The 56,233-nt window shown below is 73.9% G+C and carries 55 protein-coding genes and 1 riboswitch (2 of these 56 cut by a window edge); of the genes, 36 read left to right on the plus strand and 19 right to left on the minus strand.

All coding sequences use genetic code 11. The annotated features are described in order from the left end of the window. A protein-coding gene (locus tag BMW99_RS00250; RefSeq protein ID WP_069462432.1) for an ABC transporter ATP-binding protein crosses the window boundary here: on the minus strand, positions 1–775 show its 5' portion. The gene continues 626 nt to the left of window position 1, outside the view; the window shows 775 of its 1,401 coding nt (coding positions 1–775); it begins with the start codon at positions 773–775; its stop codon lies beyond the left edge, outside the window. 152 nt (positions 776–927) lie between these two features. Here BMW99_RS00250 and BMW99_RS00255 point away from each other — a divergent pair, with 152 nt between their 5' ends. Then, positions 928–1,677, plus strand: coding sequence for a DedA family protein (locus BMW99_RS00255; RefSeq protein WP_069462433.1), 750 nt, complete (start codon positions 928–930; stop codon positions 1,675–1,677). 7 nt (positions 1,678–1,684) lie between these two features. After that, the gene (locus BMW99_RS00260; RefSeq protein WP_245791111.1) at positions 1,685–3,274 is read left to right on the plus strand and encodes a threonine/serine exporter family protein; all 1,590 of its coding nucleotides are present in this window, start codon (positions 1,685–1,687) and stop codon (positions 3,272–3,274) included. Between the two features lie 42 nt (positions 3,275–3,316). On the opposite strand, the gene BMW99_RS00265 is transcribed toward BMW99_RS00260, so the two are convergent. After that, complete coding sequence (locus BMW99_RS00265; RefSeq protein ID WP_069462434.1) at positions 3,317–4,207, minus strand: SDR family NAD(P)-dependent oxidoreductase; 891 nt, start codon at positions 4,205–4,207, stop codon at positions 3,317–3,319. Positions 4,208–4,220: 13 nt separating this feature from the next. Continuing rightward, positions 4,221–5,288: an alcohol dehydrogenase catalytic domain-containing protein gene (locus BMW99_RS00270; RefSeq protein ID WP_245791112.1), complete on the minus strand. Its 1,068-nt coding sequence runs from the start codon at positions 5,286–5,288 to the stop codon at positions 4,221–4,223. A 106-nt stretch (positions 5,289–5,394) separates the two neighbouring features. Between BMW99_RS00270 and BMW99_RS00275 the strand changes: the two genes are divergently transcribed. Then, a complete protein-coding gene (locus BMW99_RS00275; protein WP_069462436.1) occupies positions 5,395–6,279 on the plus strand; it encodes a LysR family transcriptional regulator in 885 nt (294 codons plus the stop codon). A 63-nt stretch (positions 6,280–6,342) separates the two neighbouring features. Here BMW99_RS00275 and BMW99_RS00280 read toward each other — a convergent pair whose 3' ends face one another. After that, positions 6,343–6,837, minus strand: a complete 495-nt coding sequence (locus BMW99_RS00280; RefSeq protein ID WP_069462437.1) for an inorganic diphosphatase — start codon at positions 6,835–6,837, stop codon at positions 6,343–6,345. Positions 6,838–6,924: 87 nt separating this feature from the next. On the opposite strand from BMW99_RS00280, the gene dacB reads away from it, so the two are divergent. The 6 genes from dacB (at position 6,925) to folE (ending at position 15,123) form a co-directional block, all read left to right on the plus strand. Further along, entirely contained in the window at positions 6,925–8,295 is a 1,371-nt protein-coding gene (dacB, locus tag BMW99_RS00285; protein WP_069462438.1) for a D-alanyl-D-alanine carboxypeptidase/D-alanyl-D-alanine endopeptidase, read from the plus strand. A gap of 798 nt (positions 8,296–9,093) precedes the next feature. Next, positions 9,094–10,260: a zinc-dependent metalloprotease gene (locus BMW99_RS00290; protein WP_069464399.1), complete on the plus strand. Its 1,167-nt coding sequence runs from the start codon at positions 9,094–9,096 to the stop codon at positions 10,258–10,260. A 273-nt stretch (positions 10,261–10,533) separates the two neighbouring features. Then, the gene (gene tilS / locus BMW99_RS00295) at positions 10,534–11,529 is read left to right on the plus strand and encodes a tRNA lysidine(34) synthetase TilS (RefSeq protein ID WP_069464400.1); all 996 of its coding nucleotides are present in this window, start codon (positions 10,534–10,536) and stop codon (positions 11,527–11,529) included. Between the two features lie 36 nt (positions 11,530–11,565). Beyond that, positions 11,566–12,120 carry a hypoxanthine phosphoribosyltransferase gene (gene hpt / locus BMW99_RS00300; protein ID WP_107451610.1) on the plus strand — a complete coding sequence of 185 codons (555 nt, stop codon included), beginning with the start codon at positions 11,566–11,568 and terminating at the stop codon, positions 12,118–12,120. A 228-nt stretch (positions 12,121–12,348) separates the two neighbouring features. Then, complete coding sequence (gene ftsH, locus BMW99_RS00305) at positions 12,349–14,397, plus strand: ATP-dependent zinc metalloprotease FtsH (RefSeq protein WP_069464402.1); 2,049 nt, start codon at positions 12,349–12,351, stop codon at positions 14,395–14,397. 117 nt (positions 14,398–14,514) lie between these two features. Next, positions 14,515–15,123 carry a GTP cyclohydrolase I FolE gene (gene folE / locus BMW99_RS00310; protein WP_069464403.1) on the plus strand — a complete coding sequence of 203 codons (609 nt, stop codon included), beginning with the start codon at positions 14,515–14,517 and terminating at the stop codon, positions 15,121–15,123. Here folE and BMW99_RS00315 read toward each other — a convergent pair. Next, positions 15,107–16,363, minus strand: a complete 1,257-nt coding sequence (locus BMW99_RS00315; RefSeq protein ID WP_069464404.1) for an alpha/beta hydrolase — start codon at positions 16,361–16,363, stop codon at positions 15,107–15,109. The two genes, folE and BMW99_RS00315, sit on opposite strands and share 17 nt — an antisense overlap. Before the next feature lie 211 nt (positions 16,364–16,574). Between BMW99_RS00315 and BMW99_RS00320 the strand changes: the two genes are divergently transcribed. The 9 genes from BMW99_RS00320 (at position 16,575) to BMW99_RS00360 (ending at position 24,113) form a co-directional block, all read left to right on the plus strand. Then, a complete protein-coding gene (locus BMW99_RS00320; protein ID WP_079138552.1) occupies positions 16,575–18,449 on the plus strand; it encodes a phosphatidylglycerol lysyltransferase domain-containing protein in 1,875 nt (624 codons plus the stop codon). A gap of 84 nt (positions 18,450–18,533) precedes the next feature. Continuing rightward, entirely contained in the window at positions 18,534–19,481 is a 948-nt protein-coding gene (gene folP / locus BMW99_RS00325; protein WP_079175875.1) for a dihydropteroate synthase, read from the plus strand. Then, entirely contained in the window at positions 19,478–19,969 is a 492-nt protein-coding gene (locus BMW99_RS00330; RefSeq protein WP_069465029.1) for a nuclear transport factor 2 family protein, read from the plus strand. Before folP ends, BMW99_RS00330 begins: the two co-directional genes overlap by 4 nt. Positions 19,970–20,047: 78 nt before the next feature. After that, a complete protein-coding gene (folB, locus tag BMW99_RS00335; protein ID WP_069465028.1) occupies positions 20,048–20,407 on the plus strand; it encodes a dihydroneopterin aldolase in 360 nt (119 codons plus the stop codon). Further along, positions 20,404–21,030 carry a 2-amino-4-hydroxy-6-hydroxymethyldihydropteridine diphosphokinase gene (gene folK / locus BMW99_RS00340; protein ID WP_069465027.1) on the plus strand — a complete coding sequence of 209 codons (627 nt, stop codon included), beginning with the start codon at positions 20,404–20,406 and terminating at the stop codon, positions 21,028–21,030. Before folB ends, folK begins: the two co-directional genes overlap by 4 nt. Before the next feature lie 47 nt (positions 21,031–21,077). After that, a complete protein-coding gene (locus BMW99_RS00345) occupies positions 21,078–21,584 on the plus strand; it encodes a DUF3180 domain-containing protein (RefSeq protein ID WP_075016021.1) in 507 nt (168 codons plus the stop codon). Positions 21,585–21,973: 389 nt separating this feature from the next. Then, entirely contained in the window at positions 21,974–22,501 is a 528-nt protein-coding gene (locus tag BMW99_RS00350; protein WP_075016022.1) for a cupin domain-containing protein, read from the plus strand. Then, complete coding sequence (locus BMW99_RS00355) at positions 22,501–22,953, plus strand: rhodanese-like domain-containing protein (protein WP_069466194.1); 453 nt, start codon at positions 22,501–22,503, stop codon at positions 22,951–22,953. The genes BMW99_RS00350 and BMW99_RS00355 overlap by 1 nt, the downstream gene beginning before the upstream one ends. Before the next feature lie 152 nt (positions 22,954–23,105). Further along, entirely contained in the window at positions 23,106–24,113 is a 1,008-nt protein-coding gene (locus tag BMW99_RS00360; protein WP_069466195.1) for a hypothetical protein, read from the plus strand. Positions 24,114–24,207: 94 nt separating this feature from the next. Here BMW99_RS00360 and BMW99_RS00365 read toward each other — a convergent pair whose 3' ends face one another. Further along, positions 24,208–25,350 (minus strand): NADH-quinone oxidoreductase subunit D, encoded by a 1,143-nt coding sequence (locus tag BMW99_RS00365; RefSeq protein ID WP_069466196.1) that lies wholly within the window; start codon positions 25,348–25,350, stop codon positions 24,208–24,210. 98 nt (positions 25,351–25,448) lie between these two features. Here BMW99_RS00365 and BMW99_RS00370 point away from each other — a divergent pair, with 98 nt between their 5' ends. After that, complete coding sequence (locus BMW99_RS00370; protein ID WP_075016023.1) at positions 25,449–26,462, plus strand: Rossmann-fold NAD(P)-binding domain-containing protein; 1,014 nt, start codon at positions 25,449–25,451, stop codon at positions 26,460–26,462. A 510-nt stretch (positions 26,463–26,972) separates the two neighbouring features. Here BMW99_RS00370 and BMW99_RS00375 read toward each other — a convergent pair. Beyond that, entirely contained in the window at positions 26,973–28,001 is a 1,029-nt protein-coding gene (locus BMW99_RS00375) for an SAM-dependent methyltransferase (RefSeq protein ID WP_407640256.1), read from the minus strand. Positions 28,002–28,145: 144 nt separating this feature from the next. Between BMW99_RS00375 and BMW99_RS00380 the strand changes: the two genes are divergently transcribed. Continuing rightward, positions 28,146–29,165, plus strand: a complete 1,020-nt coding sequence (locus tag BMW99_RS00380; RefSeq protein ID WP_069465657.1) for a carbohydrate-binding protein — start codon at positions 28,146–28,148, stop codon at positions 29,163–29,165. Between the two features lie 30 nt (positions 29,166–29,195). Here the strand turns inward: BMW99_RS00380 and BMW99_RS00385 are convergent, their stop codons facing one another. The 3 genes from BMW99_RS00385 to BMW99_RS00395 all read right to left on the minus strand — a co-directional run bounded on the left by BMW99_RS00385 (position 29,196) and on the right by BMW99_RS00395 (position 32,410). Continuing rightward, positions 29,196–30,131, minus strand: coding sequence for a 1-phosphofructokinase family hexose kinase (locus BMW99_RS00385; protein ID WP_069465656.1), 936 nt, complete (start codon positions 30,129–30,131; stop codon positions 29,196–29,198). A gap of 162 nt (positions 30,132–30,293) precedes the next feature. Then, entirely contained in the window at positions 30,294–31,478 is a 1,185-nt protein-coding gene (nagA, locus tag BMW99_RS00390; RefSeq protein WP_069465655.1) for an N-acetylglucosamine-6-phosphate deacetylase, read from the minus strand. Continuing rightward, on the minus strand, positions 31,478–32,410 hold the full coding sequence (locus tag BMW99_RS00395; protein ID WP_069465654.1) for an ROK family protein: 933 nt from the start codon (positions 32,408–32,410) through the stop codon (positions 31,478–31,480). The genes nagA and BMW99_RS00395 overlap by 1 nt, the downstream gene beginning before the upstream one ends. A 222-nt stretch (positions 32,411–32,632) precedes the next feature. Between BMW99_RS00395 and BMW99_RS00400 the strand changes: the two genes are divergently transcribed. From BMW99_RS00400 to otsB, 3 genes are all read left to right on the plus strand, one after another. Next, positions 32,633–33,922, plus strand: coding sequence for an extracellular solute-binding protein (locus tag BMW99_RS00400; RefSeq protein ID WP_069465653.1), 1,290 nt, complete (start codon positions 32,633–32,635; stop codon positions 33,920–33,922). 56 nt (positions 33,923–33,978) lie between these two features. After that, positions 33,979–34,320: a DUF3263 domain-containing protein gene (locus BMW99_RS00405; protein WP_079175877.1), complete on the plus strand. Its 342-nt coding sequence runs from the start codon at positions 33,979–33,981 to the stop codon at positions 34,318–34,320. 175 nt (positions 34,321–34,495) lie between these two features. Then, the gene (otsB, locus tag BMW99_RS00410) at positions 34,496–35,344 is read left to right on the plus strand and encodes a trehalose-phosphatase (protein WP_069464838.1); all 849 of its coding nucleotides are present in this window, start codon (positions 34,496–34,498) and stop codon (positions 35,342–35,344) included. Positions 35,345–35,375: 31 nt separating this feature from the next. Here otsB and BMW99_RS00415 read toward each other — a convergent pair whose 3' ends face one another. Then, positions 35,376–36,224 (minus strand): alpha/beta fold hydrolase, encoded by an 849-nt coding sequence (locus tag BMW99_RS00415; RefSeq protein ID WP_069464837.1) that lies wholly within the window; start codon positions 36,222–36,224, stop codon positions 35,376–35,378. Between the two features lie 76 nt (positions 36,225–36,300). Between BMW99_RS00415 and BMW99_RS00420 the strand changes: the two genes are divergently transcribed. Further along, positions 36,301–36,930: a hypothetical protein gene (locus BMW99_RS00420; protein WP_069464840.1), complete on the plus strand. Its 630-nt coding sequence runs from the start codon at positions 36,301–36,303 to the stop codon at positions 36,928–36,930. A gap of 56 nt (positions 36,931–36,986) precedes the next feature. Here the strand turns inward: BMW99_RS00420 and BMW99_RS00425 are convergent, their stop codons facing one another. Then, positions 36,987–38,069, minus strand: a complete 1,083-nt coding sequence (locus tag BMW99_RS00425; protein WP_176735559.1) for a YihY/virulence factor BrkB family protein — start codon at positions 38,067–38,069, stop codon at positions 36,987–36,989. A gap of 300 nt (positions 38,070–38,369) precedes the next feature. Here BMW99_RS00425 and BMW99_RS00430 point away from each other — a divergent pair, with 300 nt between their 5' ends. Further along, positions 38,370–39,590: an FG-GAP-like repeat-containing protein gene (locus tag BMW99_RS00430; protein ID WP_069464835.1), complete on the plus strand. Its 1,221-nt coding sequence runs from the start codon at positions 38,370–38,372 to the stop codon at positions 39,588–39,590. A gap of 34 nt (positions 39,591–39,624) precedes the next feature. Here BMW99_RS00430 and BMW99_RS00435 read toward each other — a convergent pair whose 3' ends face one another. The 3 genes from BMW99_RS00435 to BMW99_RS00445 are packed head-to-tail and all read right to left on the minus strand — an operon-like array spanning position 39,625 to position 41,588. After that, the gene (locus BMW99_RS00435; RefSeq protein ID WP_069464834.1) at positions 39,625–40,515 is read right to left on the minus strand and encodes an aminoglycoside phosphotransferase family protein; all 891 of its coding nucleotides are present in this window, start codon (positions 40,513–40,515) and stop codon (positions 39,625–39,627) included. 6 nt (positions 40,516–40,521) lie between these two features. Then, a complete protein-coding gene (locus BMW99_RS00440) occupies positions 40,522–40,776 on the minus strand; it encodes a DUF397 domain-containing protein (protein ID WP_075016024.1) in 255 nt (84 codons plus the stop codon). Continuing rightward, positions 40,773–41,588, minus strand: a complete 816-nt coding sequence (locus BMW99_RS00445; protein ID WP_245791113.1) for a Scr1 family TA system antitoxin-like transcriptional regulator — start codon at positions 41,586–41,588, stop codon at positions 40,773–40,775. Before BMW99_RS00445 ends, BMW99_RS00440 begins: the two co-directional genes overlap by 4 nt. A gap of 114 nt (positions 41,589–41,702) precedes the next feature. Here BMW99_RS00445 and BMW99_RS00450 point away from each other — a divergent pair, with 114 nt between their 5' ends. From BMW99_RS00450 to BMW99_RS00465, 4 genes are all read left to right on the plus strand, one after another. Further along, positions 41,703–42,095 (plus strand): ATP-binding protein, encoded by a 393-nt coding sequence (locus tag BMW99_RS00450; RefSeq protein WP_069464832.1) that lies wholly within the window; start codon positions 41,703–41,705, stop codon positions 42,093–42,095. After that, complete coding sequence (locus BMW99_RS00455; RefSeq protein WP_069464831.1) at positions 42,092–42,526, plus strand: hypothetical protein; 435 nt, start codon at positions 42,092–42,094, stop codon at positions 42,524–42,526. Before BMW99_RS00450 ends, BMW99_RS00455 begins: the two co-directional genes overlap by 4 nt. 54 nt (positions 42,527–42,580) lie before the next feature. Beyond that, a complete protein-coding gene (locus tag BMW99_RS00460) occupies positions 42,581–43,969 on the plus strand; it encodes an SMI1/KNR4 family protein (protein ID WP_075016025.1) in 1,389 nt (462 codons plus the stop codon). 72 nt (positions 43,970–44,041) lie between these two features. Next, positions 44,042–44,587, plus strand: coding sequence for a GNAT family N-acetyltransferase (locus BMW99_RS00465; RefSeq protein ID WP_069466706.1), 546 nt, complete (start codon positions 44,042–44,044; stop codon positions 44,585–44,587). 20 nt (positions 44,588–44,607) lie between these two features. Here the strand turns inward: BMW99_RS00465 and BMW99_RS00470 are convergent, their stop codons facing one another. The 3 genes from BMW99_RS00470 to BMW99_RS00480 all read right to left on the minus strand — a co-directional run bounded on the left by BMW99_RS00470 (position 44,608) and on the right by BMW99_RS00480 (position 49,377). After that, positions 44,608–46,023 carry an alpha,alpha-trehalose-phosphate synthase (UDP-forming) gene (locus BMW99_RS00470; RefSeq protein WP_069466705.1) on the minus strand — a complete coding sequence of 472 codons (1,416 nt, stop codon included), beginning with the start codon at positions 46,021–46,023 and terminating at the stop codon, positions 44,608–44,610. Positions 46,024–46,891: 868 nt separating this feature from the next. Next, complete coding sequence (locus BMW99_RS41060) at positions 46,892–48,145, minus strand: amidase family protein (RefSeq protein ID WP_075016026.1); 1,254 nt, start codon at positions 48,143–48,145, stop codon at positions 46,892–46,894. Further along, entirely contained in the window at positions 48,142–49,377 is a 1,236-nt protein-coding gene (locus tag BMW99_RS00480) for an acetamidase/formamidase family protein (protein ID WP_079175879.1), read from the minus strand. Before BMW99_RS00480 ends, BMW99_RS41060 begins: the two co-directional genes overlap by 4 nt. 82 nt (positions 49,378–49,459) lie before the next feature. Here BMW99_RS00480 and BMW99_RS00485 point away from each other — a divergent pair, with 82 nt between their 5' ends. The 4 genes from BMW99_RS00485 (at position 49,460) to hpxZ (ending at position 52,689) form a co-directional block, all read left to right on the plus strand. Next, positions 49,460–50,125: a GntR family transcriptional regulator gene (locus BMW99_RS00485; protein ID WP_075016028.1), complete on the plus strand. Its 666-nt coding sequence runs from the start codon at positions 49,460–49,462 to the stop codon at positions 50,123–50,125. A gap of 178 nt (positions 50,126–50,303) precedes the next feature. After that, on the plus strand, positions 50,304–51,581 hold the full coding sequence (locus BMW99_RS00490; protein ID WP_075016029.1) for an amidohydrolase family protein: 1,278 nt from the start codon (positions 50,304–50,306) through the stop codon (positions 51,579–51,581). 156 nt (positions 51,582–51,737) lie between these two features. After that, entirely contained in the window at positions 51,738–52,307 is a 570-nt protein-coding gene (locus BMW99_RS00495; protein ID WP_075016030.1) for a DUF1097 domain-containing protein, read from the plus strand. A 1-nt stretch (position 52,308) separates the two neighbouring features. Next, positions 52,309–52,689 carry an oxalurate catabolism protein HpxZ gene (hpxZ, locus tag BMW99_RS00500; RefSeq protein WP_075016031.1) on the plus strand — a complete coding sequence of 127 codons (381 nt, stop codon included), beginning with the start codon at positions 52,309–52,311 and terminating at the stop codon, positions 52,687–52,689. An 18-nt stretch (positions 52,690–52,707) separates the two neighbouring features. Here the strand turns inward: hpxZ and BMW99_RS00505 are convergent, their stop codons facing one another. Next, positions 52,708–53,673 carry a glucosyl-3-phosphoglycerate synthase gene (locus tag BMW99_RS00505; RefSeq protein ID WP_069463696.1) on the minus strand — a complete coding sequence of 322 codons (966 nt, stop codon included), beginning with the start codon at positions 53,671–53,673 and terminating at the stop codon, positions 52,708–52,710. A gap of 256 nt (positions 53,674–53,929) precedes the next feature. Further along, a riboswitch (SAM riboswitch) is annotated at positions 53,930–54,061 on the plus strand. On the opposite strand from BMW99_RS00505, the gene thrC reads away from it, so the two are divergent. The 3 genes from thrC to BMW99_RS00520 form a co-directional block, all read left to right on the plus strand. Continuing rightward, positions 54,055–55,404: a threonine synthase gene (gene thrC / locus BMW99_RS00510; RefSeq protein ID WP_069463697.1), complete on the plus strand. Its 1,350-nt coding sequence runs from the start codon at positions 54,055–54,057 to the stop codon at positions 55,402–55,404. (Overlaps the previous riboswitch by 7 nt.) Further along, positions 55,401–55,676 carry a MoaD/ThiS family protein gene (locus tag BMW99_RS00515; protein ID WP_069463698.1) on the plus strand — a complete coding sequence of 92 codons (276 nt, stop codon included), beginning with the start codon at positions 55,401–55,403 and terminating at the stop codon, positions 55,674–55,676. The genes thrC and BMW99_RS00515 overlap by 4 nt, the downstream gene beginning before the upstream one ends. Positions 55,677–56,106: 430 nt before the next feature. Beyond that, on the plus strand, positions 56,107–56,233 hold the 5' portion of the coding sequence (locus BMW99_RS00520; protein ID WP_005486335.1) for a cold-shock protein. It continues 80 nt past the right edge of the window; only the first 127 of its 207 coding nucleotides appear in the window; its start codon is at positions 56,107–56,109; its stop codon lies beyond the right edge, outside the window.

A 56,233-nucleotide genomic window follows, 5' to 3' on the forward strand; every position in this document is an offset into this window, starting at 1 on the left:
CGATCCACATGCCGCCGCCGAGCGGCGCGATCACGGTGGCCTGCAGCAGGTTGATCCGCGGGGTCCCGACGAACGCGGCGACGAAGACGTTCTCCGGCAGGTGGTACGCCGCCCGCGGCGGGCTGACCTGCTGCAGGACACCGCTGCGCATGATCGCGACGCGGTCGCCCAGCGACATCGCCTCGGCCTGGTCGTGCGTGACGTACACGGTGGTGACGCCCATGCCATGGGTGAGGCGGGCGATCTCCGCGCGCAGGTGGGAGCGGAGCTTGGCGTCCAGGTTGGACAGCGGCTCGTCCATCAGGAAGACCGAGGGGTGACGGGAGATCGCCCGTCCCATCGCCACGCGCTGCCGCTCGCCACCGGACAGCTGGCCCGGGTAGCGGTCGAGGATCTCCTCGATGCCCAGGATGCGGGCGGTCTCGTCGACGCGGGGGCCGGGCTCCTCGCCCGGCATCTCGAAGCGCAGCGGGAAGCCGATGTTCTCGCGGCTGGTCATGCTGGGGTACAGGGCGAAGTTCTGGAAGACCATCGCCATCCTGCGGTCGCCGGGCGCGAGGTCGTTGGAGTACTCGCCGTCCAGCAGCAGTTCACCGGTGGTGATGTCCTCGAGGCCCGCGATCATGCGCAGCACGGTCGACTTGCCGCAGCCCGAAGGCCCGAGCAGCACGAGGAACTCGCCCGGCGCGATGTCCAGGGAGAACCGGTCGACCGCCGGAGACGGCTGCTTCGGGTAGTACTTGGAAACTTCGTGCAGGGAGATGGCGCGAGTCATAACGGGAGCCGCCAGAGTTGGTCGGACTTGGTGACGGGGCACGTGGGGGGAAGACTTGCGTGACGCACGGGTGACGCTGCGGAGAAGGTAGTGCACTACCGGTCAGTTGCGGAACGTTTGTATCAACACTGGATTGATAGTTTTGGATCGTGATGAACCTCGCGCTGGGCCCGAGCTGGCTCGACCCCGACCACCTGATCAACACCTACGGCCTGTGGGGCGTTCTGCTGATCGTGTTCGCCGAGTCAGGGCTGCTGATCGGCTTCTTCCTGCCCGGCGACTCGCTGCTGTTCACCACCGGTCTGCTGGTCGCGTCGGGCACCCTGCACCAGCCGCTGGCCCTGGTCGCGGCGCTCATCGCGATCGCCGCGGTGGCCGGTGAGCAGGTCGGTTACCTCTTCGGGCGCAAGGTCGGGCCCTCGCTGTTCCGGCGGCCGGATTCCCGGCTGTTCAAGATGGAGAACATCGAGAAGGCGCACGCGTTCTTCGAGCACCACGGCCCCAAAGCCATCGTGATGGCCTGCTTCGTGCCGATCGTGCGGACGTTCACCCCGATCGTCGCGGGCGTCAGCCGGATGAACTACCGCACCTTTCTCACCTACAACCTCATCGGCGGCACGATGTGGGGCGCGGGCGTCACCGTGCTGGGTTACTGGCTCGGCCAGATCGAATTCGTGCACAAGAACATCGAGGCGATGCTCGTCCTCGTCGTGCTGATCTCCGTCGTGCCGATCGCCATCGAGTACCTGCGGTCCCGCGGCAAGGGCAAGGGCAAGAGCGCCGAGGGCGGGAGCGCCGCCCGGGCGGCGGGCACCGCGCACTCCGGCGGGCAGGCGCCGGCCGAGAGCGAGGCGCTGTCCTCGCCGCGCGGCGGCGGACGGCACCGGGCGCAGAAGCGCTGAACCCGTAGTGACAGACGAGCACGGCACCCCGGACGGCACTCCGGACGGCCCCGCGGACGGCGGCCCGCCGGCGTCCGGCCCCGGCGGGGCGGCGCCCGGCACCCCCTCGCCCGGCACCCCCTCGACGGGCATCCCCTCGACCGGCGTCCCGGCGTCCCAGGGGTCCGCCTTCACCCCGCCCGAGGGCTTCCCGGTGATCGCGGCGCCGCCCGAAGGCGCGCTGTGGCAGGACCGGATGCGCACCATGCTGCGGATGCCGTCCACCGAGCGCCCGGCGCCCGCCGAGCGGCATCCCGGCAGCACCGTGCCGGTGCCGCGCGTCCTCGACCTGACGCTCCGCATCGGCGAGCTGCTGCTGGCCGGCGGCGAGGGCGCCGAGGACGTCGAGGCGGCGATGTTCGGCGTCGCGTTCGCGTACGGGCTGCCGCGGGTCGAGCCGACCGCCACGTTCACCCTGCTCGGCATCTCGTACCAGCCGGCGCTGACCGAGCCGCCGCTCACCATGAGCCGCACCGTGCGGCGGCGCGGCACCGACTACACCCGGCTCGCCGCGGTCTTCCACCTGGTCGACGGGATCACCGCGCACGAGGTGAGCCTGGAGGACGCCTACCGCCGCCTCGCCGACATCCGCCGCAACCGGCACCCGTACGGCAGCTGGGTGCTCACCGGCGCCGCCGGGCTGCTGGCCGGCGCGGCGAGCCTCCTGGTCGGCGGCAGCCTGATCATCTTCGTGGCCGCCGCGCTGGCCGCGATGCTCGGCGACCGCCTCGCGTGGCTGCTGGCCGCCCGCGGGCTGCCGGAGTTCTACCAGTTCGCGGTGGCGGCGATGCCCGCGGCCGCGATGGGCGTGGTCGTCGACCGGTACGCGCACTGGATCCCGGGCGCCACCGGCGTGCAGTCCTCCGCGGTGATCACCGGTGGCCTGTTCGCGCTCTTGCCCGGCCGCGCCCTCGTCGCGGCCGTGCAGGACGGCCTCACCGGCTTCTACATCACCGCGTCCGCGCGCCTGCTCGAAGTGGTCTACCTGGTCGTCGGCATCGTCATCGGCGTCACGCTGATCCTGTACGCCGGGGTGGGCCTGGGCGCCGACCTCAACCCCGACCAGGCGCTGCGCGCCTACGACCACCCGTGGGTGCAGCTCGTGGCGGCCATGGTGCTGACGCTGGCGTTCGCGGTGCTGCTCCAGTGCGAGCGCGGCGTGCTGCTGCTGGCGACCGTCAACGGCGGCATCGCGTGGACGGTCTTCGGCGTGCTGCACCAGCAGGCCGGCGGCAACCAGGTCGCCTCCACCGCCGCGGCGGCCGGGCTCGTCGGCCTGTTCGGCCAGCTGATGGCCCGCTACCGGTACGTCTCGGTGCTGCCCTACGTCACCGCGGCGATCGGCCCGCTGCTGCCCGGCTCCGCGACGTACTTCGGCCTGCTGGCCCTGACCCAGCACCACCTGAACCAGGGACTCACCCAGCTCACCAAGGCCGCGGCGCTGGCCATGGCCATCGCCATCGGCGTCAACCTCGGGGGCGAGATCGCCCGGCTGGTGCTGAAGACGCCGGGGCCGCCCGGGCCGCGCCGGGCCGCCAAGCGCACCCGCGGCTTCTGACCGCGGGCGCGCCGGGCGCCCGGCGGCCGGGGAGCCGGGGCGTCAGCCCTGCGCGGGGTGCAGCAGGTCCTCCAGCTCCAGCCGGCGCAGGAACTCCACCCGCATCCGGTCCGCGACGGCGTTCACCACCGCCGCGCCGTCGTCGGTGGGGTCGACGTGCACCCGGAACGGCCGGTGGCCCTTGCCGGTGTCCACGACGGCGACGATCGCCCGGGCCACCTCGGCGACGTCCGCGCCCTCCGGCTCCAGCCGCTGCATCCGCTGCCCGATCTGCTCCATCAGGCCGCTGTACAGCTCGTCGTACTCCTTGACGACCGCCTCGTCGGCCGGGTGGCCGGCGTGCGCGTAGTGGTTGGTGCCGCTGGTGAACGAGCCGGGCACCACGATCGTGGTCTCGATGCCGAACCGCGCGACCTCCAGGGAGTAGCTGGCGGCCAGCGCGTCCATGGCGGCCTTGGCGGCGAAGTACGGCCCCAGGTACGGGGGCGTGCCACCGCGGGTGCTGGTGCTGCCCACCCACAGCAGCAGCCCGTCCCGGCGGGCCCGCATGTGCGGCAGCACGGCCTGGTTCACCCGCTGCGCGCCCAGCACGTTGATGTCGTAGAGCTGCACGTACTGCTCGGTCGAGAACGCCTCCGCGGGCCCGGTCACCATGTGCCCGGCGTTGTGGACGACGACGTCCAGGGCGGGCTGCTCGGCGAGGATCGAGGCGACGGCCGCGCGGGCCGACTCCCCGGACTGCACGTCGAGCTCCACGGTGCGCAGGTCGCGGCCGTGCTCGGCCGCCCAGTCGGCGGCCTCCGCGACCTTGGGGGCGTTGCGCCCGCCGGTGTCGCGCATGCTCGCGTAGACGATGTGGCCGGCCTGGGCCAGCGCCCGGGCGGCCAGCGCGCCGAAGCCGCTGGAGGCGCCGGTGACGAGAACGGTGGACATGAGGTGCCTCCGGTCAGGTGAAGGTGATCACGGAGCGGACGCCGCCGTGCCCCTGGGCCATCGCGTCCAGGGTGGCCGGCGCCTCGTCGAGGGTGATGGGCCGGAACTCCGGCAGGATGCCCTGCGCGACCGAGAACTCCAGGGTGTCGCGCAGGTCGTGCGGCGACCCCGAGGGGTTGGCCATGGCGTGCAGCCGGTTCAGCACCATGGGCGAGGTGGGGAGCGTCAGCGGCTCCGGGCCGTAGCCGCAGAGCACGAGCGTGCCGTCGGGCGCGAGGCCGCCGAAGGTGGCCTGCGCGGCGGCGGTGGACGGCGCGGCGCTCAGGATGACGTCGGCGCCCTGCGCCCACCTCTGGAGCGCTTCGCCGGGGTCGCCCTCCTCGGTGGCCACGAAGATCTCGGCGCCGAGCTGCTTGGCCCGGTCCTCGCCGTGGCGGGAGCGGCCGATCGCCGCGACCCGGGCGCCGATCGCCGCGGCGTAGCGGATCGCGAGGGCGCCGACACCGCCGGTGCCGATCACCGCGACCTTCGAGCCGGGGACCGCCCCGGCCTGCCGCAGGCCGTTGAACGCGGTGATGCCCGCGCACATCAGCGGGGCGCCGGCCACCGGGTCGAGCCCGGCCGGCAGCTCGGTGACGAAGCCGGCCTTGAACACCGCGTACTCGGCGTAGCCGCCGTCCACGACGATCCCGGTGATCTTCTTCTCGCGGCACAGGATCTGGTCGCCGCGCCGGCAGTACTCGCAGTGGCCGCACGAGTCGTTGAGGAACTGCGCGCCGACGACCGTGCCCTCGGTCGGCCAGGTCACGCCGGGCCCGGTCGCCACGACCGTGCCGGTGACCTCGTGGCCGGGCACGACGGGGAAGCGGGCGAAGGGGTAGTGGCCCTGGAGCAGGCCGAGGTCGGTGAAGCACACGCCGCACGCGATCATCTTGACGAGCACTTCGCCGGGTCCGGGTTCGGGTACGTCCAGTTCGGTCAGGCTGAGCGGCTCTCCGGCCGCGGTGGCAAGTCCGGCACGCATCGCGCACCTCCCGATGGTGGTGGGCGGGGATATGTCCTGGAATGGGAACTGCTGCACGGCCGAGTATTCTCGCGGGCCGGACGGCTGTCCAAGGCCGGTCCTGCCGCCATCGATACCCGCACGGCATCGACCCTGGACCTCGCACCGACCGGAGCTGGGAGCCATGCAAGAACCGTTGCTGGACCTGCGGAAAGTCCGCTACTTCGTCGCGGTCGCCGAGCGGCTGCACTTCGGCCGCGCAGCCCTCGATCTCAGGATCAGCCAGCCGGCGCTCTCCCGCCAGGTGCGGCAGCTGGAGCACGACCTCGGCACCGACCTGTTCGTGCGCACCAGCCGCGAGGTGGCGCTGACCCCGGCCGGCGAGCAGCTGCTGCACGACGGCCACCAGCTGCTGGCCGCCGCCCACCGGGCCAGGGAGCGGGCGCGCCGCGCCGGCGGCCAGGACCGGCTGACCGTCGGGTTCATGCTCGGGGTGCGCCTCGACCCGCTGCTGGAGGCGTTCGGCGGCGCGCACCCGGAAGCCGCCGTCCGCCTGGAGCGCCTGCGCTGGTGGAACCACGGCGAGGCGCCGCGCGACGGCCGGGTCGACGTCGGGGTGATCCGGCTGCCCGTGCGGTCGGCGGAGGGCCTGCGGATGCTGACGCTCGGTCAGGAACGGCTGGTCGCGGCGGTGCCCGCGGAACACCCGCTGGCCGGACGGCCCTCCGTGCCGATCACCGCGTTCGCCGACGAGCCGGTGCTGCGGTACGCCGACGCCGGGCCCGCGTGGAACGCGTTCTGGACGGTCGACCCGCGTCCGGACGGCACCCGGCCCGCCGCCGGGCCCGAGGTGCGGGACATGGAGGAGATCCTCGCGTACGTGCGGGCCGGCAGCGGCGTCGCGTTCCTGCCCGAGACCGTGAGCGCGGCCTTCGCCCGGCCGCACATCGCCTACGTGCCGGTGTCCGGCGTGCCGGCCGGAACCGTGGTGCTGGCCTGGCCGGTGGCGCGCCCCACCGAACTCACCCGGGCCTTCGTCGACACCGTGCGGGCCTTCACCCAGCCCTGAGACGGCGGCGGGCGGTGCGGGACCGTGAAGGCCCGCACCGCCCGCCGCACGCGGTCCGCCGGCTCAGTGGCCGTGGCCGCTCTCCTTCAGACGGCGGAAGGACTCCTCGATCTCGGCCTCGGCCTCGGCGCGGCCGACCCAGTCCGCGCCCTCGACGGACTTGCCGGGCTCCAGGTCCTTGTAGACCTCGAAGAAGTGCTGGATCTCCAGCCGGTCGAACTCGCTGACGTGGTGGATGTCGCGCAGGTGCTCGACGCGCGGGTCCGACGCCGGCACGCAGAGCACCTTGTCGTCGCCGCCGGCCTCGTCGGTCATCCGGAACATGCCGATCGCGCGGCAGGTGATCAGGCAGCCCGGGAACGTCGGCTCGTCCAGCAGCACGAGCGCGTCCAGCGGGTCACCGTCCTCGCCCAGGGTGTTCTCGACGAAGCCGTAGTCCGCCGGGTAGCTGGTCGAGGTGAAGAGGCGGCGGTCCAAGCGGATACGACCGGTCTCGTGGTCCACCTCGTACTTGTTCCGCGAACCCTTCGGGATCTCGATCGTGACGTCGAACTCCAAGGCCCTACTCCTCCATGATCAGCGCACAGTGCGGGTGGTTAAGTGTCTCCCACGCATAGGGGTGGTCGCGAAAGGGGCTGGTCGGCGGTGCCGCTCGGCAGAACGTGGCAGATCGTGGCGGGGTCGGCCGCGATAGGTCTGGCAGTGGCCGTCGGGGCGGTGGCCGCGGCCGGCCCGTGGGAGTCAGGCCAGCGTACGGCGGAGCGGGACTTCGCCGCCGCCAGGGACCGTCAACTGGACGCCGCCGCGCGCCCGGTGGCCACCCGCCACCCGGCCCCGCCGCCGGCCGCCGCGCCGGTGCTGCGGGCGGCCGGTGCGGCGCAGCCGCAGGCCGCGGGTGCCGACGGCACGCTCGCCGGCCGGCTGGACGCGATCATGGCGAGCCCGGACCTGGGGCCGGTCCGCACCGGGGCCGTGATCGACGTCACCACCGGGCGCCTGCTGTACGGCCACCGCGCGACGACCGCGAGCACCCCCGCGTCGCTGACCAAGATCGCCACCGCGGTGGCCGCGCTCGGCACGCTCGGGCCCGCGCACCGGCTCTCCACCACCGTCGTGACCACCGCGCCCGGCACGATCGTGCTGGTCGGCGGCGGCGACCCCACGCTGGAGCTCAGCGGGCTCGCCGACGACACCGCCGCCGCGCTCAAGGCCCGTGGCGTGGCGTCGGTGCGGCTCGCCTACGACACCTCGTTCTTCGCCGGGCCGGCGCTGCACCCCATCGGCTACAACGAGAACCTCGCGCCGGTGACCGCGCTGATGGCCCGCGAGGGACGCCTGGACGGGAGTTCCGCCGGGCCCGCGGACCGCGCCACCGACCCGGCCGGCGCGGCCGCGGCGACCTTCGCGCAGCTGCTGCGGTCCCGCGGTGTCGCGGTGAAGGGCCTGCCCGCGGCCGGCTCGGGCGCCGGCGGCACGCAGCTGGCCGTGCACCGGTCCGTGCCGCTGTCCGACCTGGTCGAGCGGATGCTCACCAACTCCGACAACGACATCGCCGAGGCGCTGGCCCGGCAGGTGGCCCGGGCGACGGGCCGGCGCGCGGACTTCGCGGGCGGCGCGGCGGCGATCCGCGGGGCGCTCGCGCGGTACGGCGTGCCGCTCGGCGGCGCGGTGTTCTCGGACGGGTCCGGGCTGGACCACGAGGACGCGCTGTCGCCGGTGACGCTGGCGCGGCTGCTCGCCCTGGCCGGGGCGCCCGGCCACCCCGAGCTGCGGCCGGTCCTCACCGGCCTGCCCGTCGCGGCGTTCACCGGCACGCTCGCGTCGCGCTTCCACGGCTCCGCCGGGGCGGGACTCATCCGCGCCAAGACCGGCACGCTGACCGGCACCAACACGATCGCCGGCACCACCGTCCTCCCGGACGGCCGCGTCCTCGCGTTCTCCTTCATGACGCAGGGCGCCGCCGCCCCCCTCCCCGCCGAATCCACCCTCGACCACCTGGCCACCACCCTCACCTGACCCCGCCGGGCCCTGTGCGGGCGCGAGCAACCGGCCGCGGGCCGGTGGTCCGGATCAGGCCGATCTGCCCCTTCGGGGCGGTGGGCGGAGTGCGGCGCGGCTGCGGCTGTTCGCGTTGAGGGCGCCCCCGGACGGAGTCTGGGGGACCCCGCGCCCCTGATGGGGCGCAGGCTTCTTCCGGGGTTCGCCTTGCGCGGGCGAAGGGCAACCCTCCAGGGGCGCGGGGTCCCCCAGCCTTCGGCCGGGAGGTGCCCCCAGCGCGAGCAACCGGCCGCGGGCCGGTGGTCCGGATCGGACCGTTCTGCCCCTTCGGGGCGGTGGCGGGGTGCGGCGCCGATGTGGGCGAGGGCAACCCTCCAGGGGCGCGGGGTCCCCCAACCTTCGGCCGGAAGGTGCCCCCAGCGCGAGCAACCGGCAACCGGCCACCGGCCGGTGGTCCGGAGCGGACCGATCTGCCCCTTCGGGGCGGTGGCGGGGTGCGGCGCCGATGTGGGCGAGGGCAACCCTCCAGGGGCGCGGGGTCCCCCAACCTTCGGCCGGAAGGTGCCCCCAGCGCGAGCAACCGGCAACCGGCCACCGGCCGGTGGTCCGGATCGGACCGATCAGCCCCTTCGGGGCGGTGACGACGCGCGGGCCCGCGCGGGCTGCGCCTCGCCCCGGCCGCCCGACGGGGCAGGTCCCGGCGAACGGTTCGCCGGGGTAGGCCGCGCTCGGGGAGGGGGCCCCTCCTCGGGGAGGGGATGCCAGGAATGAGCGGTGGGAACCCCCAAAGCGGGAGCGGCAACGTACCGTGAAGGCATGACGAGCATCGGTGCACCCGAGATGGTCGACTGGAACCTCGCCGTGGCGACAGCCACGCGCCTCACTCGTCCGGGCCCGGACGTCAGCCGCGACGAAGCCCGCCGCATCGTCGCCGAGCTCCGCCAGCACGCCCAGGACTCCGAAGCGCACGTCCGCGCGTTCACCCGGATGTACGGCGACGGCGAGGAGGAGGGCGCGCCGCACGGCACCCCCGTGCTCATCGTCGACCGCCCCGGCTGGGTGAAAGCCAACGTCGCCGGCTTCCGCGAGGTCCTGAAGCCGCTGCTCGGCAAGATGCAGGCCCGCAGGCCCGGCGGGGCCGGCGGCGCCGTCCTCGGCACGGTCGGCGGCAAGGTGACCGGCGTCGAGGTCGGGATGCTGCTGAGCTTCCTGTCGTCCCGGGTCCTCGGCCAGTACGAGACCTTCGCCCCGGCGACCCGCGAGCTGCCCGCCGGGCCGGTGAAGCCCGCGCCGGGCTCCTCCCGGGCCGGCCGCCTGCTGCTCGTCGCGCCGAACATCGTCCACGTCGAGCGCGAGCTGGACGTGGACCCGCACGACTTCCGCCTGTGGGTGTGCCTCCACGAGGAGACGCACCGCACCCAGTTCTCGGCCGTGCCGTGGCTGCGCGACCACATCGAGGGCGAGATCCAGGGGTTCCTGGGCGAGACCGACCTCGACGCGTCCACCGTGATCGAGCGCGTCCGCGAGGCCGTCCAGTCGTTCTCCGGCACGCCGTCCGCGGACGACGAGCCGTCCGACGACGGCCGCAGCCTCGTCGACCTGGTGCAGACGCCCACCCAGCGGGAGATCCTCGGCCGGATCACGGCCGTGATGTCGCTGCTCGAAGGGCACGCCGACTTCGTGATGGACGGCGTGGGGCCCGAGGTGGTGCCCTCGGTGGGGGAGATCCGGGAGAAGTTCACGCAGCGCCGGGCCAGCGGTGCCGGCCGCCTGGACCAGGCCCTGCGCCGGCTGCTCGGCCTCGACGCCAAGCTGCGCCAGTACCGCGACGGCGAGCGCTTCGTGCGGGCCGTGGTCGAGCGGACCGGCATCGACGGCTTCAACCGGGTGTGGACCTCGCCCAACACGCTGCCGACCAAGGCGGAGATCGCCAAGCCGGCGGACTGGATCGCCCGCGTGCACGCCGGGCGCGCCGAGTCCTGACCGCGCGGGCCCGCGCCCGGGGGACCGGGCCGGGCCCGGTGCGTCCCCGCCCAGGGGAGGCCCGTTCCTACCGGCCCGCCGTTGCCGGGTCCCCGTCCGGAGGACCCGTGCGGCCGTTCCGGGCCCCCGGTTCACCCGTCCGAGGGACCGTAGCGGAGGGGTGGCGCGTGCGATGCTCGGGTAATGCCCCGTCTTCTGTCACCATCTGAACACCCTGCGTCATTCCCCTTGCTCACAGCAGCCCCTCACAGCCTCCCCAGGAGGGATCCGGACATGGGACCCCATCCCACGGTCGCGGCGATACGCCTGGCGGTCCGCCGCGTCCTGCACGACATCGTCACCGCGTCCCCCGAGCCGCACCCGCTCGTGCTGGCCGCGTGCAGCGGAGGCGCCGACTCCATGGCGCTGGCCGCCGCCCTCGCCTTCGAGGCGCCCCGGCTCGGCGTGCGCGCCGGTGCCGTCACCGTCGACCACGGCCTGCAGGCCGGTTCCGCCCTGCGCGCCGAGGAGGTCGCCGGGCGGCTGCGCACCCTCGGCCTGGACCCGGTGGACGCCGTCGGCGTCACCGTGGGCCGCCAGGGCGGGCCCGAGGCCGCCGCGCGCGACGCCCGCTACGCCGCCCTCGACGCCACCGCCGAGCGCCGCGGCGCCTCCGCCGTGCTCCTCGGCCACACCCGCGACGACCAGGCAGAAACGGTGCTCCTCGGGCTCGCCCGCGGCTCCGGCATCCGCTCGCTGTCCGGCATGGCCGCCGTCTCCGGCACCGGCGGCCGCTACCGCCGCCCGTTCCTGCTGCTGGACCGCGACACCGTGCGCCAGGGCTGCCTGGCCCAGGGCATCACCGTGTGGGAGGACCCGCACAACCACGATCCGGCCTACACCCGCTCCCGGGTGCGGCACGAAGCGCTGCCGATCCTGGAGAAGTCCCTCGGCAAGGGCGTCGTCGAAGCCCTCGCCCGCACCGCCCAGCTGTCCCGGGACGACGCCGACGCCCTCGACCAGTGGGCCGCCGACGCCGAGGCCGACGCGGCCGGCGACGACGGCAGCCTGGACGCGAAGCGGCTGCACGCGCTGCCCGCCGCGGTCCGTCGCCGTGTCCTGCGCCGCGCCGCGATCGCCGCGGGCTCCCCGCCCGGCTTCCTGTTCGCCCGGCACATCGAGGAAGTCGACCGCCTGGTGACCGGCTGGCACGGCCAGAAGGCGCTCAACCTGCCGGGCGCCGTCTCCGTGCGCAGGTCGAATGGCAGACTGTTCTTCTCGCCGTCGTAGAGCCGCAGGGCCGCAGACCTAGGGACGTACCGCGCAGTGAACGAGAAAGACATGGGCGCCGACCTCGAGAAGGTGCTCATCTCCAAGGCAGAGATCGACGCGAAGCTGAAGGAGCTGGCCGCCGAGATCGACCGGGACTACGCGGGCAGGGACCTGCTGATCGTGGGTGTGCTCAAGGGCGCCGTCATGGTGATGGCGGACCTGGCCCGCGCCCTGTCCAGCAACGTCACGATGGACTGGATGGCGGTGTCCTCCTACGGCGCCGGCACGAAGTCCTCCGGGGTCGTCCGCATCCTCAAGGACCTCGACACCGACATCGCCGGCCGCGACGTCCTGATCGTCGAGGACATCATCGACTCCGGTCTGACGCTGTCCTGGCTGATCAGCAACCTGGGCTCGCGTGGACCGGCCTCGCTCGAGGTGTGCGCGCTGCTGCGCAAGCCGGAGGCCGCGAAGGTCCGGATCGACGTCAAATACACTGGTTTCGACATCCCCAACGAGTTCGTCGTGGGGTATGGCTTGGACTACGCCGAGAAGTACCGCAATCTCCCGTTCGTCGGCACCCTCGCACCGCACGTCTACGGCGGCTGACCGCCCCGGGCCGTTCGGCGCGGACTGTGGACCCGCTGTGGGGAACCCACACCGGTCCTCCGCCGTTGGAGCAGGGGAAAGCGGGATTGTTAACGGTCGGCGGCAACCTCGGGTGACAATGCTGAGGTACCGTCCGAAGGTCGGGTCAATACACCGGATGCACGCGGCGCCATCAGGCGCCGGTGCCTCACTGTGGCAGGAGGGACGGGGCGTGATCGCCCCGCATGGATGGACGTGAAGCGCTATTTCCGTGGGCCAGTGATGTGGATCGTGCTGGCTGTCCTCGCCGTGGTCGTGCTGATGCAGGTCGTCGGATCCGGCGGCGGCTACAAGACGGTGGACACCGGCGCGGTCGTGCACGCGATCGACACCAACCAGGCCAAGTCCGCCGAGCTGACGACCGGAGACGACAACTCCATCAAGGTCCAGCTCAGGGACGGCGTCAAGATCGAGGGCAGCAGCAAGGTCAGGGCCAGCTACATCGGCAACCAGGGCTCCGACCTCGCCAACCACCTCCAGGCGATCGTCAACGGCCAGGTCAAGGGTGTGACCCTGCCTGACAAGTACACGGTCACGCAGTCCAAGCAGAACGCCTTCGTGGGCATCCTGCTGTCGCTGCTGCCGTTCGTGCTGATCGTGGTGGTGTTCCTCTTCCTGATGAACCAGATGCAGGGCGGCGGTTCGCGCGTCATGCAGTTCGGCAAGTCCAAGGCGAAGCTGATCACCAAGGACACGCCGAAGACCACGTTCGCCGACGTCGCGGGCTGCGACGAGGCGGTCGAGGAGCTCCAGGAGATCAAGGAGTTCCTGCAGGAGCCGGCGAAGTTCCAGGCGGTCGGCGCCAAGATCCCCAAGGGCGTGCTGCTCTACGGCCGCCCGGGTACCGGCAAGACCCTGCTGGCGCGGGCCGTGGCCGGCGAGGCGGGCGTGCCGTTCTACTCGATCTCCGGTTCCGACTTCGTCGAGATGTTCGTCGGTGTCGGTGCCTCCCGGGTCCGCGACCTGTTCGAGCAGGCCAAGGCGAACGCCCCGGCGATCGTCTTCGTCGACGAGATCGACGCCGTCGGCCGGCACCGCGGTGCGGGCCTCGGCGGCGGCCACGACGAGCGCGAGCAGACCCTGAACCAGCTGCTCGTCGAGATGGACGGCTTCGACGTGAAGGGCGGCGTGATCCTGATCGCCGCCACCAACCGGCCCGACATCCTCGACCCGGCGCTGCTGCGCCCGGGCCGCTTCGACCGGCAGATCGCGGTGGACCCGCCGGACCTCCAGGGCCGCCTGGAGATCCTCAAGGTGCACCAGAAGGGCAAGCCGATCACGCCGGACGTCGACCTCATGGCCGTCGCCCGCCGCACCCCCGGCTTCACCGGCGCCGACCTGAGCAACGTGCTCAACGAGGCCGCGCTGCTGACCGCCCGCAGCGACAAGAAGCTGATCGACAACAGCATGCTCGACGAGGCCATCGACCGCGTGGTGGCCGGTCCGCAGAAGCGCACCCGGATCATGTCGGACAAGGAGAAGAAGATCACCGCGTACCACGAGGGCGGACACGCCCTGGTCGCGGCGGCCTCTCCCAGCTCCGACCCGGTCCACAAGGTGACGATCCTGTCCCGCGGCCGCGCCCTGGGCTACACCATGGTGCTGCCCGACGAGGACAAGTACTCCACCACGCGCAACGAGATGCTGGACCAGCTCGCCTACATGATGGGCGGCCGGGCCGCGGAGGAGCTCGTCTTCCACGACCCGACCACCGGCGCCTCGAACGACATCGAGAAGGCCACCACCACCGCTCGCGCCATGGTCACGCAGTACGGCATGACCGAGCGGCTGGGCGCGATCAAGTTCGGCTCCGACAACTCCGAGCCGTTCCTGGGCCGTGAGATGGGTCACCAGCGCGACTACTCGGAAGAGGTCGCCGGGCTGGTCGACGAGGAGGTCAAGAAGCTCATCGAGACGGCCCACAACGAGGCCTGGGAGATCCTGGTGGAGAACCGGGACGTCCTGGACAACCTCGTGCTGGCCCTGCTGGAGCGGGAGACGCTGAACAAGGAGGAGATCGCCGAGATCTTCGCCCCGATCGTCAAGCGTCCGCCGCGTCCCGCATGGACGGGCTCCTCGCGGCGCACCCCCTCCACCCGGCCGCCGGTGCTCTCGCCGAAGGAGCTGGCGCTGACCAACGGCTCCCAGCCCGCCAACGGCAACGGCCCGACGCCGGTCTCCACCACCAAGCCGGCCGAGCCGGTGGATCTGCCGGAGGACGGCTCCTCCGACAGCTGAGCGGGTTCCCCGCCGGCCCCCGGAGGGCAAGGAATGCAGGTCGCGGCCCCAAGGTTCTAACCTTGGGGCCGCGGCCTTTGTAGGACGGCCACACTCTGGAACAGGAACGAGACGCCGATGACCGATCCCGTGACCCTCCTCGGTGCCACCCCGGCCGGGGAGTTCGACGAGAAGCGGGCCGAGGCCGCAGTGCGCGAGCTGCTCATCGCGGTGGGCGAGGACCCCGACCGCGAGGGACTGCGTGAGACGCCGGCCCGTGTGGCCCGGGCCTACCGCGAGATATTCGCCGGGCTGTGGCAGCAGCCTGAGGACGTCCTGACCACCACCTTCGACCTCGGGCACGACGAGATGGTGCTGGTGAAGGACATCGAGGTGATGTCCTCCTGCGAGCACCACCTGGTGCCGTTCGTCGGCGTCGCGCACGTCGGCTACATCCCGTCGACCAGCGGCAAGATCACCGGCCTGTCGAAGCTGGCCCGGCTGGTCGACGTGTACGCCCGCAGGCCGCAGGTGCAGGAACGTCTCACCACGCAGATCGCGGACGCCCTGATGACCATCCTGGAGCCGCGCGGCGTGATCGTGGTCGTGGAGTGCGAGCACATGTGCATGACCATGCGCGGGGTGCGCAAGCCCGGCGCCAAGACCCTGACGTCGGCGGTGCGCGGCCAGCTGCGGGACCCGGCCACGCGCTCCGAGGCGATGAGCCTCATCATCGGCCGGGGCTGATCGCCCGCCCGGCCGTCGGGCCGGGCGGCGGGGTGGGCGGCAGAGTGCGCGTCCGACGGTCGATCGGCACCACGCCGCCCGGGTGCGCGTCGGTCCTGGGTGCGCCCTTGTGCGGCGCCACGGCGGGCGCGTCCGCCACCAGGCGGCCGGACAGCCACTGCAGGGCCGGCGGGATCTCCCGGGCCCACGTCGTGAAGTTGTGGCCGCCGCTCGGCAGGATGATCGAGGACACCTTGGTGGGGCCCTTGACCAGGCTGATGAACTTCAGTGTCGCGTGGTAGTTCCGCTCACCCTGCTTGCTGCTGGTGACCAGCAGGCTCACCGGCGGCTGCGGCAGGTGCTGGAGCCGCCAGCCCAGGTTGTTGTCCTCGCGGACCCGCGGGCTGCCGCCGAACAGGTCGCCCGTCGTCGGGTCCTTCGGGGCCGCGTAGTCCGCGGACAGGCCCGCGCCCGCCGAGTAGGCGTTCGGGTCCTCCAGGGCCAGCTTGAGGGCGCAGTAGCCGCCGGTGGAGTCCCCGATGAGCCCCCAGCCGCCCGGGCCGGCGCTCACGCGGTAGTGGGCCAGTATCCCGGCCCGCAGGTCCTGGGCGAAGAAGGTCTCGGTCTGGGGCCCGCGCGGCACGTTCATGCACTCGGTGTCCCGCGGCGGCGTCACCGTCGGGCGCAGCATCACCAGCACCATGGGCTGGGCCTTGCCCGCGTGGACCAGGGAGGCGGCGGTGGCCGGGTACTTCATCTTCTTGTACAGGGCCTCGGCGACCCCCGGGTACCCGGTGAGCACCACCGCGGCCGGGAAGACCCGCTGCGGCTGCCGGAAGTACTCCGGCGGCAGGTAGACGTACGCCGTGCTGCTGATCCCCGAGCGGCCGCCGGACAGCACCACCTTCTGGATCTGCCCGCCGACCGAGGGCACCGCGCCGCCCGGCACGTTCACCGCGAGGGTGTCGAGCACCCGCAGCTGGCCGCCGGTGCCGCCGGCCGCCTGGTCGACGACCACGCCCGGCGCGGTCTCCTTGCCGAGCAGATCGGCCCACGAGGCGTAGAAACCGAAGTTGTCGTTGACGATCAGGGCCAGCGCGCAGATCAGCGACAGCTGGGTGGCGACGAGGACGCCCACCCGCCCCAGCACCGGCACCGCGCCCCTGCGGGACAACCGTGGCCACAGCCAGATCGTCACCGCGAACAGGGCCACCGCGAGGAGGACGGCGAGGAGGAGGACCTTCTTACTCGTGAGACCCATGTCGTCAGGTGTACTTTCCGTCTCGGCCCAAGTGCGTCCGTCCCGGAGGGAACCCGCGGGCGCGGCTATCCGTCCTAGAGGGCGCAAATTGTTCGTACTGGTGCAGATTGCGGGCCATGTCCCGTGATTCCCGGTCATGTTGGGGTTTGGTGACCCATGTCTGTACAGCAAGAGGGCGAATGTGCGACTCGGGTTCCGTGGGTGGTGTCACATGTCCTCTGAGCGCGTCGACCCCAGGCGGTCGCGCTGGCCCCTGCGCCCCTCCGCCGTACCCAGGATCATGGGCACCGGAGCGGCCGTCATCGGCCTGCTCGACGTGGTGTCCGCGGTGTTCCCCGCGTTCCGCAACGGCCGGATGCACCACATGGCCGCGGTCTTCCCCGGCACCGTCAGCTCGCTGGCCGCCGCCACCTCGGTCGTCACCGGCATCCTGCTGCTCATGCTCGCGCACGCCCTCAAGCGCGGAAAGCAGCGTGCCTGGTGGGCCGCGGTGCTGCTGCTGCCGGTCGGCGCCGCCACCCAGCTGGTCTACCGGCACTCGATCTTCGGGGCGGTGATCTCGCTCACCCTGCTCGGGCTGCTGATCCGCAACCGCGGCGAGTTCACCGCACTGTCCGACCCGCGCACCCGCTGGCGCGCCGCGGCCAATTTCGTCGGCCTGAGCGCCTTCGCCTTCGCCCTCGGCCTGGTCATCACCAGCGCCCACCCCTCCTCCGAGCGCGGCGCCCCCGGCTTCCTGGACCGCTGCGAGCACGTGCTGCTCGGCCTGTTCGGTTTCGAGGGCCCGGTGGCGTACACCAGCGACCGGGTCAACGACGTCGTCGCCTACTCGCTCGGCGGCCTCGGCCTGCTCATCGCCTGCTCCACCGTCTACCTGCTGCTGCGCCCGGCCCGCCCGGTCGCCGAGCTGAGCGAGGAGGACGAGGAACGGCTGCGGGCGCTGCTGGTGCGGCACGGGGCGCGCGACTCGCTCGGCCACTTCGCGCTGCGCCGCGACAAGTCCGTGGTCTTCTCGCCCAGCGGCAAGGCCGCCGTCTGCTACCGCGTGGTCTCCGGCGTGGCCCTGGCCAGCGGCGACCCGATCGGCGACGTGGAGGCCTGGCCCGGCGCGATCGAGGAGTACATGGACCTCACCCGCGCCCACGCGTGGCTGCCGGCCGTCGTCGGCTGCAGCGAGACCGGCGGCGAGGTGTGGACCCGCGAGACCGGCCTGGACGCACTGGAACTGGGCGACGAGGCGATCGTGGCCACCGCGGACTTCACCCTGCAGGGCCGGGCGATGCGCAACGTGCGGCAGATGGTCAAGCGGATCGAGCGCTCCGGCTACGAGTGCCGGGTGCGCCGGGTGCGCGACCTGGACGAGGACGAGAAGCACCGGGTGCGGCTGGCCGCGGACGCCTGGCGCGGCACCGACACCGAGCGCGGGTTCTCCATGGCGCTGGGCCGGTTCGGCGAGGTGGCCGACGGCGACAGCGTGGTCGTCACCGCGCACAAGGAGCGCGAGCCCGGCGCGCCGCACCCCGAGCTGGGCGATCTGCGGGCCGTGCTCCACTTCGTGCCGTGGGGCGACGACGGCATGTCGCTGGAGCTGATGCGCCGCGACCGGGCCGCCGACCCGGGGCTGAACGAGCTGCTGATCGTCGCCGCCCTGCAACAGGCCCCGGAGCTGGGCGTCCGGCGGGTCTCGCTGAACTTCGCGATGTTCCGCTCCGCGCTGGCCCGCGGCGAGCGGATCGGCGCGGGCCCGGTGCTGCGCGGCTGGCGCGGCCTGCTGGTGTTCCTGTCCCGCTGGTTCCAGATCGAGTCGCTGTACAAGTTCAACGCGAAGTTCCAGCCGGAGTGGGTGCCGCGGTTCCTGGTCTTCCCCAACTCCCGGGACCTCCCGCGGATCGGCTTCGCGATCATGCAGGCCGAGGGATTCGTGACGCTGTCCCTGCCGCTGCCGGAGGCCCTCCAGCGCTTCCTGCCCGGCCGGGCCAAGCGGGCCCCGCACCGCCAGCAGTCCGGTTACGCGACCGCCGACGGCTCCCAGGGCGGCTCCCGCCCCGACGACCACGGCCACTCCAAGACGGGCGCCGTGGCGTGAACGTGCGGCCTGTTCCGTGGGCTCTCCCCGGCCCGCGGCACAGGCCGCGCCTGGCCGGCCGGGCAGGGCCCGTAGGCTGGTGGCATGAATAGCCGACTGGGCGGAGTGGGCCGGCAGAGCCGCGGCGGCCCCCTCGGGCTGCCGGTGTGGGACCGGTGCGCGGTCATGGGCGTCGTGAACGTCACGCCCGACTCGTTCTCCGACGGCGGGCAGTGGTTCGACCCCGAGCTGGCCGTCAAGCACGGCCTCGACCTGGTGGCGCAGGGCGCCGACCTGGTGGACGTCGGCGGCGAGTCCACCCGCCCCGGTGCGACCCGTGTGGACGCCGCGGAGGAACTGCGCCGGGTGGTGCCCGTGGTCCGCGAGCTGGCCGCGGCCGGCGCCGTGGTCAGCGTCGACACGATGCGGGCGACCGTCGCCGAGCAGGCCCTGGCCGCCGGCGCCCGGCTGGTCAACGACGTCAGCGGCGGCCAGGCCGACCCCGCGATGATCCCGGTCGTCGCGGACGCCGGTGCGCCCTTCGTCGTCATGCACTGGCGCGGCCAGAGCATCGACATGAACAACCGGGCCGTCTACGCCGACGTGCTCGGCGAGGTCGTCGCCGAGCTGCGCGCGGGCCTGGACCGGGCGGTCGCCGGGGGAGTGGACCCCGCACGGATCGTGCTCGACCCGGGCCTGGGCTTCGCCAAGGACGCCGACCACGACCTGGCGCTGCTGGCCCACCTCGGCGAGCTGCGGGCCCTCGGGCAGCCGCTGCTGGTCGCCGCTTCCCGCAAGCGGTTCCTGGGCCGGGTGCTGGCCGGCGAGGCCGGCGCCGCCCCGCCGCCCGCCCGCGAGCGCGACGCCGCGACCGCCGCGGTCACCGCCATCGCCGCCCGCGAGGGCGCCTGGGCGGTCCGCGTCCACGAGGTGCACGCCAGCGCCGACGCGGTCCGGGTGGCCCGGGCCATCGAGGCCGCGGGCCGGCCGGACGGGCCGAATGCGCCGGACGGGCCGCATCAGCCGGAGGAGCCGGGGGAGCCGGTCGCGTGAGTCCCACCACCGCGGAGGCGCGGGCCGTCGAGGCGGCCAACCAGGCGTTCTACGACGCCGTGGAGACCTCCGACCTGGACGCGCTGGAGGCCATCGTGCTGACCGGCCCGCTCGCCGAGTCGGTGAGCGTCGTCCACCCCGGCTGGCCGGTGCTGCGCGGCCGCCGCGAGGTGCTGCGCTCCTACGCGCTGATCATGGCCAGCACCGAGTACATCCAGTTCTTCCTCACCGACGTCGAGGTGGCCGTCGACGGCGACACCGCGCTGGTCACGTGCACCGAGAACATCCTCACCGGCGGCCCCGCCGAGGAGGACGGCTCCGCGGGCTCCCTGGTCGGCGGGCTGGTGGTGGCGACCAACGTGTTCCGCCGCACACCCGAGGGCTGGCGGCTGTGGGTGCACCACGGTTCCCCGGTGCTCGCGGACGACGAGGAGAGCGACGACGGGCCCGGCGCGGGCCCCGGGGCGGCGGGCGACCCGGACGAGTGACGTAGATTCGTCCCCCCGGGCCCGTACGCATGACGGGACCCGGCACCCACTGCACCGACCGGCAGGAGTGAGGAAGTCGTGGATCGTGTCACGCTGCGGGGACTGAGCGTCCGCGGCCACCACGGAGTGTTCCCGCACGAACGCGAGGACGGCCAGACGTTCGTGGTCGACCTCGTGCTGGGCCTGGACACCGCCCCCGCCGCGGCGGCCGACGACCTCGGGCGGACCGTGCACTACGGTGTGCTGGCCGAACAGGTCGCCGCGGTCGTCGCCGGCGATCCGGTCGACCTCATCGAAACCCTCGCCCAGCGCATCGCCGACACGTGCCTCGGGCATGAGGTGGTCGAGGAGGTGGAGGTGACCGTGCACAAACCCGATGCGCCGATCACCGTGCCCTTCGACGACGTGACCGTCACCATCACCCGGAGGCGCCCGTGACTCCCCCGAGCCCCGCCTATCCGTCCGAGCAGCAGCCCGTCGACCCCACCGTGCAGCCGGTACCGGCCGCCGTCACCGCCAGGGTCGACGCGGCCGACAGCACCCTGCAGAACCCCAGGAGCGCCGTGATCGCCCTGGGCAGCAACATGGGCAACCGCCTGGAGACGCTCCAGGGCGCCGTCGACGCGCTGGAGGACACGCCCGGCGTGCGGGTCAAGGCCGTCTCGCCGGTCTACGAGACCGACCCCTGGGGTGTCGAGCCCGGCAGCCAGGCGGACTACTTCAACGCCGTCGTGCTGGTCCGCACCACGCTGCCGCCGCAGGCGCTGCTGGAGCGCGGCCACGCCATCGAGGAGGCGTACCTGCGGGTGCGGGCCGAGCAGTGGGGCCCGCGCACCATCGACGTCGACATCGTCGCCTACCAGGGCGTGGTCTCCGCCGACCCCGTGCTGACCCTGCCGCACCCGCGCGCGCACGAACGCGGCTTCGTGCTCGTACCGTGGTACGACGTGGAGCCGGCCGCGGAGCTGCCGGGACACGGCGCGGTGGCCGACCTGCTGGCGGCCGTCGGCCGGGACGGGGTACGGCTGCGGGCCGACGTGGAACTCCGGCTGCCCGAGTAAGCGTTGGCAGTCACGAGGACCTAGGGACATCGGAGGCGGGCAACTCGGTGAGGACGCTGCGGATCAGGACGCTGGCGGGGCTCTTCGTGGTCGCGGGCGTGGTCGCGTGGGCGGTGGCCCGGCTGTGGGACTCCGTGGGCACGTTGCCCGGCGTGCCCATCGCGGCACCGATCGTGCTGGGGCTGATCGCGGCGATCCTGTTCGGGACCGCGCTGAACCTGCGGGCGCGGCTGCGGGCCCAGCGGGAGCGGAGCGCGGGGGCGAAGGGGGTCGACCCGCTGGCTGCGGCGCGCGCGGTGGTCTTCGGCCAGGCCAGCGCGCTGGTCGCGTCGCTCGTGGCCGGGCTCTACGGCGGGACGTGCGTCTACCTCCTCATGTACAAGCTCGACATGGAGCCCCGGCAGCAGCAGGCGATCTACTCGGGGCTGGCCGTGCTGGCGGGGATCGCGGTCGTCGCGGCAGCGCTCTTCCTGGAGCGCGTCTGCAAGCTCCCCGAGGACGACGACCCCAACGCCCCCGCCTCACCCCCCCAACGCCGCCGCACCCCCCACTGACCTCGAGTGCGCCCGCTGGTCGTCACCGGCCCGAAGGGGCTGTTCGGTCCGATCCGGGACCACCGGCCGGTGGCCGGTGGCACGCGCAGGGTGCACCTCCCCCGGTCGAAGGCCGGGTGACCCCGCGCCCCGCGGGCCTCCCCCTGCCCCCGGGGGGGGCGCGTTTCCGGCGCGCCGGCGGATCGGGGTGGGCCCGGCCCCGGAAGGACCAGGAACGCTTGACCCGGCAGGGGTCCGCGTGGTTCGCTCCGCAGCGTGAACGTGTTCGCGCTGCGCCTGCACAGGAGGGTCCACCTGGACTACCTCCGGTACGCGGGCTGCGTGTGTACGGCCGCGCGCTGACGCGCGCCTCAGGCCCGCCGTTCACCCACGCCTCAAGGTGGTCTGCCTTGTCCGTTCCGCGTACCTCCCGTCAGGATTCCCGTACCGCCCCCACCGCCGCCGACCTGCTCGACTTCGCGCGGCGCGTCGCCGCCGACACCCGCCTCGTCGCGGGACTGCCGCTCGACCCGGAAGGCCGCACCTGGGCGCGGTTGGACGGCCCGGCCGGCACCGAGGCCTGGCTGATCGGATGGCCGCCCGGCGCCGAGACCGGCTGGCACGACCACGGCGGCTCGCACGGCGCCTTCGTGACCGCGGCCGGCGAGCTGACCGAGCAGTCGCTGTCGGTCCCGCTGCCGAGCGAGGGCTGGCGCTCCCTGGAACTGGCCGACGGCCTCGACCGGCTGCGCGTGCTGCCCGAGGGCCGCGGCCGGGCCTTCGGCCGCAACCACCTGCACCAGGTGGAGAACCGCTCCGGCCGCGTGCACGCCGTCTCCGTGCACGCCTACTACCCGCCGCTGCCGCTGATCCGCCGGTACAGCCGCAAGGGCAGCACCCTGCGGCTGGAACTCGTCGAACGCCCCGAGGAGTGGTGATGGCCGCGCGATCCGTCGAGGAGCACCTGGCCCTGGTCCGGGCCGGCCTGACCCGTCTGACGCCCCGTCAGGCGGCCGACGCCGCGGCCCACCGGGACGCGCTGCTGGTCGACATCCGCTACGCGGCCCTGCGGGACCGCGACGGCACCCTGCCGGGCGCGGCCGTGGTCGAGCGCAACGAGCTGGAATGGCGGCTGGATCCGTCCGGTGCGCACCGCATCGCGCAGGCCACCGGCCACGACCGGCTCGTCGTGGTGTTCTGCAACGAGGGCTACGCCTCGTCCCTGGCCGCCGCCTCCCTGCGGGAGCTCGGCCTGCACCGGGCGACGGACCTCGTCGGCGGGTTCCAGGCGTGGCGCGCGGCCGGACTGCCGGTCGCCGCGCCCACCGGCGTGCCGACCGTCCCCACCCCGCACATCGCCACAACGACCGGATTCGATCTTGAGAAATGATCTTGGGGTGAGGGACGTGGACGGCATTTGGGGACACATCGTGCCCGGCCGAACGCCCTCCGTGTCCACGGTCCGGGCCGAGGGGCCAAACCCCCCGAAAATTAAGGGACCCGGCGCCCCACGCGGCCGCCGCGCACGCTAAATTTCTGGCCATGCCCCGTGGACGCCACCGCCATTCTCAGCCGTTGCACCGGATGCTGCCGCCGCTGACCGTCGCGTGCGCCGCGGCGGCACTCGCCGCGGCCTCCCTTCTCGCCGGCGATACGGCGGTACTACGGGCCATCGCCGCCGCCACCGCGCTCACCGCGTGCGCCGGCGCCCTGCTCGCCCGCGCCTGGGACCGCTCCGCGGGCCGCCGGGTCGGCGAGCTGCTGCAGGCCCGCACCCGGGACGAGTGGCGTGCCGAGGAGCGGATCGCCGAGGTCGAGACGGACCTCGAGGAGTACCGCGAGATACGCGCCCGGCTGGAGAAGAAGCTGCGCGGCAAGCGCTCCGAACTGGCCAGGCTGCGCACCGAGCACGCCGATCTGCTGCGCCGCTACGCCACCGCCGAGTCCGAGCGGGCCCGCGCGCTGGAGGCCCGCCGCAAGCTCCAGGTGGAGGGCGCGGCCGCCCAGCAGCCGCTGGCCCTGACCACCGGGGTCTCTCCGGTCGGCCCCGCCGCCTACCTCAAGGCCGCGCAGGCCCTGCGGGACCTCCCGCGGAACGCCGCCAGGCAGCAGGCGCAGCGCACCGTCGAGGTGGCCCGCCGCCGCGACGCCGCCGCCGTCACCGACGAGCCGCAGGGCCGCCACGCTTCCGGCGCGGCCGCCGCCCCGGCCGACCCGCCGGTCCGCGAGCACCACCTCGTGCCGGCCGCGGCCGCCGTCCTCCCGTACGGGCAGCGCGGCGCGTCCGCCTCCGCCGCGGCCCACCGCGCCATCGGCGGCTTCGACTTCTTCGGCACGCAGTCGCCCAAGGCGCTGGAGTCCGCGGTGAGCCCGGCGCCCGACCACGAGACGCACGCGGAGCACGGCGAGCGCGAGCAGCGCGAGGCGCACGGCGAGCACGGTCAGGCGCCCGAGGCCGGTCAGGCCCCCGCGGACCACGAGGTCATCGACCTCACCGCGCACGACGAGACCGAGCAGCTCGACGTGACGGAACTGCGCGCGCAGGTCTGACCGTTCGGGCCGCCGCGAGCGGCACACGCACCAAGGAGCCGCCCGACGGGCGGCTCCTTCCGTGTACGGCCCCGGTGCCGCCGCCGCCCGGCGGCTACTTGTCGATGTCGCCGACGACGAAGAACATCGAGCCCAGGATCGCGACCATGTCGGCCACCAGCGTGCCCGGCAGCAGCACCGTCAGCGCCTGGATGTTGTTGAACGACGCCGAGCGCAGCTTCAGCCGGTACGGCGTCTTCTCGCCCTTGGACACCAGGTAGTAGCCGTTGAGGCCCAGCGGGTTCTCGGTCCAGGCGTAGGTGTGGCCCTCGGGAGCCTTCAGCACCTTCGGCAGGCGCTGGTTGATGGGGCCCGGGGGCAGCTCGGCCAGCCGGTCCAGGCAGGCGTCCGCGAGGTCCAGCGCGTTGCGCGTCTGCTCCAGCAGCACCTCGAAGCGGGCCAGGCAGTCGCCCTCGGTCCGCGTCACGACCTTCAGCACGTCGGCGAGTTCGCCGTACGCGAGGTACGGCTCGTCGCGCCGCAGGTCGAAGTCGACGCCCGAGCCGCGGGCGATCGGCCCGCTCACGCCGAACGCGTGCACGTCCTGCCGGGACAGCACGCCGACCCCGCGGGTGCGGCCGCGGAAGATCTCGTTGCCGAGCACCAGGTCGTCGAACCGGCCCATCCGCGAGCGCACCGACGCCACCGCGTGGCGGGCGCGCTCGGTCCAGCCGTTGGGCAGGTCCTCCTTGAGGCCGCCCACGCGGTTGAACATGTAGTGCATGCGGCCGCCGGAGACCTCCTCCATGACGTGCTGCAGCTCCTCGCGTTCGGTGAACGCGTAGAAGATCGGGGTGATCCCGCCCAGTTCCAGCGGGTACGAGCCGAGGAACATCAGGTGGTTGAGGACCCGGTTGAGCTCGGCGAGCAGGGTGCGGGTCCACACCGCGCGCTCGGGCACCTCCATGCCGAGCATCCGCTCGACGGCCAGCACGACGCCCAGCTCGTTGGAGAACGCGGACAGCCAGTCGTGCCGGTTCGCCAGCATGATGATCTGGCGGTAGTCGCGCGCCTCGAACAGCTTCTCCGCGCCGCGGTGCATGTAGCCCACGATCGGCTCGCAGCTCTGCACGCGCTCGCCGTCGAGCACCATCCGCAGCCGCAGCACGCCGTGGGTGGAGGGGTGCTGCGGGCCGATGTTCAGCACCATGTCGGTGCCCTCGGCGGCCCCGCCGACCCCGATCGTGGTCTCGGTCATGCCCCCATCCTCTCAGCCCCCGCGCGGTACGCCGACGGCGGAATCGCCAGGAGCGTGACGGGTGGCAGGCGGCGATGCCGGGCGGGAAGAGTGGGGGCATGGATCTTCTGGTGCTGGGCGGAACGGAGTTCGTGGGGCGGGCGGTCGCGGAGGCGGCGGTGGAGCGGGGCTGGCAGGTGACGGTCTTCCACCGCGGCCGGCATCCCGCGCCGGAGGGGGTGCGGGTGCTCACCGGGGACCGGGAGGGCGACCTGTCGGCACTCGCCGCGGGCCGCTGGGACGCGGTGGTCGACACGTGGTCGGGTGCGCCCGGCGCGGTGCGGGAGTCGGCGCGCCTGCTGGCGGACCGGGTGGGCCGGTACGCGTACGTGTCGAGCCGGTCGGTCTACGCGTACCCGCCGCCGGACGGGCTGGACGAGACCGCCACGGTCGTCGAGCCGCGCGGCGCCGACGACGCCGACGACGCCGACGACGCCGACGACGCCGACGACTACGCCGCGGTCAAGCGCGGCGGGGAACTGGCCGCGGAGGAGGTGTTCGGCGACCGCGCGCTGTTCGTCCGGGCCGGCCTGATCCTCGGCCCGTGGGAGAACGTGGGCCGGCTCCCGTGGTGGCTGAACCGTGTCGCGCGCGGCGGTGACGTGCTGGCACCCGGCCCGCGCGACCTGCCGTTGCAGTACATCGACGTGCGGGACCTGGCCGCGTGGACCCTCGACGCCGTCGCCGATGGGCTGGGCGGGCCCTACAACCTGGTGAGCGCGCCCGGTCACACGACGATGGGGGAGCTGCTGGAGTCCTGCCTCGCCGTGACGGGATCGTCCGCGGTGCTGCGGTGGACGGATCCCGCGGTGATCGAGGCGGCGGGGATCGAGCCGTGGACCGAGCTTCCCGTCTGGCTGCCGCCGGGGCCGCTGCACGCGGCGATGCACGGCGGTGACGTGTCCAAGGCGCTGGCCAGCGGGTTGCGCTGCCGGCCGGTCGGCGAGACCGTCGCCGACACCTGGGAGTGGCTCCGGTCCCTCCCCGGCCCCCCGCCGCAACGCCCCGACCGCCCCGCGGTCGGCCTCTCCCCCACCGCCGAGTCCCGCGCCCTCTCCACCCCGCACCCCTGAGAGGGGCTGCGCCGCTTCTACCGGCCGCGGGCCGGTGGTCCGGAGCGGACCGGTCTGCCCCTTGGGGGCGGGTGGCGGAGTGCGGCGCCATTGCGGGTGAGGGGTGCCCATCCGGGGGCGCGGGGTCCCCCAGCCTTCGGCCGGGAGGCGCCCCTAGCGCGGGTAACCGGCCACCGGCCGGTGGTCCGGAGCGGACCGGTCTGCCCCTTCGGGGCGGTGGGCGGAGTGCGGCGCCGCCGTGGCTGGCCGCGTTGGGGGCACCCCCGGACGGAGTCTGGGGGACCCCGCGCCCCTGATGGGGCGCACTGTTCTTCCGCGGTGGCCCTGTCCGGGCGGGGGCAACTCCCCGGGGCCCGGGGTCCCCCAGCCTTCGGCCGGGAGGCGCCCCCAGTGCGGGTAACCGGCCGCGGGCCGGTGGTCCGGAGTGGACCGGTCCGCCCCTTCGGGGGCGGGTGGCGGAGTGCGGCGCCGCCATAGCTGGGTCCGCCCCTTCGGGGCGGTGGGCGGCGGTCAGTCGAGGAGGGCCGCGCAGGCGGGGGTGACGGGCGTGGTGAGCCACAGGAACGTGCCGAGCGAGGCCGGGGAGAGCAGCTCCGCGGCCTCGGACGCGGCAGCCAGCCGGCGCACGTAGGCCGCGGGGTCGGTGGACGCCAGGGAGAGCGGCGGGCGCGCCCCGGAGACCCCGAGCGCACGCAGCGCCGCGCGCTGCGTGCGCGCCGTCCCCGGCAGGGAGTCGAAGGCGACGTGAGCCGTCACGTCGCAGGAGCCGTCCGGCACGGGAAGGACCTGGCGCCCGCCGCGGTACCCGGTGAGCGTGCCCTCTTCCGGGCGGGACGCCACGATGTGGCCGTAGTCCACCGCCACGGCCAGCCCCGCGTCGAGCGAGGCGACCGCCTCCTGCCACGCGAGGTCGCGCGGCCGGCCGATCTCCGCCCGCCCGGCGCCGGGCTCCAGCGGCCACCACCGACGCAGCCACTCGGCGTCGTCCGTGTCCACCCCGGCGCCCAGGCGCTCCGCGCCGTCCCCCGGCCGCACCTCCAGGTAGCGGGTCTCGCCGGAGGGTGTGCGGACCGCCACGTCAAGGGGGACGTTGTCCAGCCACTCGTTGGCGAACAGCAGCCCGCGCGCGCCCCGCGGCGGCTCCGGGGTCCACGAGATCCGCGGGTCGAGTCCGGCGGGCCGCGCGGCCCGCTCCACCGCGTGGACCCGCACCCGCCGCAGCAGGTCGGCGTCCCGCGCGCGGAGCGCGTCCAGCACGCCCGCGGCCAGCTCGCCGCGCCCCGCGCCCATGTCGACGAAGTCCAGCGCGGAGGGGGTGCCGAGGGCCGTGTCCACCCGGCGCAGCAGTTCCGCGACCGCCCCGGCGAACAGCGGCGAGGCGTGCACCGAGGTGCGGAAGTGGTCCGCGGGTGCCTGCCGCACGAAGAACCCCTCGGGCCCGTACAGCGCGCGCTGCGTCGCGGCCCGCCACGGCAGCCACTCCGTGTTCACGCCGTGCACGCCATCTACACCGTTCACGCCGTTCACGCCGTCGCTCACGCCGCCTACCGTACGTGACGGCGGGCGTGGGACTCGTCACAGGGGAACCTTTGTGACCTGCCGGAGCGTCCCACGACCGGGCGCGTCGACAGCCGGGCCCGGTAGGGTTTCGGCGGCAGGCAGTACGAGGGAGTGGACAAGCGGATGACGGCCGGACACGAGGGAACCCCCGAGAGCGACGACCCGTTCGCGTATCTCTACCGCTCCGAGGGCGGCGAGCAGGCGGACCCGGCGGCGGCTCAGCCGCGCCCGGCGAACCAGCCGCGCACCTCGTACAACCAGGTGCAGCGGGTCGGTGAGCGGCGCAGCCCCCAGCAGCCGCCGCAGGCGACCGGCGGGTACGGCTACCCGCCCCAGCAGTACGGCAACGGGGCGACGCAGGCGACGCAGCAGTACGGACAGCAGCAGTACGGGCAGCAGCAGTACGGAAACGGGGCCACCCAGCAGTACCAGCAGCAGCCCTACGGCGGGCAGCAGACGTACGAGGGCCAGCCGTCCGACGGCGGCCCGGGCGGCCGCCGCGGCGGGCACGGCGGTGACGGCGACGGCCCGAACCGCAAGGGCCTGCTGATCGGCGCGGTCGCGGTGGTGGCGGCCGTCGCGATCGGCATCGCCTTCGCGATGACCAACGGCTCCGGCGACAAGGGCGACAACGCCGGCGCCGGCAGGACCACCCCGCCGGTCGCGACGAGCGCGCCGACCACCGACCCGACCCCGTCGGCCACGCCCTCGGACTTCGACTCCGGCAAGGTCGACGCCTCCACGCTGACCCTGGCGGGCGGCGCGAAGCAGAGCACCCAGTGGCCGGGCGCCGACGCGGCGAACGGCACCTACGTCGACGGCATGGGCGCGCCCGGCGCGTCCGTGCTGTGGAACGTCACCGTGCCCGAGGACGGCGCGTACACGTTCTTCATCAGCTACGGGAACGCCGGCGCCGACGCCAACCTGGCCCTGGCGGTCAACGCCAAGCCCCGCACGGACATGGTCAACCTGCGGAACTACGGCAGCTACACGGACTGGTCCAAGGCGTGGGACAACCACACCTACTCGTGGGTGGACCTGAAGAAGGGTGCCAACACCCTGTCGCTGACGTGCCTGCCGACGAAGAACTGCGGTGTGAACATCGACCAGGTGTGGCTCAAGCAGGGCCAGGTCAAGAAGTAGCGGGCGGCAGGTGGGCGGCGCCCGCGGACCTCAGGCGTCCGCGACGACCTTCACCTGCGCCAGCAGGTCCTCGTAGACCGCGCGGTCGTACTCGCCGGCCGCCGGCGCCACCACGGTCGCCGCGGACAGGGCGACCGCCCGGGCCAGCCGCTGCGGCCACGGCAGCTCCTCCACCACGCCGGACAGCAGGCCGGCCACCGCGGAGTCCCCCGCGCCCGTGGGATTGCCCGACAGCCGTCCCGGCGGCACCGCATGCCACACGCCCTCCTCGGCGACCGCCAGCATCCCCTCGGCGCCCAGCGAGGCGGCCACCGCGCGCGCCCCGCGCCGCCGCGCGTCCCGGGCGGCCCTGGCGGGCTCGGAGAAGCCCGTGAGGCCGGCCAGCTCGTCGGCGTTGGGCTTGATCAGGTCGGGCCGGGCCGCCAGGCCCCGCCGCAGCGGCTCGCCGCTGGTGTCCAGCAGCACGAACACCCCCGCCGCCCGCGCCTCGCGCACCAGGTCGGCGTAGGCGCCGACGGGCACTCCCGGCGGGAGGCTGCCGCACAGCGCCACCGCGCCGGCCTCGCCGGAGCCCAGCAGCCCGCGGTAGACGTCGACGAAGGACGCCCACTCGGCGGGGCTGACGGTCGGGCCGGGCTCGTTGAACATCGTGGTGTCGCCGGTCGCGGCGTCCACCACGGCCACCGTCCTGCGGGTCGCGCCCGCGGTCGGCACCAGCGCGTCGGTGAGCAGGTCGGCGCGGGTCGCGGCGGCCAGGCGGCGGCGCAGTTCCTCGCCGGACGTGCCGCCGGCGAAGCCCGTGACGGCCGTGCGGTGCCCGAGGCCGGCCAGCACCCGGGCGACGTTCAGCCCCTTGCCGCCGGGCCGCTCGGCTATGTCGAGGACCCGGTGGGTGGTGTGCGGGCGCAGCGACGGGACCCGGTAGGTCACATCGAGTGCGGCGTTCAGCGTGACGGTGATGATCACCTGTCGATGATGGCAAAACAACGGCGGCCAGCCCAGAGCGGGCCGACCGCCTTTACCCACACGTTTCCCGTAGGGAGGGCGGACGCGGCCGGGGTGTTCCCTGTGCCCCGTTATGTCGGGCGGGCCCCGGCGAAGGGGCCCGCGCGCCCGCCCGGCCGGCCGTCACACCGGCTCGACGACCCACTCGCCCTTGCGCATCACACCGACCAGGTCGTACGCCTCGTCCAGCACCACCAGGTCGGCGTCCTTGCCGGGCTCCAGCGTGCCGATCCGGTCCGACAGGCCCAGCAGGCGGGCCGGGTTGACGGAGATGGCCTGCACGGCGTCGGTCAGCGCCAGCCCGTCGACGGTCACGGCGCGCTTGAACGCGGTGTCCAGGGTGAGCGTGGAGCCCGCGATGGAGCCGCCCTCGACCAGGCGGGCGACGCCCTCGAGGACCTCGACCTTCATCGGGCCCAGGTCGTACATGCCGTCGCCGAAGCCGGCCGCGTCCATCGCGTCGGTGATGAACGCGACGCGGCCCGCGCCCGCGCTGCCGAAGGCGAGTTCGAGGACCGCGGGGTGCAGGTGCACGCCGTCGTTGATCAGCTCGACGGTGACCCGCTCGTCCTCCAGCAGGGCCGCGATCGGGCCGGGCTGGCGGTGCTGGAGCGGCGGCATCGCGTTGAACAGGTGCGTGGCGACGGTCGCGCCGGCGTCGATGGCCTCGCGGGTCTGCTCGTAGCTGCCGTCGGTGTGGCCGATCGCGGCGATCACGCCGAGGTCGGCGAGCAGCCGCACCGACTCGATGCCGCCGGGCAGTTCGGCCGCCAGGGTGACCATGCGGACCGCGCCGCGACCGGCCTCGACGAGCTTGCGCACATCGGCCGGGTCGGGGTTGCGCAGCAGCCCCTCGTCGTGGGCGCCCTTGCGGCACGGGGAGATGAACGGGCCCTCGTAGTGGATGCCGGCCAGGTCGCCCTGCTCGACGAGTTCGGACAGCAGGCCCGCCTGGCGGGAGAGGGCGTCCAGGCTCTCGGTGACGGTGGAGGCGACGACCGTGGTGGTGCCGTGCCGGCGGTGGGTGCGCACGCCGGTGAGGATGTCCTCGGCGCCGCCGGAGGTGAAGGACGCGCCGCCGCCGCCGTGGTTGTGGAGGTCCACGAAGCCGGGGACGATCGTGTACCCGCGGCCCGACAGGTCCACGGTCGTCCGGCCCTCGGCGGAGGCGCCGTCGGCGCCGGCCGGCGGCTCGGCGGCGATCCGGGTGCCCTCGACGGTCAGCCGGCCCCCGTCCACCACTCCTGACGGCAGGACCACACGGGCACCGGCGAGGACCGTGCGGTGCGTTGTCGTTACGGGAGCCATCAGGCCGTTACCTCCACGGAGATCAGATCCCAGGCGAGCAGGCCCGCACCCAGGCATCCTGCGGTGTCCCCGAGGGCGGCGGGGACGATGAGGGGGAGTTTCTGGAACGTGATGCGCGCCTCGACGGCCGCGCGCAGCGGTCCGAAGAGGGTGTCCCCGGCTTCGGCGAGTCCGCCGCCGATGATGAGCACCCGGGGGTCCAGCAGGGTGAGTCCGGTCACCAGACCGGCGGCGAGCGCGTCGACCGCGTCGCGCCAGACCTCGATCGCGGCGGGGTCGCCGGCCTCCACGGCCCGCGCGCAGGCGGCGGCGTCGGCCTCCGGGTCGCCGCTGGCGGCGGCCCAGGCGCGGGAGACGGCGCCGGCCGAGGCCAGCGTCTCCAGGCAGCCCCGCTGGCCGCAGTTGCACGGCGGCCCGTCGGGCCGGACCACGATGTGGCCGATCTCGCCCGCGTAGCCGTGCGCGCCCGCCTCGATCCGCCCCTCGATGCCGATGGCCCCGGCGATGCCGGTGCCCAGCGGCAGGAAGAGGAAGCGGTCGGCGCCGTTGCCCGCGCCGATCCGGCCCTCGGCCAGGCCGCCGGTGCGCACGTCGTGGCCGAGCGCGACCGGGACCCCGCCGAGCCGCTCGGAGAGCAGGTCGCGCAGCGGCACGTCCTTCCAGCCGAGGTTGGCCGCGTACACGGCGATGCCCGCGCGGTCGTCGACGATGCCGGGCACGGCGACGCCGGCCGCGGCGGCCGGCTCCCCGTACTCCTTCATGCCGTGGTCGCGCAGGTCGGCGGCGAAGTCGAGGATCGCGGTGACCACCGCGTCGGGACCGCGTTCCCGGCCGGTGGGACGGCGTGCCTGGTGGAGCAGGGTGCCGTCCGCGGCGACCAGGGCGGCCTTCATCCCGGTGCCGCCCACATCGAGGGCGATGACATGTCTCACGGGGTACAGTCTCTCGTCTCCTCCCCAGAAAGGTCTAGTCCACTCGGCGGGGAAGATCGGTCGCGCCCAACGGGGGCGCGGGCAGCGGCCGCCGCGGGGGACCCGCTGGCGAAGCGAGTTCACTCATGGTGTAGACGTTGGCTCAAGGTGTGGGGAAGACTCGACGCTTCCGTAGGCGGATGCGCAACGCAGAACGCCCGTAGTCATAAGGCGGTAGGAACGGTGCAGCGGCGACGACTTCTCGGGTTGGCGGCGGCGGGCGTGGCGTCCGTGCTGGCGGCCACCACCCTCAGCGCGTGCGGTGGCAGCAGTTCACTGAGCGGGAACGTCACGGTGCACATGGTCGCCGCCGACTACGGTGATCCCAAGACGCACAACAGCTCCACCGAGTACTGGAACTCGCTGGCCGCCGCCTTCGAGAAGCAGAACCCGAAGATCAAGGTCGACGTGCAGGTCCTCAGCTGGGACGTCGTCGACGACAAGGTCGCCCAGATGGTCAAGGCCGGCAGCCCGCCGGACATCGCGCAGATCGGCTCCTACGCCTCCTACGCCGCCGCGGGCCAGCTGTACAGCGCCGACGACCTGTTCACCGTCAGCGAGCAGTCGGACTTCCTGCCCGCGCTGTCCGACGCCGGTTCCGTCGACCGCACCCAGTACGGCATACCGTGGGTCTCCAGCTCCCGGATGTTCTTCTACAACAAGAAGCTCTTCGAGCAGGCCGGCATCACCTCCGCGCCGCAGACGTGGACCGACGTCGAGCAGGACGCGAAGGCCCTCAAGGCCAACGGCGTGAAGGTCCCCTACGGTCTGCCGCTGGGCACCGAGGAGGCGCAGGCCGAGGCCCTGATGTGGATGCTCGGCGACGAGGGCGGCTACACCGACACCGTCGGCAGCTACACCTTCGACTCCGCGGCGAACGTCGACACCTTCGACTGGCTGAAGAAGCACCTCGTGCAGCCCGGCCTGGTGCAGGCCACCGACCCGGCCAAGACCAACCGCCGCGACGTCTTCACCGCCTTCCTCGACGGCCACGCCGGCATGATCATGGGCCACCCGACGCTGCTCGCGCAGGCCAAGGCCAACCACATCGACGTGGGCGTCGCCGCGCTGCCGGGCAAGCAGGGCCCGTCCACCGACACCCTCGGTGTCGCCGACTGGATGATGGCGTTCAAGCAGAACGGCAAGAAGGAAGCGGACGGCAAGTTCCTGCAGTTCGTGTACCAGGAGAAGAACGCGGTCAAGTTCCTCGACGAGTACGGGCTGCTGCCGGTGACCACCTCCGCGCTGCAGACCATGCAGGACGACCCCAAGTACGCGGACCTCAAGAAGTTCCTGGCCCTGCTGCCCGACGCGGTCTTCTACCCTGTCAACAAGACCTCGTGGGGCCCGGTCAGCGACGAGGTGAAGCGGAGCATCGGCCAGGCCGTGCACGCCGACCCCAAGGACGTGCTGTCCAAGCTGCAGGTCGACGCCTCGGGGCTGGACAACGCCCAGAAGTCGGCGCAGAAGTAACCGCGGACCCGGGGCCCGGGCCCGCGCGGTGAGCGCGGGCCCCGGAAGGTGACGGCATGAGCGACGAGCGGCCCCGCAGCGGGTCGGACGAGAACCCGCTGTCCGGCGCGGCCGCCAGTGCCGCCGGTGCCGGCGGCGAGCCGGGCGGCGCCGAGCCCGGGAGTGGGTCGGGCAGGGAGCTGTCCGAGCGCGACCGGGCGGTGCTCGACATCGCGGGCCGCACCTGGACCGGGCCCGGCCCCCGCGAACGGGCGATACGCGAGCGCCTCGACCTCTCGCCGACCGCGTACTTCCAGCTGCTCAACGCCCTGATCGACGACCCGCGCGCGCTGCGGCACGCCCCCGTCACCGTCAACCGCCTGCGGGCCGAGCGCGACCGCCAGCGCGCCGCGCGCTAGCCCCCGGACGGCGGCCGGACGGCCCCCGGACGGCCGCGGGGCAGCCTGCGGGCAGCGGCGGGGCGACCTGGAGGCGGCCGCCGGGCATCAGCCGGGCAGGCGCGACCGGCGCGTCCCGCGGACGTGCGCCCGTACGCCGGGCGTGCGCCCGCCCCGCGCGGGTAGGGTCGGCAGCATGGCTTCCGCCGACCTCCCCGCACCCCGCACGCCCGAGGGCAGGGACGGCCTCGCCGCCCTGCTGGCCCACCCCGAACGCGCCGTCGTCGCGCTGGACTTCGACGGGACGCTGGCCCCGATCGTGCCGGACCCCGACCAGGCCCGCGCCCATCCGGGCGCCGCCGCCGCGCTCTCCCGCCTCGCCCCGCACCTGGCGGCCGTCGCCGTGGTGACCGGCCGCCCGGCCGGCGTGGCCGTCCGCTACGGCGGCTTCGCCGGCGTCCCGGGCCTGGACCACCTGGTGGTCCTCGGCCACTACGGCGCCGAGCGCTGGGACGCCCGCAGCGGCGAGGTCCACACGCCGGGCGCCCACCCGGGCGTCACCGCGGTCCGCGCGGAACTGCCCGGCTTCCTCGACCGCATCGGCGCCTGGTCCGGGACGTGGATCGAGGACAAGGGCGGCCGTGCCGTGGCCGTCCACACCCGCCGCACCGAGGACCCCGACGCCGCGTTCGAGGCGCTGCGCCGCCCGCTGCACGAACTCGCCGAGTCGCACGGCCTGATGGTCGAACCCGGCCGCTACGTCCTGGAGTTGCGGCCCCCCGGCGTGGACAAGGGCGTGGCGCTGGCCGCGTACCTGCGCGAGGTCGACGCCGGATCGGTGCTGTACGGCGGCGACGACCTCGGCGACCTGGCGGCGTTCGCCGCCGTCGAGGACCTGCGCAAGCACGGCACCGCCGGCCTGCTGGTGGCCAGCGCGGGCACCGCCGAGTCGCCGCCGGAGGTGGCCGAGCGGGCCGACCTGACCGTGCCGGGCCCGGAGGGCGTGGTGGCCCTCCTCGACGCGTTGGCGGACGCCCTGGAATGAGGTTCCGGCGCCCTGGCCCGGGCCGGTGCGCTCAGCCGGTGGGTCCGGCCGGTCGGCCGAGGAACGCGGCCACGGCGGCGACGAAACGTCCGGGGCCGTCGATCCAGGGGTAGTGGGAGGCTCCCGGCTGCACGACCGCCGAGGCTCGGGGGAACAGCCCCGAGAGGTCCGTCACGGACGTCGCGGGGCTGTTGACGTCAAACTCCCCGGCGGCCAGCAGGACCGGTGCGGCCAGTCCGCCGAGTGCGGCCCGGGTGGCGGCGGGCTCGAACGCGCCCTCCGCCGCGTAACCCGCGACGGCCGCCTCGTTGCGCGGCCGGGCCGCCGCGTGGTGGGCCCGCGCCTCGTCGTCCCAACGGGCGTAGAAGAACGGGGAGATGGCGTCCCAGTCGCTGCCGGTGCCCTCGGTGATCGCGGCCAGTGCGGCGAACGCGGCGGGGAACCACGGCTCGTGCGCGCGCAGTTGGGCCACCGCGCGGCGCTGCCCGCCGGTGATCGTGACGCCGGCCGCCCGGCTCCCCGGGGTGACGAGGACGAGCCGGCCCACCCGGTCGGGGTGCCGGGCCGCGTACAGCAGCGCGAGGTTGGCGCCGCCGGAGTGCGCGAGCAGGTCCACGCGCGGCAGCCCGAGGTGCGCGCGCAGCGCCTCGACGTCCGCCGTCATGCGGTCGCAGCGGTACGAGGACGGGTCCTCGGGCACAGCCGATCCACCGGTGCCGCGCAGGTCCAGGACGACCAGGCGGCGGTGCGCGGACAGCCCGCCCAGGTCGCCGAGGTACGCGGAGTCCGCGGGTCCGCCGGGCAGGCACACCAGCGGGGTGCCGTCGCCGGCGGTGCGGTACGTGAGAAGGGTGCCGTCAGGTGCGGAGAAGGTGGGCATGGCCCGAGCGTGGCACGCACAACCCGGTTGTACAACCTGGTTATGGAGCGCGGGGCCCTCGGTGTATAACCAGGTGGTGGACGCCGAGAACCCGGACGCCGGGACGCCTGACCCTGGGACGCCGGATCCCGGGACGCTCACCGACGAGCAGGCCGGGCGGATCTTCGCGTCCATGAACGAGGTCATCCGCGCGGGCGAGGAGATGCGGGGGCTGCGCGCCGAACTGATCGAGGCGCTGGCCGGGCTCGGCTGGACGCAGGACACCATCGCCCGGCTCGCCGGCATGAGCCAGCCCGCGGTCTCCAAGCAGATGGTCAAGGCCCGCAGGGGTGAGCCCGCGCCCCGGATCGGCCTCGCTCTCGACCAGCGCGACGTGCCGTGGCTGGAGGGCCGCCTGTGGGGGCTGGCCGAGGAGATCTCCGAGACGCTCGACGGGACGGCCGCCTGCACCGGCGCCGTCCACGCCCTCGCGCGCGGCCGGAAGCGGTTCTCCCCCCAGGCTGTGGACGCGCTCCGGCGCCTGGTCGAAGCCGACCTCCGCGACCGCCGCGCCGCTCTTCCGCCCGGCTACCGCGACGCCTACGACGCGATCAGCCGCGCGCTCGACATCCCCGCCAAGTCCCCTGCCCCTGCGCCCGGTTCCCCCTCCGTCCGCCGTGCCCTCGCCTGCCGCCTCCAGCGCGACCGCCTCCGCGCGGGCACATGAGCGCCACCCGCGCGGGGCCGCGGCTCAGACCTTGACGACCTCGACGTCCGGGCTGTTCACACCGCGTTCCGCCCGTGGTCGGACTCCCTTTCCGGGGCACGGTGGTGCGCGAGGGCGGCGCGCGCGGCGTCGATCTCGGCCTTGGTCAGGGGATCGTTGTCGGTCTCGAAGTCGGCGGCGATCTGGTGCAGCCTGTCCATCGCGAGGCGATGTTCGAGGGCCCCCGCGACGTACGCGGGGCCGCGCCGGGCGGGGCTGCGCAGCGGTACGTAGGGTTCCTGCCCGGCCGGGTGGCCGTGCTCCATGGCCCGCTGGCGGTCCAGTTCGGAGTTCACCTCGGCGCCGAGCAGGAGGGCGAGGTTGGACAGCCAGAGCCACACGAAGAAGGTGATGATCGCCGCCAGCCCGCCGTACACGCGGTGGTACGACGCGAAGTGGCTGGTGTAGACGGCGAATCCGGCGGAGGCACCGGCCTGCAGCAGCACGGCGGTCAGGCCCCCGGCCGTGCCCCAGCGGAACGGCTGGCGGGCGTTGGGCGCCGCCCAGTACAGGAGCGCGAACAGCAGGCTCAGCAGGACGCACAGCACCGGCCACTTGATCCACTGCCACGTCGTGACGGCGGCGTGCCCGGCGCCGACCGCGGTGCCGATCCGGTCGGCGAGGTCGCGGCTGACCGCGATCAGGCCGGTGAGGACGGTCAGCAGGAGGAGGGTCACCACCGTCAGTCCGAGCCGCAGCGGCAGCAGCGTCCGCAGAGGGCGCCCCTCGGGGACGTCGTAGACCGCGTTCATGGCCCGGATGAACGCCGCGGCGTACGCCGACGCCGACCACAGCAGCGCCATAGTCCCGAGGACACCCGCCGCGACGTGCTGACGCTGGAGATCGGCCAGGACCTGCGTGACGAGATCACGGGAGGGCCCGGGGGCCAGCCGGCGCACGTTGCGGATCAGCGGATCCGTCGCCGAAGGGCCGATCGCCCCGAGCGCCGACACGACCACCAGGAGCGCCGGAACGACGGACAGGACCGCGTAGTACGTCAACGCGGCCGCGCGATCGGGCAGTTCGTCGTCCCGCAACTCCGCGGCGACCCGCCGCAGCGCGGCCCGCCGCCCGCTCTTCGAAGGACGCCCGGCGGGCACTGCGATCCCGGCCGGCTCCACGGGTCCCGGGCTTCGCCGCGCCCTCGGGACCTGTCCCGTGCCCGGTTCCGCTCCCTGTTCGGGCCCGGACCGCGGCCCCTCCTGCGACGACGTCATGAGCAGGCACTTTCGTGGTCCGCGGTCGCGCCGCGCAAGTCGACCCGCCCCGCCGGCTTCCGCGGGAACGCGCCGGCCCGTGCACGGCCCCCGTTCGGCCTCGGGCCCGGACCGTGCGGGTCTACCATGTCCCCACCCCGCGGGCGTGCGGGGCGTGACGTTCCTCGGGGGAGGGCCACACTCATGCGGATCCCGTACCGTGCTGCCCTGGTGACGGCCGCCGCCGCGCTGGGCCTGATCGCCACCTCGGTGGCCCCGGCGCACGCCGCCGCCACCGGCTACGCGCGCTGCCCGTCGGGCCGGTTCTGCGTTTTCGACGGCCAGGACGGCCAGGGCGCGATGGCGGCGTACACCACACCCCAGGCCGACCTGGGCACCTGGCGGACCAGGGCGGCCTCGGTCGACAACCGCACCGGCTCCCCGTTCTTCTGCATGTACAGCCGGACGAACTACCGGTTCACCGACCCGGTCCACGACATCAGGGCGCTGGCCGTCGGGACCGGCACCGGCGAGAACCTGTCCCGCTACCAGGACCAGAACAGCCATCTCGCCCACAACCTCGGCTCGGTCCGCTGGGCGCACACCGCCCGGCAGTGCCTGGGCGCAACCGACTATCTGCCGTGGAACAGCCCGGACACCGCTGCGGCAGGCGCTCCGGCCGCGTTCGGGGACCTGGACGGCGACGGCCGCCCGGACCTGCTCAACCGCACATACGGCGGCCGCCTGTACTTCCTGCGCGGCGACGGCACGGGCACGCTCATCGGCGCGGGCTGGAACTCCATGACCGCCCTCACCCGCCACGGTGACCTGAACGGCGACGGCACGGAGGACCTCCTCGCCCGGGACACCGGGGGCGAGTTGTGGATGTACCCGGGCAACGGCAAGGGCTGGTTCGGCGCACGGAAGCTGATCGGCGGCGGCTGGAACACCATGACCGCGATCCAGGCCGTCGGCGACCTCGACGGCAACGGCACGGGCGACCTGGTGGCCCGCGACACCACGGGCAAGCTGTGGATGTACCCGGGCGACGGCAACGGCCGGTTCGGCCCCCGCCTGCTCATCGGCACCGCCTGGAACGTGATGCGCGCCTTCGCCGGCATCGGCGACCTCGGTGGGGACGGCCGCAACGACCTCGTCGTCAGCGACTCGTCCGGCAAGCTCTGGCTCTACCCGGGCAACGGCAAGGGCTGGTTCGGCACCCGCACGATGATCGGCAGCGGCGGCTGGGGCCCCCTCACCACGCTGCGCGGCGTCGGCGACATCACCGGCGACGGGCGCCCCGACCTGCTGGCCGCCCAGACCCAGCCGTTCGGCGAGATCCACTTCTACGCGGCCCGTGCCGGCGGCACCCTCGCCTACAGCAGCACCAACGGCGAACTCGACGCGGGCGACGGCCTCTTCTAGGACCCGTCCACCGTGGCCTCCGACCGGGCCGGCATCACTCCGCCGACCGCAGGATGCGGTCGAGCGTCCGGCGCCCCATTCCGCTCATCGTCGGATTGGTCTCGGCGTAGTACCAGACGACACCCATCGCCTGTTGGAACGCCCATGCCTTGCCGCGCTCCCACTCCAGATCGTCACAGGCCAGCGCCCGCCGGAGCACGTCCCTCGGGCCCGGCCCCAACAGGTGCCAGGCGCCGACCAGATCCAGCGCGGGGTCGGCCGGCCCGAAGCCGCCGGTGTCGAGCACGCCGCTGAGCCGTCCCCCCGCGACCAGCACATTGCCGGGGATCAGGTCACCGTGGCTCATCACGTCGGCGCCCGAGCGGGGCAACTCCCGAAAGCGGCTCCACAACCGGCGCAACCGGGGCACGTCGAGCAGCCCCCCACTCTCCGCGAAGCACCGCGCCATCCACGCGTCATGGTGAGCGAGGACGCCCCCACGACCGTCGCCGCCGAACGTCCGTCCCCGGGTCTCGGCCGCCCGCAGGGCCGCGATGAAGGCCGCGAGGTCCTCGGCGAAGGCGACCGACCCGCTCGGGTCGGCATCGAAGGCGATCGTCCCCGGAAGCCATGTCTGGACCGCCCACGGCATGGGGTAACCCGCGCCGGGCCTTCCCAGGGCGACGGGCTCCGGAACGGGAAACCGGGACACCCGCGCCAGCTCCGCGCTCGCGCGGGCCTCCCGTTCCAGGACCGCCGACACCTCGGCGGCATCGGCCGGCCGCAGGGGGAAACGCGCGGAAAGGCCGTGCCCGATGCGGAAGATGGCGTGGACCGTCCCGGTCGACGCCAGAGGCCGGATCGTCTCACCGCTCCACGCCGGGAACTGCTCCCGGACCAGGGCCGCGACGACGTCGGTGGTCACCTGCACCTGGTCGTCGTGCACGGCCGATCAGCCGCGCGCGCCGTCCGCCGCCGCGAACGTCAGGAACGCGGACCACGCGGCGGCGGGGAACGTGAGGACGGGCCCCTCGGGGTCCTTGGAGTCCCGCACGTGGACGGTTTGCGGGCACGCCGCGACCTCGACGCAGTCGCCGCCGTTGGTTCCGCTGTGCGTGGACTTCCGCCATTCCAGGGCGACTTCGACGCACTCGCCGCCACCGCTGCCGCTGTAGCTCGACTTGAACCAGGTGAGGTCGGAGGTCATAGCTCCCCTGCTATCTGCTCGATCACCTTCGCGGACTCCCTCACGCTGAGGGCCTGCGAACGGATCATCGCATAGCGCTGGTGGAGTTCACTGACCTCGTCGCGGTCGTCCACAAGAAAGCTGTGCTCCTGGGCTTCCAGATAGGCGTACTGCTCGCGTCTCGGGTTCTCGATGAGCGTCATCGGTCCGTCATACCCGGCGTGGGTCTCGAAGCTCGTCGGCAAGATCTGAACGGTGGCTCCACGCATCTCCGCAATGTCCAGGGTGCGCCGAAGCTGCATTCGCAGCACTTCGACGCCGCCGATTGGTCGCCGAAGCACGGACTCCTCAATAACGAAGGCGAGTTGGGGAGCGGGGGTGCGTGAGAACAACGCCCGCCGGGCCAGGCGGGCCTCGACGCGGCGTTCGACCTCGTCGGCTTCGAGGAGCGGGCAGCGAGCACCCAGTACGGCCTGGGCGTAACCCTCGGTCTGCAGGAGTCCGTGGAACACCAGCGTGCTGTACGTGTACAGGCTGATCGCCGTCCGCTCCAGGTCGGCGTACGGCTCGAACCACTCCGGAAAGTCGCTGCGGCGTTCGAGATGGGCGGCGGCGCGGGCCAGCAGCTCGCCGCAGTCGTAGAGTTCCGTCGCCTTCTCCACGAACATCGGTGGCGGCATGCGCTCGCCGCGCTCCACCTTGATCAGGAGCGACTTCGAGTAACCGACGTGCTCGGCCAGCGCGTCCGTCGTGACGCCCGCGTTCTCGCGCAGGCCGCGCGCCACCGCGCCGAACATCCGCATGCTCGCGGAACCCTCGCTCTTGGAGGACACGCGTGCCACCTCCCCGTACACACGCCGTACACACCGGGACCAGTGCCGCCCCCATCTGACAGGGGGTCAGGTCGTCCCTGGTCACCGTAGTGACCGGCGGCGACCGTAGTCAGCATGACCTTGAAATCTCCACCCACCGCGGTGGTGCACGAACTGGCCGCGGATCCCGCGGCTTTCACCGGCGTACGCCGGCGCACGCGCGCGCAGTTATGCGCCTGGGGGCGCACGGATCTCGCCGAGGCGGCGGAACTGTGCGTCACCGAACTGCTCGCGAACGTCCACCGGCACGTGGCGTCGTCCGCGTGCGAACTGCGCCTGGAACGGCTGCCGGGCGGCGGCGTCCGCGTGACCGTCGCGGACCGCTCGCACGTCGTGCCGGTGCCGCGGCCGGAGCCCGGCGCGACCGAGGAGCGCGGGCGCGGTCTGCTGCTGATCGCGGCCGTGTCCGCGCGGTGGGGCACGACGCTGACCGCGACCGGCAAGCAGGTGTGGGTGGAGCTGCGATGACGACGGTGCCGGTGATCAACGAGACGGCCGCGTGGTCGTGGCTGGACCGGACCGGTTGGGGTCCCGTCGCGTTCCTGCTGCTCGTGCACCCCGATCCGGCGGCCGGTGAACTGCTCGCGCGCTCGCTGCGGTTGGCGCCTGCGGCCCGGCGGCTGCCGGACGTCGGGGACCGGGTCGCGGTGCTCGGAGCGGAGCACGCCGCCGTGCGGCTGGACGGCTCGGAGCACCTGATCCGCGTGCCGGTGGGGGAGCGCTGGTGCGCGTTCGTCCGGGGCGGCGGACCGGCCGCCCTCGTCGTCGGGCTGGCGCCGCTGCCGCGCCGGGCGACGGCCGACGACGTGGCCTCCTACCTGGCGCGGAACGCCGTCGAGGGGCGGCTGCGGCTCGGGTTGAGCAGGGTTCCGGAGGGCGTTGTCAGACCCCCGTGGTGAAGTGGGGGCAGAGCGCTGGAGTCAGCGGCACGGACCGGGAGATCGGGGCGGGCGATGGGCGACGAGCGTACGGCGTGGCGGCCGTTTCTCGAACTGTGGAGCCAGGAGTGGGTCGCCGGGCACGACCCGGAGTGCGACGCACCTCTCGCCGAGGAGGTCGTACGCGACACCTGGCTGGGCTTCGCGGCGGCGGCCGAGGCGCAGGTGGCGGCCGCCGAGGCCCGGCTCGGGCGCCGGCTGCCGCCGTCGCTGCGGGAGTTCCTGCTCGTCACCGACGGCTGGCGGGACGCGGGGAACTTCATCTACCGGCTGGCGGGCACCGAGGAGCTGGCATGGCTCCGCGACACCGACGAGCGGACGTGGATCGAGGTCTACCAGGACATCGCGGGAGACGACGCCGAGGAGGAGCCGGGCGCCCGTGAAGAGGAGCCGTACGGGGAGGAGTTCGACGACGACGAACCCGAGCCGTACGGCGTCCGCGAGGCGCGCGTCCTCGCCCGCTCGCTGCGGCTGTCGCTGGACGGGGACGCCGCGGTGATGCTCCTCGACCCCGGCGACGTGAACGAGGACGGCGAGTGGGCGGGCTACTGGCTGGCCTCCTGGTCCGGTGAGGGCCTGCAACGGCACGACTCCTTCCACGACCTGATGCGCGCGCAGTGGCGGTCCTTCCACGCCCTGCGCAGGCCGCCCGGCCCCACGCGGGACCGATGGGACACCGAGGTCGAGCAGGCCCGGCGGGCCATCCTGGCCGGGGAGGTCGACGGGCCGCTCGCCGTCCTCGCCGAGGCGCACGAGTTCGGGCACCAGCGGGCCGACGTGCTGCACATGCAGATGAAGGCGCTGCTCGGCGACTGGCAGCGGGGCGTGTCCGACCTCGTGTGGCATCGTCCGCACCAGGCGGACGCGCTGCTCGGGCCGCTGTTCACCGCCGAGCTGCTGCCGCTGCTGATCCGCCAGGACCAGCTGGTGGAGCGGCACGGGCTGCGGCCGCTGGCCCGGCTCAAGGAACACGCGCCGCAGGCCGTCCGCGACCTGATCGCCGACTACGAGGCACGCTCCGCCGCACCGGGCTTCCGGCTGTCGTTCGGGCCGCCCGACTTCGACGCGGCCGTGCACGCCGTGGCGGACCGGCTCGCCGCGGAGCCCGCGTTCCGGGCGTCCGGCACGCCCGCGCGGCGCCCCGGCGGCCTCGTGGCCGTCCTGACGCACGCGGGCGGCGGCCCCATCCCCCCGCCCGACCCGATGGCCAACCCGCTGAAGGTGCGGGCGGTGCGTGCCGGGCTGATCGAGGAGGCGTGGCCCGAACTGCGGGCCGCGCTGCGGCTGTGGCGGCCGGTGTGCGACGACCACATCGCGCCGATCTCCCTGCTCGCCCACCCCGTCCTCGCCCAGCTGATCACCCCGGAACGCGGCCGCGAGATCCTCACCACCCCCCGCGGCTGAGGCGGCCGTTAGGGTGCGACCAGGCACGACGTCCGTCCGGGCGCGGCCGGCCGGGACACGGGAAGGGCGCCGATGGAGCACCTGCTGCTGGACGCGGCCGGGGTGGCCGCGGGGCCGCGCGGGGCGGCCGGCTTCGCGGAGGCGGCGCACCGCATCCTGGGCGCGCTGGTAGGCGGCGGCGCCGCCCTCGGGTGGGTCGACCCGCCCTCCCGCGCCGAGGTCGACGCCCTGGTCGCCCATGTCCTGGCGGCCGCCGCGGCGGGCGACGCGGCGCTGCGGGTGGCCGTCGCCGACGGCAGGACCGCCGGGTTCGGCTACTGGCTGCGCTACACCCGCCCGACGCACCGCCCGCACGCGGACCTGGAGAAGGTCGCCGTGGACGGCGCCCACCAGGGCCGGGGCCTCGGACGGCTGCTCACCGCGGCGCTGGTCGAGGACGCGCGGCAGGCCGGCATCGAGGTGCTGACGCTCGACGCCCGCGGCGACAACACACGCGCCCTGGACCTCTACCGGTCGCTGGGCTTCCGCGAGTACGGCAGGCTGCCGGACTTCGTCGCGGTCGGCGCCGACCGGTACGACAAGGTGCTGTACCTCAACGACCTGCGGGCCGCGGGGTAAGCGCGGGGGACCGCGTCGGCTCAGCCGCCCAGCGCGTCCAGCTGGTCCAGGAACCACTTCGACGGCGGCAGCGCCGTCGCCGCGTCCGCGAGGCGCTTGGTGCGTGCCGCCCGCTCGGCCTCCGGCATGGTCAGCGCCGTGTTCAGCGCGTCGGCGGTCTGCCGGATGTCGTAGGGGTTCACGGTGATCGCGTCCTCGGCCAGCTCCTCGAACGCGCCGGCCTCCCGCGACAGCACCAGCGCCACCCCGCGGTCGGAGACCACCGGGACCTCCTTCGCGACCAGGTTCATGCCGTCGCGGATCGGGTTCACCAGCGCCACGTCCGCCAGCCGGTACGCGGCCAGCGAGCGGGCGAAGTCGTCGTCCACCTTCAGCAGCACCGGCTGCCAGTCCCGCGTGCCGAACTCCTCGTTGATCTCCCCGGCGACCCGCGCCACCTCCTCGGTGTACGCGCGGTACAGCGCCAGGTCCTGCCGCGACGGGTAGGCGAACGCCACGTGCACGACGCGCTCGCGCCAGCCCGGGTGGTTCTCCAGCAGCCGCCGGTACGCCAGCAGGCCGCGGACGATGTTCTTCGACAGCTCCGTGCGGTCCACCCGCACGATCAGCCGCCGGCCGGGACCGGCCTCCGCGCGCAGCGTCCCGATCCGCTCGGCCACGTCGTCGCGGTGCGCGCGCTCCCGCAGGAACTCGGCGTCCGCGCCCAGGCCGTGCACGCCCAGCCGCGTCGTCCGCCCCTCGAAGGTGACCGCGCCGCCGTCCTCGGCGACCTCCGCGCCCAGCACCGACGCGCAGCACGCGGCGAACGCGTCCGCCCAGCGGCGGGTCAGGAACGCGGCGCGGTCCGCGCCCAGGATGCCGGTCAGCAGCTCCGCCGCCACGTCGTCCGGCAGCAGCCGGAAGTAGTCCGGCGGCGCCCACGGCGTGTGCGAGAAGTGGCCGATCCGCAGGTCGGGGCGGCGCTCGCGCAGCAGCGCGGGCACCAGCGCCAGGTGGTAGTCCTGCACCAGCACCGCGGCGCCCTCGGCGGCGTCCTCCGCGAGCGCGTCCGCGAACGCCGTGTTGTACGCCTGGTAGGCGGCCCAGTGCCCGCGGAACTCCTCGTCGAAGACGGGCTCCAGCGGCGTCTGGTACAGCATGTGGTGGACGAACCACAGCACGGAGTTCGCGATGTCGTTGTACGCGGCGTGGAACACGTCCGGCGGCACGGCGATCATGTGCGAGCCCGGCTCCGACCGCCCCTGACGGACGGCCTCGCGGTCGCCGTCGGAGAGCGCGGCGCACACCCACAGCGCGCCCGCGTCCGGGCCGATCGCGCTCAGCCCCGAGACCAGGCCGCCGCCGCCGCGTCTGCTGGTCAGGGTGCCGTCGGATGCGACGGTGTACGACACCGGGCCGCGGTTGGAGGCGACGAGGATCCTCGCAGAATGCGCCATGCGGCGAGCCTAGCCGACGGGGTGCCCCCGGGGCTTGCCCTGTTCGGGGCTGGTCCTGCCCCTTGCGGTGCGTCGCCGTCCCACGGTTCGCCGTGGTTGCTCGCGCAGTTCCTCGCGCCCCTGCGGCATCCGGGCTGCCCCCGGGGCTTGTCCGCCGTCCACCGGCCGGTGGTGGGTTGCTCGCGCAGTTCCCCGCGCCCCTTCGGCTTCCGGGGTGCCGCGCGCTGCGCGCTGCCGTCTGCCGGTCTCGTCGTGGCTTGTCGCGCAGTTCCCCGCGCCCCTTTCGGCATCCGGGGTGCCGCGCGCTGCGCGCTGCCGTCTGCCGGTCTCGTCGTGGTTGCTCGCGCAGTTCCTCGCGCCCCTGGCGGTGCAGGTTCGTGGGTGGGGTCAGGGGCCACTCCGGGAGTGTCTCCTCGAGCTTTGCATGGCGGCTTTTTCCGAAGAGGTGGGCCGGGGCCTTGCAAAGCTCTGCGGGGACACACCCGGATCGTCCCCTTCCGGTCCGTCCCCGTCTGCGGGAAGACCTTGGCCGTGCCCCATGTCCCCCGCCGCACGGTGGATAAGCGGGAGGGGGTGGGGAGGAAGTGCTCCCCGCAGAGAAATGTGCGCGGCCCCCGGGTGCCGAGACGGACGAACCCGTATGCACATTTCCGAGGAGACGCTTCCGGAGCGCCCCCGACCCCACGGACAAAGGGCACGCACACCAGGGGCGCGGGGAACTGCGCGAGCAACCACCCACCGGCCGGTGGACGGCTGACAAGCCCCGGGGGCACCCCGGATGCCGAACCACCCACCGGCCGGTGGACGGCCGACAAGCCCCGGGGGCACCCCGTCGGCCGAACCCAGCAAAACCCGGGGCACCCCGCCGTCAAGGGACGAGCGCGGCTACCGAGAGGAGAGCCTCGTCGGACCCGGGGGGACCCAGGACGCAGAGGCCGACCGGGAGGGGGGACCCCGCCGGGAGGGCCACCGCGGGGAGCCCGCCGAGGCCGGCGACGCAGGTCAGGCCGAGCAGGGCCGAGCGATCGCCGGACGCAGCCGCACCCCACCGCGGAGCGGCCGTCGGCGTCGCCGGAACCACCAGCACCGCCCCGTCCAGCCGCCGTGCGAGCCACCCGCGTACGCGCGCGACGTCGGCTCGGGCCGCATCCTCCTCACGCGGGGAGATCCGCTCGGCGCGGGCCAGCCGCGCGGCCACGTTCGGCCCGAACGACGGCCGTTCCCGCCGCACCCAGGGACCGTGGGCCCGCCACACCTCCGCGGCCTGGACCAGGCTGAAGAGTTCCAGGGCCCGCCCGTGCGCCACCGGCGCGCCCGCGTCGAACAGCGGCGCGGGATCCGGGCGCAGCCCCAGCGCCCGGCCGAGCCCGTCCGCCCGTGGCCGCAGCACCGCGCGGACCTGGTCCGCCGCGCAGGCCCACAGGTCCGCGGGCACCAGCAGCCGCCGTGGCGGCCCGTCCTCGCCGGAGCCGTCCAGCAACGCGGCGGCGCCCGCGGCGAGCAGCGGCAGCGTGCGGGTGAGCAGGCCCGGCGTGTCGAAGGAGGGGGCGAGCGGGGCCATCCCGGTGCGGTCGGCCCGGCGGTGCGTCGGGCGCAGCCCGTACAGGCCGCAGTACGACGCGGGTACCCGGATCGACCCCGCCGTGTCCGTGCCGAGCCCGATGTCGGCGAGACGGCCCGCCACGGCCGCGGCCGTTCCGCTGGAGCTGCCGCCGGCCAGCCGGCCGGGCGCCGCGGGATTGGCCTGAGCGCCGTAGTGCGCGTTGGTGCCGCCGAGGCTGTAGGCGAGCTCGTCGGTGTGCGTCTTGCCCGTGTACCGCGCGCCCGCGGCCAGCAGCCGCGCGGCGGCGTCCGCGTGGGCGGGGGCGGGGCGTGCCGCGGCGAGCAGCGCCGGGTGGCCGCTGCCCGTCGGGACGCCGGCGATGTCGATGACGTCCTTGACCGCGAGGCGCGCCCCCGCGAGGCCCGCCGGCTCCCAGGCGTCGGCGGACACGCCGCCGGGCGGCGCGGTGTCGGCCGGCAGCCAGGGGACGAAGGGGCCGATCAGGGGGGCCGGCACGAGCGCGCCGAGCCCGGCGGGCCCGCCGCTCCCGGGCCCCGCGCCCGGGGGGCCGGCCGTCACGCCGGACCCCCGTCGCCCGGTACCGCCGGGTGGGTGGTGCCGGTGCCGGGCGCGGCAGCAGGCATCCGGAGCGGCGCGTCCGGACAGGACACCGCCTGACCGGGAACCCCGGCCGCGGCTGCCACGGGTGCGGGCCCGGCCAGGAGAGGGGCGAGGTCCTCCCTGGGGAGCATCACGTGGACGCCCTTGACCCGGTCGACGACCTGGGAGATGCGCAGGTCCACCGCCGCACTGAGATAGGCCAGGGCCACGTGGGGCGGCAGCGCGCAGCGCTCGGCCAGGTAGGCGAGGGCCGCGCGGGTGGCCTTGCGGACCGCCTCGTCCAGATCCGGGTCGAGCCCGGTGACCAGCAGGTGCCCGGCCGTCTCCGCGTAGGGGCCGCCCAGGCGCGCGGCGAGCCGGCGGGCGGCCGGGTCGCTGTGCAGCGTGAGCCGGACCGTCGCGCGCAGCGGCGCCTCGAAGGCGGTCAGCGCCACCTCGCCGTCGCCCTGCGAGAAGTGCGGGTCCCCGGCGTAGAACAGCGCCTCGGGCACCTGCACGGGCAGGAAGAGCCGGGTGCCCGCGGTCAGCACGCGGATGTCGAGGTTGCCGCCGTGCGCGCCGGGCGGCACCGAGTGGACGGGCTCGTCGGTGGCCGGGGCGACGCCCATGATCCCGAGGAACGGCGCGAGCGGGAAGCGGATGTCGCGCCCGTCGCCGACCGGGAGGCGGCCGCGCCCGTCCTCGTCGACGTGCGCCACCAGGCTCACCGTCGGCACCGGGACCCCGTCCGGGTGACCGGGTGGGGCGGCCGGGTACTCGCCGGGCAGCGCCCCGCGGCCGTGCCGGTTGCTGATGACGCCGTAGCCGGTGCGCCGCCGCAGCTTCAGCACCTCGACCTCCAGCACGTCCCCCGGCCGCGCGCCGGACACCGCGATCGGCCCGGTGACCACATGGGGGCCGCGCGCCCGCGCGTCCGACGGCCCGCCGAGGGAGGCGAGTTCGGCGGCGTCCCGCAGCACGGCGCCGGGCCCGATGCCCGCGGCGGCGAAGAACGCGGCCGGGTCGCCGCCCTGGTCGGGCAGGATCCCCTCGTGGCTGAGCGTGTCCACGCACACCACGCTGCCGGAGTCCACGGTCAGCACGGGGCGGCTCGCGGCGTTGGGCAGCAGACCCCACAGCGTCGCCGCCGGCTCCGCGGCGAGATACACCGCGCCCCCCGTCCGGCCCTCGTACGGCTGAAGTACGCTCATGGCGGGGGACCATTGCATACAACTATTACGGGTCGGTTAACGCCGCTGATGGGGGCGGGGCCGGCGATCGGGAGGCGGGCGGATGGCGGAGCAGCGGGGCGCGGTGCGGCGGCGCGACACCACGCAGACGGTGTGCGCGGCGATCAGGGCCGACGTGGTCGGCCGGGTGTTCACGCCGGGCGAGCGGCTGACCGAGGAGGGCCTGGCGGCCCGGTACCGGGTCTCGCGCATTCCCGTGCGCGAGGCGCTGCGCACGCTGGAGTCCGAGGGATTCGTCCACTCGCGCCCCTACGCGGGCACGTTCGTCGCCGAGTTGAGTGAGTCCGAGGCCGAAGACCTGCTGGGGATCCGGCTGTTGATGGAGCCGTTCGGCGCCGAGCGCGCGGCCCTGCGCCGCACGCCCGTCCAACTGGCCACGCTGGAACTGCTCATCGCCGAGGCGCGGGAGATGCTGGACGCCGGCTCGGCGGGCGGCCCGGCCGGACTCGCCGAGCTGAACACCCGCTTCCACCAGGTGCTCGCCGAGGCGTCCGGCAGTCCGACCCTGGCGGCTCTGGTCGCCCAGCTCGGCTACAAGATCTCCTGGGTGTATTCACTGGGACACCCCCGGCGGGCGCCCGAGTCCTGGGCGGAGCACGAGGGCATCGTGCAGGCCCTGCGCGACCGGGATCCCGACGCGGCCCGGGAGCGGGTGGCCGAACACATCCGGCGCGCCCAGGCCGCCTACCGCCTGCGCGGAAAGCACTGATCCCGAGCCGCCGGACGCCCGCCGGGGCTCATCGCCCGAGCCGGGAGCGGGTGCCCGGGTGGTGGGGAGGGAACGGAAACACGGCCGTCATCGAAGGACGCGGAGCACCGTAACCCGAGATTTGTATACACCTTCCAGGAGCGAATCCGGTCCACCGGAAACCCGGAAGGAGCGTGCCGTGTACGACCTCGTGCTGCGCCGTGCCCGCGTCGACGACGCGGACCCCCCGCACACCGTGGACATCGCGATCGCCGGCGGCGTGATCGCCGCGGTCGGCGACGTACCGCCGGACGCCGAAGCGGCACAGACCCTGGACTGCGACGGCATGGTGGTGCTGCCAGGCCTCATCGAGGCCCACCTGCACCTGGACAAGGCGCTGCTGGACCGGCAACTCCCCAACGCCGCTGGCACGCTGGCCGGCGCGATCGAGGTGACCGGCACGCTCAAGCGCGGCTTCACGCCCGAGACGGTCCGCGCCCGCGCCGCCACCGTGCTGCGCTGGGCGGTCGCCAACGGCACCACCCTGATCCGCGCCCACCCCGACGTGGACCCGATCGCGGGCCTCACCGGCCTGGACGTGATGCTCGAACTGCGCGAGTCCCACCGCGACATGGTGGACCTCCAAGTGGTCGCGTTCCCCCAGGAGGGCATCGAACGGGCTCCGGGCACCTACGAGTTGCTGCGCGAGTCGCTGCGCCGCGGCGCCGACGTGGTCGGCGGCTGCACGTACAACGAGGGCGACCTCGACGCGTGCCGCCGCCACATCGACACCGTCTTCGCCCTGGCCGACGAGTTCGGCGTCCCCGCCGACCTGCACGCCGACTTCGCCGACGACACCCGCGACGCCCGGTTCGCGCTGGCCGAGGCGATCGCCGACGCCACCGAGCGGCACGGCATGGCCGGGCGGGTGGCGCTCGGGCACGTGACCTCGCTCGCCGCCCGCGCACCCGCCGAACGCGCCGCGGTGATCGGCCGCCTGGCCGAGGCCGGGGTGGCCGTCGTCGCCCTGCCCGCCACCGACCTGCACCTCGGCGGCCGGGGCGACACGGCCGCGGTGCGCCGGGGCGTCACCCCGGTCCGCGAACTGCTGGACGCCGGGGTGCTGACCGGCTACTCCTCCAACAACGTCCGCAACGCGTTCACGCCGTTCGGCAACGCCGACATGCTGGAGATCGGCCTGCTGCTGGCGCAGACCTGCCACCTGGGCAGCCCGGCCGACACCGAACGCATCCTGGCCATGGCCACCACCTCCGCCGCCAGGATCACCGGCACCGACGCCGACTACGGCATCCGGCCCGGAGCCCGCGCCGACCTGGTCGTGCTCGGCACCCGGCGCCGCGCCGACGTCCTCACCGACCGGCCGGACCGCCGCTGGGTCGTGAAGCGCGGCCGCGTCGTCGCCCGGACCACCCGCACCACCGAAGTCCTCGACGGCCGCGTCCCGCAGCCCGCCTGACGCCTCCGGCCGCCGCCGTCCCGCGTCGGCACGTCCGCATCACCCGCGGGCACCGGCGTCCGCACCCGCCCGCCCGCACGTCCCGCACCGCCGCATGCCCGCCCGCGCTCCCCGCCGGGCGCCGGACCCTTCCTCACCCATCGCAAGGAGACCGCCGTGCGCGAACGCGTCCCCCATGAGATCGCCGCATCCGTCCTCGCCGCGACCACCGCCTTCGTCGGCGGCACCACGCTCGACCTGCCCCCGTGGGCGATCTTCATCTCCTGGGCCGGGCTCCATCTGATGGGCCCGCCGAGCCTGGCCAACGCCCGCCGGCTGTGGGCGGCGATGCCCGTCGGCTCGGCCTTCGCCCTGGCGATCGTGCTGATCGACCAGCACCTGGCCCCGCACGCCGGCACCGGCCGCTGGACGCAGGACGCCCTGCTGGCCGCGGTCATCCTCGTGCTCAACACCGCCCTGATGTACACCGGACGGCTGCGCGCGACCTCCCTGGTGCCGGGGATGTTCCTCGGCTTCGCCTCGTACTTCGCGACGTTCTTCGGCGGCTTCGGCTACCACGCGGGCAGCGTGTGGGCGGCCTGGGTGAGCGTGGTCGCGATGAACGCGCTCGGCCCCGTGTACGCGTACCTGGCCGGCCGCCTCACCTTCGCCACTGCCACGCCCGCCACCGACGACGACCGGGGCGCCGTCGGGAAGCCCGCGCCCTCGGCCGCCCAGGCCGGCTGACGTGGAGGTCAACCGGCCCGAGGTGGTCGCCGAGGTGACCGCGCTGGCCGACGCCTACGAGGCGGCGCTGACCGGCAACGACATCCCCGTGCTCGACGCCCTGTTCTGGAACGACCCGCACACCGTGCGGCTGGGCGCCGGCGAGGAGCTGTTCGGCGCGGACGAGATCGCCGCGTTCCGCCGGTCCCGGCCGGCCGCCGGTCTGGACCGGACGCGCACGCGCACCGAGGTCACCACCTTCGGCACCGATCTCGCCGTGACCACGACCGTGTTCGTACGCGACGCGGTGCGCGGGGTCGGGCGGCAGTCCCAGACGTGGGTGCGGCTGCCCGAAGGGTGGCGGGTCGTGGCCGCCCACGTCTCGCAGCGGCCCGCGGGCTGACCGGTCGCGGCCCGGCGCTCAGGCGGCGTGCCGCGACCGGTACTCGGGCAGGCTCAGCACCGGCGGGCGCTCCGCCGCCTCGACGGCGTGCGTGGTCGGCACGAACTCCGTGCCGACCCGCTCGAACTGGGTCAGCTCCGGTCGCACCAGCGGGCCGCGCGACAGCCGCAGTTGGGCCGTGCGGTAGATCGACGCGGCCATCCGCCCCAGCGCCTGGCCGTCCTGGTGCCGGTGCCGCCGCACCCCCACGTCGACCTGCGCGAGCGCGTCGAGACCGACCAGTCCCAGCGCGTCGATCAGCATCGCCAGCTCGACGCCGTAGCCCACCGGGAACGGCAGCCGCTCCAGCAGCGAGCGGCGTGCCGCGTACTCCCCGCCCAGCGGCTGCACGAAGCCCGCCAGCCGCGGCCAGTGCAGGTTCAGCAACGGCCGCGCCACCAGCTCGGTGACCCGCCCGCCGCCGGCCGGCACCACCTTTCCGCCCGCCTCCAGCGGCCGGTCGTACATCGCCTTCACCAGCTGCACCGGCGGCTCGGTGAGCAGCGGACCGATGATCCCCGACACGAACCCGGCGTCGAACCGCCGCAGATCCGCGTCCACGAAGCACACGATCTGCCCGCTGGTGACCAGCAGGGAGCGCCACAGCACCTCGCCCTTGCCCGGCACCGCCGGCAGCCGCGGCAGGATCGCGTCGCGCGCCACCACCCGCGCGCCCGCCCGCGCCGCGACCTGCGCGGTGCGGTCGCGGGACCCGGAGTCCACCACCACCAGCTCGTCGACCAGCGGAGCCTCCGGTCCCATCAGCTCGCGGCGCACCGTCTCGACGATCTCGCCGACCGTCTCCTCCTCGTTGAGCGCGGGCAGCACCACGCTCACCGTGCCCTGCGCACCGGCCGCGCGCTTGGCCGCCAGCAGCAGGTCGAGCGGCCGCTCGGCCGCCGACCACGATCGCCGCGCCAGCCAGCGCTCCACCTCATCGAGCACGTGTGCCACTCCTGCCGTGAATCGCTGTCCGGCACCGCACGGCGCCGTACCGCGCCACACCGCCCCGAACACCTCTGTACACCCTCTGAACAGCTCCGAACGCCGAGACGGGACCTCGTGATCCATCTCGCGGTACGGACGAGCCTCTCAGCCTCCGGAGTCGTCGGTTACAGTCTTGAACAACGCGGTCCGTGCTCGCATGTCGGGGTCGGACCCGCCGGACGGTGCCGGAGCGCACCTGTTCACAACTGCATACCGCTCATCCAGAGGGGCAGAGGGAACGGCCCGTTGAAGCCCCGGCAACCCTCCCGCCGACCGCGAGGTCACACGGTGGGGAAGGTGCCAATTCCGTCTTGCGACGCGACCCGCGGCGTGAGGAAGATGAGGAGAAAGGGCCTCGCCATCATGGCTGTGCACACCGCCGACCCGACGCATCCGACCGATGAGACCGTGCCCCCGGGCTCCGCGGATTCCCCGCTCGACGGCGCCTTCGGCCCCGCGGCCGCGCTGTCCTGCCGCGAGTGCGGCACCCGGTTCCCGCTCAGCCCGATCTTCGCGTGTCAGGAGTGCTTCGGCCCGCTGGAGGTCGCCTACGACCTGCCGACCGGTGACCCCGAGGGACTGCGCAAGCAGATCGAGGCCGGCCCGGCCAGCATCTGGCGCTACGCTCCGCTGCTGCCCGTCCCCGCCGACGTGGCCACCCAGCGCAACCTCCACCCGGGCTGGACCAAGCTCGTCAAGGCCGACAACCTCGCCCGCGAACTGGGCATCACCGGCGGCCTGCACGTCAAGGACGACTCCGGCAACCCGACCCACTCCTTCAAGGACCGGGTCGTCGCCATCGCGCTGGAGGCCGCCCGCACCTTCGGCCTGACCACGCTCTCCTGCTCCTCCACCGGCAACCTGGCCGGCGCGGTCGGCGCGGCCGCCGCCCGCGCGGGCTTCCGCTCCTGCGTGTTCATCCCGCACGACCTGGAGTCCGCGAAGGTCGTCATGGCCGCCGTCTACGGGGGCGAGCTGGTCGCCATCGAGGGCAGCTACGACGACGTGAACCGCTTCTGCTCCGAACTGATCGGCGACCCGGTCGGCGAGGGCTGGGGCTTCGTCAACGTCAACCTGCGGCCCTACTACGGCGAGGGCTCCAAGACCCTCGCCTACGAGATCGCCGAGCAGCTCGGCTGGCGGCTGCCGGACAACCTGGTCATCCCGATCGCCTCCGGGTCCCAGCTCACCAAGATCGACAAGGGGCTGCGCGAGCTGATCGCGCTCGGCCTGGTCGAGGACAAGCCCTACAAGATCTTCGGCGCCCAGGCCGAGGGCTGCTCGCCGGTGTCCGCGGCGTTCAAGGCCGGGCACGACGTGGTCCGCCCGGTCAAGCCGGACACCATCGCCAAGTCGCTGGCCATCGGCAACCCCGCCGACGGCCCCTACGTCCTGGACATCGCCCGCCGCACCGGCGGCGCCGTCGAGGACGTCACCGACGAGCAGATCGTCGACGCGATCACCCTGCTCGCCCGCACCGAGGGCATCTTCGCCGAGACCGCGGGCGGCGTGACCGTCGGCGTGCTGCGCAAGCTGATCGAGACCGGTCAGCTCGACCCGGCCACCGAGACCGTCGTGCTCAACACCGGCGACGGCCTGAAGACCCTCAACGCGGTGGAGGCCACCGCACGGCCGACCGCGACCATCCGACCCACCCTTGCCGCGTTCCGAGAGGCTGGCCTCGCATGAGTGCTTCCGTCCGTATCCCCACGATCCTCCGCACCTACACCGGCGGCCAGGCCGAGGTGCCCGCCGAGGGTGCGACGCTCGCCGAGGTCATCGAGTCGCTGGAGAAGAATCACGCCGGCATTTCGGCGCGAGTTCTCGACGACACCGGAAAACTCCGTCGCTTCGTGAACGTTTATGTGAACGATGACGATGTGCGCTTTTCCGAAGGACTGTCGACCGTGGTGCCGGACGGCGCCAGTGTCTCGATCATTCCCGCGGTGGCCGGCGGCTGAACCTCCGGACGCCCCCGGAGTCGGGTGCCCCGTTCATCCCTGAGGGTGGACGGGGCACCCGCGTGTCCGGCCGATGGTTGAAGACCGGTACTGTTGCCGGGGGCAAGTACGCTCCTCACGCCGCTGCGGCGATTTATCGCCAAATTCACGAGCGAAAATTCCGCTTCTTCCGGGTTTGTCCGGTCCGAGATGCCCCGCGTTATGGGTGTTTACCGGTGTATATCCGATGGGTCGCGCCCAGAATTCTCGTCCAATTGACCTGTTGCAGTGGGCATCCGTGCAGATACATTCAGCCGCGGTCGACGCGTTCCGGCGCACGCCCCCCAGGGCCCCCACCCGTCGATGGGTAAGGGGCACTCGCGGGGGTGAGGTCTGACCCGGGCCCGCGGAGTGCGGGGCCGCGATAGGGCCAGCAATAGGGGAGTTAGGAATGGCTCAGGGCACCGTCAAGTGGTTCAACGCGGAGAAGGGCTACGGCTTCATCGCGGTCGACGGTGGTGCGGATGTGTTCGTCCACTACAGCGCGATCCAGATGGACGGCTACCGCACCCTCGAGG

The sequence above is a fragment of the Actinacidiphila rubida genome (assembly GCF_900110255.1).
Lineage (GTDB): Bacteria > Actinomycetota > Actinomycetes > Streptomycetales > Streptomycetaceae > Actinacidiphila > Actinacidiphila rubida.

Excerpts from the sequence above, each read along its gene's own strand:
- BMW99_RS00415 (WP_069464837.1), bottom strand. The coding sequence starts at position 36,224 with ATGCCCACCTTCTCCGCACCTGACGGCACCCTTCTCACGTACCGCACC.
- BMW99_RS00290 (WP_069464399.1), top strand. The coding sequence starts at position 9,094 with ATGACGAGCATCGGTGCACCCGAGATGGTCGACTGGAACCTCGCCGTG.
- BMW99_RS00255 (WP_069462433.1), top strand. The coding sequence starts at position 928 with ATGAACCTCGCGCTGGGCCCGAGCTGGCTCGACCCCGACCACCTGATC.
- otsB (WP_069464838.1), top strand. The coding sequence starts at position 34,496 with ATGGCTTCCGCCGACCTCCCCGCACCCCGCACGCCCGAGGGCAGGGAC.
- thrC (WP_069463697.1), top strand. The coding sequence starts at position 54,055 with ATGAGGAGAAAGGGCCTCGCCATCATGGCTGTGCACACCGCCGACCCG.
- BMW99_RS00380 (WP_069465657.1), top strand. The coding sequence starts at position 28,146 with ATGACGGCCGGACACGAGGGAACCCCCGAGAGCGACGACCCGTTCGCG.
- ftsH (WP_069464402.1), top strand. The coding sequence starts at position 12,349 with ATGGACGTGAAGCGCTATTTCCGTGGGCCAGTGATGTGGATCGTGCTG.
- BMW99_RS00365 (WP_069466196.1), bottom strand. The coding sequence starts at position 25,350 with ATGACCGAGACCACGATCGGGGTCGGCGGGGCCGCCGAGGGCACCGAC.
- BMW99_RS00265 (WP_069462434.1), bottom strand. The coding sequence starts at position 4,207 with ATGTCCACCGTTCTCGTCACCGGCGCCTCCAGCGGCTTCGGCGCGCTG.
- BMW99_RS00460 (WP_075016025.1), top strand. The coding sequence starts at position 42,581 with ATGGGCGACGAGCGTACGGCGTGGCGGCCGTTTCTCGAACTGTGGAGC.
- folP (WP_079175875.1), top strand. The coding sequence starts at position 18,534 with ATGAATAGCCGACTGGGCGGAGTGGGCCGGCAGAGCCGCGGCGGCCCC.
- BMW99_RS00440 (WP_075016024.1), bottom strand. The coding sequence starts at position 40,776 with ATGACCTCCGACCTCACCTGGTTCAAGTCGAGCTACAGCGGCAGCGGT.
- BMW99_RS00515 (WP_069463698.1), top strand. The coding sequence starts at position 55,401 with ATGAGTGCTTCCGTCCGTATCCCCACGATCCTCCGCACCTACACCGGC.
- BMW99_RS00405 (WP_079175877.1), top strand. The coding sequence starts at position 33,979 with ATGAGCGACGAGCGGCCCCGCAGCGGGTCGGACGAGAACCCGCTGTCC.
- folE (WP_069464403.1), top strand. The coding sequence starts at position 14,515 with ATGACCGATCCCGTGACCCTCCTCGGTGCCACCCCGGCCGGGGAGTTC.
- BMW99_RS00470 (WP_069466705.1), bottom strand. The coding sequence starts at position 46,023 with ATGGCGCATTCTGCGAGGATCCTCGTCGCCTCCAACCGCGGCCCGGTG.
- BMW99_RS00485 (WP_075016028.1), top strand. The coding sequence starts at position 49,460 with ATGGCGGAGCAGCGGGGCGCGGTGCGGCGGCGCGACACCACGCAGACG.
- BMW99_RS00370 (WP_075016023.1), top strand. The coding sequence starts at position 25,449 with ATGGATCTTCTGGTGCTGGGCGGAACGGAGTTCGTGGGGCGGGCGGTC.
- BMW99_RS00320 (WP_079138552.1), top strand. The coding sequence starts at position 16,575 with ATGTCCTCTGAGCGCGTCGACCCCAGGCGGTCGCGCTGGCCCCTGCGC.
- nagA (WP_069465655.1), bottom strand. The coding sequence starts at position 31,478 with ATGGCTCCCGTAACGACAACGCACCGCACGGTCCTCGCCGGTGCCCGT.
- BMW99_RS00465 (WP_069466706.1), top strand. The coding sequence starts at position 44,042 with ATGGAGCACCTGCTGCTGGACGCGGCCGGGGTGGCCGCGGGGCCGCGC.
- BMW99_RS00355 (WP_069466194.1), top strand. The coding sequence starts at position 22,501 with ATGGCCGCGCGATCCGTCGAGGAGCACCTGGCCCTGGTCCGGGCCGGC.
- BMW99_RS00315 (WP_069464404.1), bottom strand. The coding sequence starts at position 16,363 with ATGGGTCTCACGAGTAAGAAGGTCCTCCTCCTCGCCGTCCTCCTCGCG.
- BMW99_RS00275 (WP_069462436.1), top strand. The coding sequence starts at position 5,395 with ATGCAAGAACCGTTGCTGGACCTGCGGAAAGTCCGCTACTTCGTCGCG.
- BMW99_RS00360 (WP_069466195.1), top strand. The coding sequence starts at position 23,106 with ATGCCCCGTGGACGCCACCGCCATTCTCAGCCGTTGCACCGGATGCTG.
- BMW99_RS00450 (WP_069464832.1), top strand. The coding sequence starts at position 41,703 with ATGACCTTGAAATCTCCACCCACCGCGGTGGTGCACGAACTGGCCGCG.
- tilS (WP_069464400.1), top strand. The coding sequence starts at position 10,534 with ATGGGACCCCATCCCACGGTCGCGGCGATACGCCTGGCGGTCCGCCGC.
- BMW99_RS00430 (WP_069464835.1), top strand. The coding sequence starts at position 38,370 with ATGCGGATCCCGTACCGTGCTGCCCTGGTGACGGCCGCCGCCGCGCTG.
- BMW99_RS00480 (WP_079175879.1), bottom strand. The coding sequence starts at position 49,377 with ATGAGCGTACTTCAGCCGTACGAGGGCCGGACGGGGGGCGCGGTGTAT.
- BMW99_RS00455 (WP_069464831.1), top strand. The coding sequence starts at position 42,092 with ATGACGACGGTGCCGGTGATCAACGAGACGGCCGCGTGGTCGTGGCTG.